The sequence below is a fragment of the Streptomyces maremycinicus genome (assembly GCF_001184025.1).
GTDB classification, from domain to species: domain Bacteria; phylum Actinomycetota; class Actinomycetes; order Streptomycetales; family Streptomycetaceae; genus Streptomyces; species Streptomyces maremycinicus.
Genome location: NZ_BBYG01000009.1, coordinates 616,319 through 673,989 on the forward strand (window position 1 = coordinate 616,319; position 57,671 = coordinate 673,989).

The 57,671-nt window shown below is 72.6% G+C and carries 49 protein-coding genes (2 of these 49 running past the window's edge); 15 read left to right on the forward strand and 34 right to left on the reverse strand.

Annotated features, from left to right (window positions below; genetic code table 11):
• The 4 genes from AOQ37_RS07240 to AOQ37_RS07250 all read right to left on the reverse strand — a co-directional run.
• Positions 1-88, reverse strand: partial view of a YlbL family protein gene (locus AOQ37_RS07240; protein ID WP_062642315.1) — the beginning only. Its footprint begins 1,004 nt before the window's first position; only the first 88 of its 1,092 coding nucleotides appear in the window; the start codon lies at positions 86-88; its stop codon lies off the left edge, out of view.
• A 54-nt stretch (positions 89-142) separates the two neighbouring features.
• A complete protein-coding gene (locus AOQ37_RS40355; protein WP_159401311.1) occupies positions 143-334 on the reverse strand; it encodes a hypothetical protein in 192 nt (63 codons plus the stop codon).
• An 81-nt stretch (positions 335-415) separates the two neighbouring features.
• Entirely contained in the window at positions 416-877 is a 462-nt protein-coding gene (locus AOQ37_RS07245; RefSeq protein WP_062642321.1) for a molybdenum cofactor biosynthesis protein MoaE, read from the reverse strand.
• 294 nt (positions 878-1,171) lie between these two features.
• Entirely contained in the window at positions 1,172-2,281 is a 1,110-nt protein-coding gene (locus AOQ37_RS07250) for an SDR family oxidoreductase (protein WP_062642323.1), read from the reverse strand.
• Between the two features lie 192 nt (positions 2,282-2,473).
• Here AOQ37_RS07250 and AOQ37_RS07255 point away from each other — a divergent pair, with 192 nt between their 5' ends.
• Together AOQ37_RS07255 and AOQ37_RS07260 are read left to right on the forward strand one after the other, a co-directional pair.
• Positions 2,474-3,928: a zinc-dependent metalloprotease gene (locus AOQ37_RS07255; RefSeq protein ID WP_062642325.1), complete on the forward strand. Its 1,455-nt coding sequence runs from the start codon at positions 2,474-2,476 to the stop codon at positions 3,926-3,928.
• Positions 3,925-4,440: an NUDIX hydrolase gene (locus tag AOQ37_RS07260; protein WP_062642327.1), complete on the forward strand. Its 516-nt coding sequence runs from the start codon at positions 3,925-3,927 to the stop codon at positions 4,438-4,440. Before AOQ37_RS07255 ends, AOQ37_RS07260 begins: the two co-directional genes overlap by 4 nt.
• A gap of 90 nt (positions 4,441-4,530) precedes the next feature.
• Here the strand turns inward: AOQ37_RS07260 and AOQ37_RS07265 are convergent, their stop codons facing one another.
• The 4 genes from AOQ37_RS07265 to AOQ37_RS07280 all read right to left on the reverse strand — a co-directional run bounded on the left by AOQ37_RS07265 (position 4,531) and on the right by AOQ37_RS07280 (position 8,438).
• A complete protein-coding gene (locus tag AOQ37_RS07265) occupies positions 4,531-5,286 on the reverse strand; it encodes an AIM24 family protein (RefSeq protein WP_062642328.1) in 756 nt (251 codons plus the stop codon).
• A gap of 18 nt (positions 5,287-5,304) precedes the next feature.
• On the reverse strand, positions 5,305-5,985 hold the full coding sequence (locus AOQ37_RS07270; RefSeq protein WP_062642329.1) for an AIM24 family protein: 681 nt from the start codon (positions 5,983-5,985) through the stop codon (positions 5,305-5,307).
• An 11-nt stretch (positions 5,986-5,996) separates the two neighbouring features.
• Positions 5,997-7,685, reverse strand: coding sequence for a TerD family protein (locus AOQ37_RS07275; RefSeq protein ID WP_062642330.1), 1,689 nt, complete (start codon positions 7,683-7,685; stop codon positions 5,997-5,999).
• Between the two features lie 156 nt (positions 7,686-7,841).
• Complete coding sequence (locus tag AOQ37_RS07280; RefSeq protein WP_063781127.1) at positions 7,842-8,438, reverse strand: M48 metallopeptidase family protein; 597 nt, start codon at positions 8,436-8,438, stop codon at positions 7,842-7,844.
• Positions 8,439-8,719: 281 nt separating this feature from the next.
• On the opposite strand from AOQ37_RS07280, the gene AOQ37_RS07285 reads away from it, so the two are divergent.
• Both AOQ37_RS07285 and AOQ37_RS07290 read left to right on the forward strand, forming a co-directional pair.
• Positions 8,720-9,931: a TOMM precursor leader peptide-binding protein gene (locus AOQ37_RS07285; RefSeq protein WP_062642333.1), complete on the forward strand. Its 1,212-nt coding sequence runs from the start codon at positions 8,720-8,722 to the stop codon at positions 9,929-9,931.
• Complete coding sequence (locus AOQ37_RS07290; protein WP_062642335.1) at positions 9,924-11,303, forward strand: ABC1 kinase family protein; 1,380 nt, start codon at positions 9,924-9,926, stop codon at positions 11,301-11,303. The genes AOQ37_RS07285 and AOQ37_RS07290 overlap by 8 nt, the downstream gene beginning before the upstream one ends.
• Positions 11,304-11,358: 55 nt before the next feature.
• On the opposite strand, the gene AOQ37_RS38475 is transcribed toward AOQ37_RS07290, so the two are convergent.
• The 5 genes from AOQ37_RS38475 to AOQ37_RS07310 form a co-directional block, all read right to left on the reverse strand.
• The gene (locus AOQ37_RS38475; protein WP_078890064.1) at positions 11,359-11,571 is read right to left on the reverse strand and encodes a hypothetical protein; all 213 of its coding nucleotides are present in this window, start codon (positions 11,569-11,571) and stop codon (positions 11,359-11,361) included.
• Positions 11,572-11,706: 135 nt separating this feature from the next.
• Positions 11,707-12,030, reverse strand: a complete 324-nt coding sequence (locus tag AOQ37_RS07295; RefSeq protein WP_062642339.1) for a putative WhiB-interacting protein — start codon at positions 12,028-12,030, stop codon at positions 11,707-11,709.
• Complete coding sequence (locus tag AOQ37_RS07300; RefSeq protein ID WP_005480495.1) at positions 12,027-12,395, reverse strand: WhiB family transcriptional regulator; 369 nt, start codon at positions 12,393-12,395, stop codon at positions 12,027-12,029. Before AOQ37_RS07300 ends, AOQ37_RS07295 begins: the two co-directional genes overlap by 4 nt.
• Positions 12,396-12,573: 178 nt before the next feature.
• Positions 12,574-12,891, reverse strand: a complete 318-nt coding sequence (locus AOQ37_RS07305) for a hypothetical protein (RefSeq protein ID WP_062642341.1) — start codon at positions 12,889-12,891, stop codon at positions 12,574-12,576.
• 189 nt (positions 12,892-13,080) lie between these two features.
• The gene (locus tag AOQ37_RS07310; RefSeq protein ID WP_199824948.1) at positions 13,081-15,294 is read right to left on the reverse strand and encodes an ATP-dependent DNA helicase UvrD2; all 2,214 of its coding nucleotides are present in this window, start codon (positions 15,292-15,294) and stop codon (positions 13,081-13,083) included.
• 183 nt (positions 15,295-15,477) lie between these two features.
• Between AOQ37_RS07310 and AOQ37_RS07315 the strand changes: the two genes are divergently transcribed.
• A complete protein-coding gene (locus tag AOQ37_RS07315; RefSeq protein WP_062642532.1) occupies positions 15,478-15,720 on the forward strand; it encodes a mycoredoxin in 243 nt (80 codons plus the stop codon).
• 155 nt (positions 15,721-15,875) lie between these two features.
• Here the strand turns inward: AOQ37_RS07315 and nudC are convergent, their stop codons facing one another.
• From nudC to AOQ37_RS07340, 5 genes are all read right to left on the reverse strand, one after another.
• Positions 15,876-16,820, reverse strand: a complete 945-nt coding sequence (nudC, locus tag AOQ37_RS07320; protein WP_062642343.1) for an NAD(+) diphosphatase — start codon at positions 16,818-16,820, stop codon at positions 15,876-15,878.
• Between the two features lie 168 nt (positions 16,821-16,988).
• Entirely contained in the window at positions 16,989-18,401 is a 1,413-nt protein-coding gene (locus tag AOQ37_RS07325; RefSeq protein ID WP_062642344.1) for a dipeptidase, read from the reverse strand.
• Positions 18,402-18,411: 10 nt separating this feature from the next.
• On the reverse strand, positions 18,412-22,008 hold the full coding sequence (locus AOQ37_RS07330; RefSeq protein ID WP_062642346.1) for an ATP-dependent helicase: 3,597 nt from the start codon (positions 22,006-22,008) through the stop codon (positions 18,412-18,414).
• 223 nt (positions 22,009-22,231) lie between these two features.
• A complete protein-coding gene (locus AOQ37_RS07335) occupies positions 22,232-25,561 on the reverse strand; it encodes an ATP-dependent helicase (protein ID WP_078890044.1) in 3,330 nt (1,109 codons plus the stop codon).
• 356 nt (positions 25,562-25,917) lie between these two features.
• Positions 25,918-26,304, reverse strand: coding sequence for an MGMT family protein (locus AOQ37_RS07340; protein ID WP_062642350.1), 387 nt, complete (start codon positions 26,302-26,304; stop codon positions 25,918-25,920).
• Between the two features lie 188 nt (positions 26,305-26,492).
• On the opposite strand from AOQ37_RS07340, the gene AOQ37_RS07345 reads away from it, so the two are divergent.
• The 3 genes from AOQ37_RS07345 to AOQ37_RS07355 all read left to right on the forward strand — a co-directional run bounded on the left by AOQ37_RS07345 (position 26,493) and on the right by AOQ37_RS07355 (position 32,497).
• Entirely contained in the window at positions 26,493-29,180 is a 2,688-nt protein-coding gene (locus tag AOQ37_RS07345) for a lysylphosphatidylglycerol synthase domain-containing protein (protein ID WP_062642352.1), read from the forward strand.
• A 73-nt stretch (positions 29,181-29,253) separates the two neighbouring features.
• Entirely contained in the window at positions 29,254-30,798 is a 1,545-nt protein-coding gene (locus AOQ37_RS07350; RefSeq protein ID WP_062642354.1) for an alpha/beta hydrolase, read from the forward strand.
• 136 nt (positions 30,799-30,934) lie between these two features.
• Complete coding sequence (locus tag AOQ37_RS07355) at positions 30,935-32,497, forward strand: alpha/beta hydrolase (protein WP_062642356.1); 1,563 nt, start codon at positions 30,935-30,937, stop codon at positions 32,495-32,497.
• Positions 32,498-32,583: 86 nt separating this feature from the next.
• Here AOQ37_RS07355 and moeZ read toward each other — a convergent pair whose 3' ends face one another.
• The 12 genes from moeZ to AOQ37_RS07410 form a co-directional block, all read right to left on the reverse strand.
• Positions 32,584-33,762: an adenylyltransferase/sulfurtransferase MoeZ gene (moeZ, locus tag AOQ37_RS07360; RefSeq protein ID WP_062642358.1), complete on the reverse strand. Its 1,179-nt coding sequence runs from the start codon at positions 33,760-33,762 to the stop codon at positions 32,584-32,586.
• Positions 33,763-33,825: 63 nt separating this feature from the next.
• Positions 33,826-34,584, reverse strand: coding sequence for a spherulation-specific family 4 protein (locus AOQ37_RS07365; protein WP_062642360.1), 759 nt, complete (start codon positions 34,582-34,584; stop codon positions 33,826-33,828).
• A complete protein-coding gene (locus tag AOQ37_RS07370; RefSeq protein ID WP_062642362.1) occupies positions 34,572-35,534 on the reverse strand; it encodes an NAD-dependent epimerase/dehydratase family protein in 963 nt (320 codons plus the stop codon). Before AOQ37_RS07370 ends, AOQ37_RS07365 begins: the two co-directional genes overlap by 13 nt.
• Before the next feature lie 864 nt (positions 35,535-36,398).
• Entirely contained in the window at positions 36,399-37,667 is a 1,269-nt protein-coding gene (locus AOQ37_RS07375; RefSeq protein WP_062642365.1) for a hypothetical protein, read from the reverse strand.
• The gene (locus tag AOQ37_RS07380) at positions 37,664-39,442 is read right to left on the reverse strand and encodes a DUF3492 domain-containing protein (protein ID WP_062642534.1); all 1,779 of its coding nucleotides are present in this window, start codon (positions 39,440-39,442) and stop codon (positions 37,664-37,666) included. The genes AOQ37_RS07375 and AOQ37_RS07380 overlap by 4 nt, the downstream gene beginning before the upstream one ends.
• A gap of 272 nt (positions 39,443-39,714) precedes the next feature.
• Positions 39,715-41,475 (reverse strand): dipeptide ABC transporter ATP-binding protein, encoded by a 1,761-nt coding sequence (locus tag AOQ37_RS07385; RefSeq protein ID WP_062642366.1) that lies wholly within the window; start codon positions 41,473-41,475, stop codon positions 39,715-39,717.
• A complete protein-coding gene (locus tag AOQ37_RS07390) occupies positions 41,472-42,479 on the reverse strand; it encodes an ABC transporter permease (RefSeq protein ID WP_062642368.1) in 1,008 nt (335 codons plus the stop codon). Before AOQ37_RS07390 ends, AOQ37_RS07385 begins: the two co-directional genes overlap by 4 nt.
• The gene (locus AOQ37_RS07395) at positions 42,476-43,525 is read right to left on the reverse strand and encodes an ABC transporter permease (RefSeq protein WP_062642369.1); all 1,050 of its coding nucleotides are present in this window, start codon (positions 43,523-43,525) and stop codon (positions 42,476-42,478) included. Before AOQ37_RS07395 ends, AOQ37_RS07390 begins: the two co-directional genes overlap by 4 nt.
• Before the next feature lie 4 nt (positions 43,526-43,529).
• Positions 43,530-45,248: an ABC transporter substrate-binding protein gene (locus AOQ37_RS07400; RefSeq protein ID WP_062642536.1), complete on the reverse strand. Its 1,719-nt coding sequence runs from the start codon at positions 45,246-45,248 to the stop codon at positions 43,530-43,532.
• 186 nt (positions 45,249-45,434) lie between these two features.
• On the reverse strand, positions 45,435-45,530 hold the full coding sequence (locus AOQ37_RS42105) for an Ms4533A family Cys-rich leader peptide (protein WP_323178948.1): 96 nt from the start codon (positions 45,528-45,530) through the stop codon (positions 45,435-45,437).
• Positions 45,531-45,599: 69 nt separating this feature from the next.
• A complete protein-coding gene (locus AOQ37_RS07405; RefSeq protein WP_062642371.1) occupies positions 45,600-46,676 on the reverse strand; it encodes a DUF3152 domain-containing protein in 1,077 nt (358 codons plus the stop codon).
• A gap of 331 nt (positions 46,677-47,007) precedes the next feature.
• Positions 47,008-47,985: an alpha/beta fold hydrolase gene (locus AOQ37_RS07410; RefSeq protein ID WP_062642373.1), complete on the reverse strand. Its 978-nt coding sequence runs from the start codon at positions 47,983-47,985 to the stop codon at positions 47,008-47,010.
• Between the two features lie 241 nt (positions 47,986-48,226).
• Between AOQ37_RS07410 and AOQ37_RS07415 the strand changes: the two genes are divergently transcribed.
• The 4 genes from AOQ37_RS07415 to AOQ37_RS07430 all read left to right on the forward strand — a co-directional run bounded on the left by AOQ37_RS07415 (position 48,227) and on the right by AOQ37_RS07430 (position 50,169).
• On the forward strand, positions 48,227-48,445 hold the full coding sequence (locus AOQ37_RS07415) for a hypothetical protein (protein ID WP_062642375.1): 219 nt from the start codon (positions 48,227-48,229) through the stop codon (positions 48,443-48,445).
• A 180-nt stretch (positions 48,446-48,625) separates the two neighbouring features.
• A complete protein-coding gene (locus AOQ37_RS07420) occupies positions 48,626-49,267 on the forward strand; it encodes a TetR/AcrR family transcriptional regulator (RefSeq protein WP_020130830.1) in 642 nt (213 codons plus the stop codon).
• Positions 49,268-49,413: 146 nt separating this feature from the next.
• Positions 49,414-49,641 (forward strand): DUF3107 domain-containing protein, encoded by a 228-nt coding sequence (locus AOQ37_RS07425; RefSeq protein ID WP_020130831.1) that lies wholly within the window; start codon positions 49,414-49,416, stop codon positions 49,639-49,641.
• A 258-nt stretch (positions 49,642-49,899) separates the two neighbouring features.
• Entirely contained in the window at positions 49,900-50,169 is a 270-nt protein-coding gene (locus tag AOQ37_RS07430; protein WP_062642377.1) for a hypothetical protein, read from the forward strand.
• An 82-nt stretch (positions 50,170-50,251) separates the two neighbouring features.
• Here AOQ37_RS07430 and AOQ37_RS07435 read toward each other — a convergent pair whose 3' ends face one another.
• Positions 50,252-50,989 carry a ferritin-like fold-containing protein gene (locus AOQ37_RS07435; protein ID WP_062642379.1) on the reverse strand — a complete coding sequence of 246 codons (738 nt, stop codon included), beginning with the start codon at positions 50,987-50,989 and terminating at the stop codon, positions 50,252-50,254.
• Positions 50,990-51,498: 509 nt separating this feature from the next.
• On the opposite strand from AOQ37_RS07435, the gene AOQ37_RS07440 reads away from it, so the two are divergent.
• Both AOQ37_RS07440 and AOQ37_RS07445 read left to right on the forward strand, forming a co-directional pair.
• Positions 51,499-54,351, forward strand: a complete 2,853-nt coding sequence (locus AOQ37_RS07440; RefSeq protein ID WP_234436829.1) for a DEAD/DEAH box helicase — start codon at positions 51,499-51,501, stop codon at positions 54,349-54,351.
• A gap of 122 nt (positions 54,352-54,473) precedes the next feature.
• Complete coding sequence (locus tag AOQ37_RS07445) at positions 54,474-55,355, forward strand: alpha/beta fold hydrolase (RefSeq protein ID WP_062642383.1); 882 nt, start codon at positions 54,474-54,476, stop codon at positions 55,353-55,355.
• Positions 55,356-55,484: 129 nt separating this feature from the next.
• Here the strand turns inward: AOQ37_RS07445 and AOQ37_RS07450 are convergent, their stop codons facing one another.
• The gene (locus AOQ37_RS07450) at positions 55,485-56,381 is read right to left on the reverse strand and encodes an NYN domain-containing protein (protein ID WP_062642538.1); all 897 of its coding nucleotides are present in this window, start codon (positions 56,379-56,381) and stop codon (positions 55,485-55,487) included.
• Between the two features lie 195 nt (positions 56,382-56,576).
• On the opposite strand from AOQ37_RS07450, the gene AOQ37_RS39660 reads away from it, so the two are divergent.
• On the forward strand, positions 56,577-56,729 hold the full coding sequence (locus tag AOQ37_RS39660; RefSeq protein WP_007384531.1) for a DUF8834 family protein: 153 nt from the start codon (positions 56,577-56,579) through the stop codon (positions 56,727-56,729).
• 124 nt (positions 56,730-56,853) lie between these two features.
• Here the strand turns inward: AOQ37_RS39660 and AOQ37_RS07455 are convergent, their stop codons facing one another.
• Both AOQ37_RS07455 and AOQ37_RS07460 read right to left on the reverse strand, forming a co-directional pair.
• Entirely contained in the window at positions 56,854-57,459 is a 606-nt protein-coding gene (locus AOQ37_RS07455) for a MarC family protein (RefSeq protein WP_062642384.1), read from the reverse strand.
• A 54-nt stretch (positions 57,460-57,513) separates the two neighbouring features.
• A protein-coding gene (locus tag AOQ37_RS07460; RefSeq protein WP_062642386.1) for a PHP domain-containing protein crosses the window boundary here: on the reverse strand, positions 57,514-57,671 show its 3' portion. Its footprint extends 700 nt past the window's final position; 158 of the gene's 858 nt are visible here — the last part of the coding sequence; its start codon lies off the right edge, out of view; it ends in the stop codon at positions 57,514-57,516.

Here is a 57,671-nt window from a genome sequence, read left to right on the forward strand (position 1 = left end):
CGTACGGCACGGGGATGAGTACGCCCGCACACAGGAGCGCGATCAGCATCAGGGTGGAGGCGAGCATCGTCGCGGTGCGGCGTGGCATGTCTCGACACTACGGGACGCTTCTGTCAGCGCACCGTCAGGGCTGCCACCCGGGTCAGGTACGCGAGTGGGGCTTCTCCATGGCCGCCCGGAAGCGGGCGTATCCGTCCAGCTCAGGGCCGTCACTGCGGGCCTTGCGGGTCCGGTTGGCCCAGGTACCCCACAGACCGGCGCCGACAGCGGCGACAAGTGGAATCAGCAACCAGGCGAGCGCCGCCATGCCGACCTCCCAACCCCGATGAGCCACCACAACTGACTGATCAGCAGATTAACCATCCGCAGGGACAACGCTCACGGCAGGGGTGCGGTTACGCAACCGGAAGGAAATTCAGCAGGCACCGACCCATTCGTCGGTACCGTCCGAGAACTTCTGGTGCTTCCAGATGGGCACTTCGTGCTTGAGATCGTCGATCAGCTTCCGGCAGGCCTCGAAGGCCTCCCCCCGGTGCGGACACGAGACGGCGACCACGACGGCGAGATCACCGACCACGAGGTCCCCGACCCGGTGCACCGCGGCCAGCGCCCGCACCGGGTACTCGGCGACGACCTTCTCCGCGACGCGCCGCATCTCCGCCTCCGCGCCGGGGTGGCAGGAGTACCCGAGGGAGTCGACGTCTGCGCCCCCGTCGTGGTTGCGCACCGTGCCCACGAACAGCGCGGTGCCGCCCGCCGCGTCGTCCCCGACGGCCCTGAAGACCTCGTCGAGGGAGAGGGCGGTGTCACGGACGGCGATCAGTTTGATGGGATCCTGCGCCGCGCGCTCGCCGGGATGCTCGTCGATGGCTGCCATACCCCCCATCGTGCCGCACCCCGGGGAGCAGGCGAAATACCGCGATCGCCCGGCACACACGCGTGCCGCTTTGGAGCGACCTCCAAAAGACCGCCCGTGACAGCCCGTCCGGCGCGGGCATCGGCAGTCGGTGACGGTCCGTCCGCAGCAGTACGTCCGTCGGGGGCAGGGGCCGTCCGGGTCCGTCCGCGGCAGTACGTCCCACGGGGCAGGCGCAGTCCGTGTAGTCGGTCCGTGGCACTACGTCCCACGGGGCAGGGGCGAGGGCGGGAAACCCGCCGCCGCCCACGCCGCTCAACGCCGCCGGGCCTTCCGGGCCCGCCGCACCACGGCGGCCGCGCCCAGCAGCGCGACCGTCGCGCCCGCCGCACCCGCCGCTGTCGCGTCCTTCCGCCCGAGCCGCCGGCCGACGACGGTGTGCCGTCCGGCCACCTCCTCCAGCAGCTCCGCGAGGACCTCCTCGTTGGTCCACCGCGGCCGCCACCCCGCGTCGTGCAGCCGGCTCCCGCTCACCACCCAGGGGTACATCGTGTAGGCCAGGTCGCCGGCCGGGGACGGCGTCAGCCCGATCCGGTGCAACCGGGCCGCGGCGCCCAGCGCGACCGCCGAGGGCAGCTCCATGCGCCGGATCCCGCTGAGCTCCTCGACCTCCTCCTGCTCCAGCCACCCGTCGCAGCCGACGGCCAGCTCCCCGTCGACCTTCTCCTGGACGGCGTACTCCAGGGCGCTCACCAGGTCCTCGACATGGCAGAACTGCCAGGCCGGCCGCGACCCGGCGACGACCAGCAGCCGCGGCGACTCGAAGTACCGCGTCAGCGCGGTGTCCGTACCGCCGACCAGCACAGCGGGCCGGACCACGGTGACGTTGAGCCCCGGATGCGCCCGGGGCGCGCGCCGCGCCAGCCGTTCGATCTCCAGGAGGTCGCCCACGCCGGTCGCCTCCGCCGTGGCCCGCAGCTCGGCGTCCTCCGAGAGCGGCAGCTCGTTGTCCTCGAGCGCGCCGTAGACCATCGCGGAGGTGCACAGCACCACCCGGTGCACCCCGGCCGCCGCGGCGGCCGTCAGCACCGTCTGCGTGCCGCGCACGTTGTAGGCCGTCCGGGCGGCGGCGTCACTCCCCAGGTCGAGGTCGAGCGCGAGGTGGACCACGACGTCCGCGCCGCGCAGCTTGTCGGCGATCGCCGGGTCACGGACGTCGAGGATGTGCCACTGCGCGGCGTCGCACCCGCCCCGCCGCTCGTCGATGGCGACGACCTGCTTGACCTCCTCCGACGCGGCGAGCCGCTCCGTGAGCAGCGCGCCGATCCCGGTCGCGGCGCCGGTCACGGCGACGACGGGCCCGCGCGCGCCGGCCGGGGTTGAGTGGTTTCGCGCTGCGCGAACCTGCGGATCTGGGGAACTCACCAGGTGTCTCCAGCGGTTGTCTTGGCATACGGGCGCGAGTGAAGCGTACGTACCAGGTGGCATCCATCCTGCCGCAGGCCACGAGTCGGCGAAGCACCGAGGCCCGATCGAGCCGGGGTGTCTACGCTGGGTGGTGTTGCAGGGCAGCCGCCGCCGGCCGATGACCGGTGGCCTTACCAGCCGAGGAACCCCGTGAGTGACACCCCATTCGGATTCGGCCTTCCGCCGGAGGAGCCGGAAGACGGCGACGAGGGCAAGAAGGACCCGCAGAGCGGCGGTGGTCAGGGACCGGCCAACCCGTTCGGCTTCGGCGGTCTGCCCGGCGCCGGAGGCTTCGGCGCCCCCGGTGCGGACAACCCGCTCGCCGCGATGTTCGGTTCGCTGAACCCCAACGACCTGGGCGCCGCCTTCCAGCAGCTGGGCCAGATGCTCTCCTACGAGGGCGGCCCGGTGAACTGGGACATGGCCAAGCAGATCGCCCGCCAGACGGTCGCGCAGGGCACCGCCGACGGCGTCAAGGACGCCAGCGTCGGCCCCTCCGAGCGCACCGCGGTCCAGGAGGCCGTCCGGCTGGCCGACCTCTGGCTGGACGACGCGACGTCCCTGCCGTCCGGGGCGGGCACGGCGGTGGCGTGGTCCCGCGCGGAGTGGGTCGAGGCGACCCTGCCCGCGTGGAAGGAGCTGGTCGACCCGGTCGCCGAACGTGTCGGCGCGGCCATGGGCGATGTCCTGCCGGAGGAGATGCAGGCCATGGCCGGCCCGCTGATCGGCATGATGCGCTCCATGGGCGGCGCGATGTTCGGTTCGCAGATCGGCCAGGCCGTGGGCGTGCTCGCGGGCGAGGTCGTCGGTTCGACGGACATCGGGCTGCCGCTCGGTCCGGCCGGGCGCGCCGCGCTGCTGCCGGTCAACATCGAGGCGTTCGGCAAGGACCTCGGTGTGACGAAGGACGAGGTGCGGCTGTACCTCGCGCTGCGTGAGGCCGCCCACCAGCGTCTGTTCGCGCATGTGCCGTGGCTGCGCTCGCACCTGTTCGGCGCGGTCGAGGGGTACGCGCGCGGGATCAAGGTCGACACGGCCAAGCTGGAGGACGTGGTCGGTCAGTTCGACCCGCAGAACCCGGAGCAGTTGCAGGACGCGCTCCAGCAGGGCATGTTCCAGCCGGAGGACACCCCGGCGCAGAAGGCCGCCCTGGCCCGTCTGGAGACGGCCCTGGCCCTCGTGGAGGGCTGGGTGGACGCGGTGGTGCACGCGGCCGCGAAGCCGCGTCTGTCGTCCGCCGACGCCCTGCGCGAGACGCTGCGCCGCCGTCGTGCCTCGGGCGGTCCGGCGGAGCAGACGTTCGCGACGCTGATCGGCCTGGAGCTGCGTCCGCGCCGCCTGCGGGACGCCTCCCGCCTGTGGGCCTCCCTCACGGACGCGCGCGGGGTCGACGGCCGCGACGCCCTGTGGGCCCACCCGGACATGCTGCCCACGGCGTCCGACCTGGACGACCCGGACGGCTTCGTGCACCGCGAGCACATGGACTTCTCCGAGCTGGACAAGATGCTCGGCGAGGCGGCGAGCGGCGGCTCCGGCTCCGGTGACAAGCCGAACCTGAAGAAGGACGACGACGGCACCGACTCCGAGGACGACGGCACCGAGTGAGCCTGTACGACGACGCGGTCCTCGTCCTGAAGGGGTACGAGGGCCAGGAAGAGCTGCGCCAGGCCTATCTGGACCACCTGGCGGCGCATGCGGACGGCATGTGGAAGGCCTGCGGGGACGGGCACATCACGGCGAGCGCGCTGGTGATCGACCCGGAGCGGGGCCGGGTGCTGCTGACCCTGCACAAGAAGTTGCGGATGTGGCTCCAGATGGGAGGCCACTGCGAGCCGGCCGACGAGAGCCTGCGGGCCGCCGCGCTGCGCGAGGCGACCGAGGAGTCCGGCATCGGGGGGCTGGCCCTGCTTCCCGGCGGCCCGGTGCGCCTGGACCGGCATCCCACGCCATGCGCCTGGCACTACGACGTCCAGTACGCGGCGCTCGCTCCGGCCGGGTCCGTGGAGGCCATCAGCGACGAGTCCCTCGACCTGCGCTGGTTCGCCTACGACGAGGTCGCGGGCGTGGCCGACGACTCGGTCGTACGGCTGCTGGAAGCGACCCGCGCGCGGCTGTGAGCCGGACGGCGGGTCCGCGGGCGGCCGTGAGCGGGCACAGGTAAGGGGCGACCTCCAGGCGGCCGCCCCTTACGTCTGCTGTCCGGGCGGTCAGCTCCAGGCGTTGCCCTGGTTCTGCTGCCGTACGCCTTGTTGTCCCATGCCGTACTGGGCGGCCGGACCGGAACCGATCTGGGCGTTCTGCGGCGGCAGCAGCTCGCTGGGCTGGACCAGCGCGTAGCCGGTGCCCATGAAGCTGAGCTCCCAGCCCTCACCGGTGTTCCCGCGTCGGCGCCACACACCGGAGGAGTGCGTCTGGGCCTGCATCTGCACCCGCAGCCCGGTGGACCAGGCGACGATGGCGTCGGCGTCGCAGTTGACGTACTTGTCGGGCGTGACCTGCATCATCAGCGGCGCGCCGGAGGTCATCAGGGCGACCTTGCCGCGTCCGGTGATGTTGAGCTGGTACTTCCCGGAGCCGGAGATGCCGTAGAGGCTGTCGACGGCGATGACCTCGTGGTGCAGCCCGGAGTCCATGGCCAGCACGTAGCTGCTGTCCACGGTCAGACCGTCCTGCTCCACCTCCACCACATGGATGTGCTGGGCGAGGTTGGCCAGGTAGACCGTGCCCTGCCCGTGGCAGCGCATCAGGTCCAGGCCCTCGCCCGTGTGCGCCCGCGCGCGTCCCTGCTGGTTGTTCTGGTACTCGGCGTCGAACTCCATCAGGCCCTGGTAGGCGACCATCGTGCCCTTGCGGGCGAGGATGTCGTCGTGGCCCTCCAGGCTGACCCGGAGCATCTGCTTGTTCTGGAGACTCCAGCGCTCCTGCGTCTGCGAGTCGTTGTGCGCGAAAAGTGAGCTCTGCATGACGTTTCTGGCTCCCCCTCAGCCCCGGACCCGGAGGCGGTCGGTGCTGTCCTCACTGGGCTGGACGACGACGATGCCCTGGCCGGAGAAGGCCATCTGGTAGGCCTCGCCGCTGCCCCGGCCGATGAGCGACTGCGCCTTGAAGCTGCGCTTGCCCTTCACTTTGAGGTTCGGCGACCAGGCGACGAGCGCGTCGGGGTCGACGTACGTCTCGTCCTCGCCACCGCCGCAGTCGACGACGATCGGCTTGCCCCGGGAGGTCAGCGCGACCCAGCCCTGGCCGGAGATCTTGGTGTTCCACAGGCCCTGACCGGCGAACTTCGCCAGCCCCTTGACGCGCTCGACACCCCAGGTGAGGTGCGCGTCGAAGGCGAGCAGGTTGGTGGCGTTGACGGAGATGCCGTCACCGTTGAGGTTGATCACGACGACGTTGGCGCCGTAGTCGGCCAGGTAGAGCAGGCCGTCGCCCGAGCACTTCATCAGGGGCGCGCCCTCGCCGGTCATCCAGTCGCGCGCGATCTGACGCACGGCCGGCGGATTGGGCTCGTACTGCACGAAGCCCTCGTAGGCGACCATCGATCCCACGCGCGCGAGGAGGTCGTTCCCGGTCTGGAGGGCGACCTTCAGCATGTGGTTGCCGTGGTTCTCCATCCGGGCGGTGACGGGTGCGGGGGCGTAGCCCGCGAATGGCTGGTTCATGACGGGCTCCCTCAGACCTCGTACGGCTGGACGACGATGAAGTTGCCGGGGGCGCCCCGGAACTGGAGGTTCACGCTCTCGCCGGTGTCGCCCGGGTACGCGTTGCGGCGCATGCGGACCTGGCTGGAGACGACCACCTGGGCGGCGGACGACCAGGCGACGACGGCGTTGCAGTCGGCGAACGTGGTCGGCGTGACCGGCAGGACGACGGGCGTGCCCTGCGTCTTGACGACGATCGTGCCGGTGCCGGTGAACTGCATGGTGAACAGGGCGCCGCCGGGAATGCCGTGCCCCTCGATGCGGCGGACCTCGTACTGGAGGCTCTCGTCGAAGGCGAGGACGTTCTCCGCCGAGACGCAGATGCCGTCACCCTGGAGTTCGATGGGGTGCAGCATCGTGGAGTTCTCGGCGAGGAACACCTGTCCCTGGCCGGTGCAGCGCATCAGCTGCATCTCCTGGCCGGTGGCGTTGCCGACGATCCGGCCGGCGAACCCGGCGCCCTTGTAGCTGAAGTCGACCTTGCCCTGGTAGAGGACCATGCTGCCCTGGCGGGCGAGCACGGGCTGGCCGCCCATGCCGAGGTCGACGCGGACGAGCTTCCTGTTCTGCTGCGTCCAGCGCTGCCCGGTGGGCGTCTCCTTGAACTGCTGGAGCGCCGCGGCGACCCCCGCACCGCCCTGGGGCGCGCCCTGCGGGACGCCGTAGGCCTGCTGCCCGGGGACACCCGGGACCTGCCCGAAGGGGGGCTGCTGGCCGTAGCCGGGCGGCTGCGGCGGCTGGCCGTAACCGGGCGGGACCTGGGGGGCCTGGGGGGCCTGGGGGGCCTGGGGCTGCTGGCCGTAGCCGGGGGGCATGGGCGCGGTCGGCGCGGGGCCCTGACCGTACGGCTGCTGTTGCGGCGGCTGGCCGTAGGGCGCCGGGGCCGGAGCGGGAGGCGGTACGTGGCCGCCGCCGGGCGGGGCCAGGGGCGCGACGATGGTCGGCGCGGCGTGCACCGGGGGCGCGGGCGCCGGGGCCGGGGCGGGTGGGGGCGCGAAGCCCTGCGCGGCCGGCTGCGGCTGCGCCGGAGCTGGCGCCGGGGCGGGCGCGGACGGTGCGCCGAACGCGGGCGGCGCGAAGCCGGGAGCGGCGGCGCCTGCCTGCGGCTGCTGCGGTACTGCGGGCGTCTCCTCCTCGGCGACCTCGCCGCCGAAGTTCTTCAGCAGCGCGTCCAGACCACCGTCGAAGCCCTGGCCGACGGCCGCGAACCGCCAGACGTCCTTCAGATAGAAGTCGCCCAGCATCACGGCCCGCTCGCTGGAGAACTCGGAGCCGTTGAACGCGTAGCGGGCCACTTCCTCGCCGCCCGCGACGATACGGAGATAGCCGGGGTTGATCTGCGACATCTGCCCGGCGCCGTCGAGGGTCGCCGTGAAGGACAGCTTGTGGATCTGCGGCGGAATCCGGTCGAGGGTGATGCGGAAGGACTCCGTGTCGCCCGCCTGGGCGCCCAGGAGCTGAATGGACTCCTCCGGGGACTTCGGCTGGTTGAAGAAGACGAAGTACCGGTCGTCCGAGAGCCGCTCGTCGGCGTCGAGGCCGAAGCAGCTGATGTCGAAGGTCAGGCCGGGGGCGGTGATCTGCACGCCTACGTACAGATCGGTGCCCGCGGTGAGGTCACTGATCCTGGCCTTGTGGCCGCGCTGGAATTCCCTGGGCATGCGTAACGACCGTCCCCCATCCCGATTGTGAATGCGTCGCGTCAGGCTAACGGCAAAGTCGGACAACGCACGATGTCGGTACAGACCCGGTACACAACCCCGGTACACGACCGGCGCTTCACGACGGGGGACGGGCTCACCTCGTACGCCGCGGGGTCACTCCTCGCCCGGGGCGGGCAGGTGGGGCAGCCGTTCGGCCGCGACGACGCCCTCTAGGTAGCCGCGCGCGCGCTCGGTGCGCGGATACGCCTCCAGCAGCCGCCAGAAGTCGGGGCCGTGGCCGGGCACGAGCAGATGCGCGAGCTCGTGGGCGAGGACGTAGTCGATGACGTACTCGGGCATGCCCTTGAGACGGTGCGACAGGCGGATGCTGCCCTCGGCCGGCGTGCACGAGCCCCAGCGGGTGTTCTGGTTGGTCACCCAGCGGACCGAGGCGGGCCGGGCCCGGCCGCCGAAACACTGGGCCGACAGCCGCGCGGCGCGCTCGGCCAGCTCCGCGTCGCCCGGGACGCGGCGGCTCTCCTGGGCGGCGAGCTTGTCGAGCATGACACTCACCCAGCGTTGCTCCTCCGCCTCGGACATCCGGGCGGGGATGAGCACGATGGTGCGATCGCCCTCGCGGTACGCGGAGACCGTCCGACGTCGACGGGCGCTTCTGCGGACCTCGATCGCGCTCGCCCGTGAGCCGCTCGGCGGCTGGCTCGTCGTGCCGCGCTGTGGTGTTCCGGCGCGGTGCAGTGGGTCGGCGGACACGCCCCGACGTTACCCGCTGCACACGGGGGAAGTCCCGACTCCGGGGCGGTCGGGTTCCGATCGACCTTGCCTGTTTTGCCTCGTACGACGGATTTGTACGATGAACGTCCCTGCCTGTGGACAACTTTCGGCATGCCCGGACCGGTCCGGGCATGCTGGCACTCGTCGGCGGAGCGAGGACGAGCCCACGCCCCCGCTCCGCCGATGTGACGGGGAGTTTCCAGGCACAAGGCACAGGCATAGGCATAGGGCACAAGGCACAAGGCATACGGGGGCCTTCGATGCATCCGATGGTGAAGCCCGCGCTGCGGCGCGGCTGGCGTGACCTCAACACGGTGCAGTTCGGGATGACACCGGCGCACTCGCTGACACTCGGCCCGGTCGACACCGCGACCGGCGCCTTCCTCGACCTGTTGGACGGCACCCGCGGGCTGGCGCTGCTGCGCGAGGAGGGCCGCCGCATGGACCTGCCCGACGGTCACGTCGACCGGCTGGTGGAGCGGCTGGCCCGGGCGGGGCTGCTCGACGACGCGCGCGGCGGCGGGCCGGAAGCCGCCGGGCTGCGGGAGCGGAAAGAGGTCCTGGACCGGCTGCGCCCCGACCTCGCCGCGCTGTCCCTCCTCACGTCGGACCCGGGCGACGCGATCGAGCACCTGGCCGTCCGACGCCGGCTGCGGGTCCAGGTGCGGGGCGCGGGCCGGGTCGGCGCACTGCTGGCGGCACTGCTCTCCGGTGCCGGGATCGGCGAGGTGGACGTGCGGGACGGCGGCCGGGTGGAGCCGGCGGACATCGCACCGGGCGGCCTGCCCGCCGAGGCGGTCGGCGAGCGGCGGGACGAGTCGGCGCGCCGCGCCGTGCGCCGGGCCGCCCCGGGCCCCGCGCCCCGCAGGGGCCCGGGAGCGACGGCCGAGCCGGACACCCCCGGCTTCGGCCTGGTGATCATCGCTCCGCGGGACGACGTGGCCGTGCACGCGCCCGCCCCCTCGGCGGCGGAGCCGCTGATCGCCTCGGGCACACCACACCTCTACGCCGGGGTCGTGGAGGGCACGGGCGTCGTCGGCCCACTGGTACTGCCGGGTGAGACGGGCTGCGCGGGCTGTCTGTATCAGGAGCGGACCGACCGGGACCCGGCCTGGCCGCGACTGGTCGCCCAGTGGCACTCCGGGAGACGGCGCGCGGCGCGGGCCTGTGACCTGACGCTGGCCACGACCGTCGCCGGGCTGGCGGCGGCCCACGCGCTCACCTTCCTCGACGGGCGGACCCCGTCGAGTGCCGGTGCCCGCTGGGAGGTCTCCGTCCCCGCCCTCCAGTGGCACGCCCGTCCGGTATGGCCCCATTCCGCATGCTCGTGCGGGGCCGCGGAGAAAGGTAAGCAGGAACACACCTCCGAGGACGGGGCAACGCACGCGACAATGGCAGTGCAGCATTCGAAGCAGTTTCGCCGTAGGACGGACGCGGCGCGGCCGGCTGGTACCTGGAGGGCGCATGTCTGATCTTCCCCGGAAGGCGGTCACCCGGACCGCCAAGCTCGCCGCGCTCCCGCTCGGCTTCGCCGGGCGGGCGACCTGGGGTCTGGGCAAGCGGATCGTCGGCGAGTCCGCGGAGATCGTCGGCCGCGAGCTCCAGCAGCGCACCGCCGAACAGCTCTTCAAGGTGCTGGGCGAGCTGAAGGGGGGTGCGATGAAGTTCGGGCAGGCCATGTCCGTCTTCGAGTCCGCGCTGCCCGAGGAGGTCGCCGGTCCCTACCGCGCGGCCCTCACCAAGCTCCAGGACGCGGCGCCGCCGATGCCGACCCGCACCATGCACTCCGTGCTCGCGGAGCGGCTCGGCGAGGACTGGCCCGAGCTGTTCCTGGAGTTCGACGACAAGCCTGCCGCGGCGGCGTCGATCGGCCAGGTGCATCGAGCGGTGTGGCACGACGGCCGGGAGGTGGCGGTCAAGGTCCAGTACCCCGGGGCCGGTGAGGCCCTGCTGTCCGACCTGAACCAACTCAGCCGCTTCGCGCGCCTGTTGGGCCCGCTCATCCCGGGCATGGACGTCAAGCCGCTGATCGCCGAGCTCAAGGACCGCGTCTCGGAGGAGCTCGACTACGACCTGGAGGCACAGGCCCAGCAGGCCCACGCCGAGGAGTTCGCCGACGATCCCGACGTGGTGATCCCGGCGGTGGTCCACCAGTGCGAGCAGGTCCTGGTCACCGAGTGGATCGACGGGGTGCCCCTGTCCGAGGTGATCACCGACGGCACCCAGGAGCAGCGCGACCGGGCCGGCCAGCTGCTGTCCCGGTTCCTCTTCTCGGGCCCGGCCCGCACCGGCCTGCTCCACGCCGACCCGCACCCCGGCAACTTCCGTCTCCTGCCCGGCGGACCGGACGGCGAGGACGACTGGCGCCTGGGCGTCCTGGACTTCGGCACGGTGGACCGGCTCCCGGGCGGCCTGCCGGACCCGATCGGCGAGTCCCTGCGCATGACCCTCGACGGTGCGGCGGAGGCGGTCTACGAACTCCTGCGCACCGAGGGCTTCGTCAAGGACTCCATCGAGCTGGATCCCGACGCGGTCCTCGACTACCTCCTGCCGATCATCGAGCCGGCCCAGGTGGAGGAGTTCACCTTCAGCCGCGGCTGGATGCGCAGCCAGGCCGCCCGGATCGCCGACCCCCGCTCCCCCGCCCACCAGCTGGGCAAGCAGCTCAACCTGCCGCCGGCCTATCTGCTGATACACCGGGTGACGCTCAGCACCATCGGCGTGCTGTGCCAGCTCGGCGCGACGGTGCGGCTGCGCGAGGAGTTGGAGGAGTGGCTGCCCGGTTTCCTCGCGGCGGACGTCCTGGAGGCGTTGGAGGCGGAGGAGTCGGTCGCGGAGGCGTGAGCGCCCGAAGCTCGCTCACCGGACTGTGACACGTCTCACCACGAGGTGAGACGTCTCACCACCACTCCGAGTCCAGTCGCCCCTCGATCGCCCGGAGGTTGTCGCGGGCGCAGGCCTCGCAGAAGTAGCGGCGGACGCCGTGCTCCACGGAGCAGGTCCAGGTGACGGGCGGTGGCTCCGCCGCGCGGGCGCCGCACCGGGCGCATTCGACGGGGCGGGGCTCCGCCGGGGAACCGCCTCGGTCACCGTCTCCGGGAGGACTCGTCACCTTCGGGACGATAACGCCGTGGCGGTGGATCGTCCGCACAACGCACCGCGGGGGCCGGTCCGTTCGGACGGACCGGCCCCCGCGGGGAGAGCTTCGCCTCCCCTGTCGGGAGGCCACCGCTTCAGGTGTGTGGGATTACTGCATCACGGCCATGGCGAGCGCCCGCCGGGCGCGCAGCGAGGCGCGCTCGGCCCGGCGCTGCATCCGGCGAGCGGTCGCCAGGCGCAGTGCCCGGCGTTCCCGCTCGGCCTCGTGCAGCCGGTCGTGCATATGCGCACGAGCCAGGGCTTCTGGGATGAGTTGCATCTCGCGTGTCCTGTTCTGACGCGAGTCGTACGCGCCGGTGGTGGTGATGTCTTCGGTCGCGGAGCCTGCGGGCTCGCTGGGGAACGGCTTCATCGGGGCCTGCTTCTTGGGGTCTTGCGTGAGGGGACGGTCGATTGTTCCTGCGGTGTTCATGCCGTGACCGGGTTCTTCCGCGGACGGCCACGCGGCCGCTTCCGGGCGACGACAACTCCCTGGACGAACAGCTCGCCACCCCAGACACCCCAGGGCTCGCGCCGCTCCTTGGCGCCGGCGAGGCAGGCCTCCATCAGCGGGCAGGTGCGGCAGAGGGACTTGGCGTACTCGACATCGGCCGGCGACTCGGCGAAGAAGACCTCCGGGTCGTAGGAACGGCAGGGGACGGGTACGCCGAGGTTCTCGATGGCGTCGTCGAGCGCGGTGAGCGCCGTGAGCGGGGTCAAGGTGGAGTCCTCCGTGAGGCCGGGCGGGGGGATCGTTTCGGAAGGCGGTACTGACGGGGCGTGCGCTTCGAGTTGCACGGTTCGTCTTTCCTCGTCTGTCGGTCCGGTCCTTCAGGACCGGGTGTCGGCTGGGTACCGGGTTCTTTTGTTGTCCCGAGGCCCCTTCGCTCCGCTGTCCCCGGTGTTCGGGGCAAACAGAAGGGCCGCGGATCCCGGGTGGGTTCCGCGGCCCTGAAGGCGCCGGCCTGATCGAAGATCAGGCTGGATCACTCCAGGGTTCTGGCCCACGGAAGGCCCACATCAGGTGGTGCTGCGTCGTCTGCTTCCGGGCTCCGGCACCGGCCGCCGTAAAGGCATAGGCCTGCGCCTGTGCCCCTACTGCTTCCAGTGCCTCGGTCGGTCGCTCATTGCGCTCGCGGCTGGGAAGAACCACGGAGGCAACGGAGGAGGACGCCGGCCGGACGACACGAATGCCGGACAGACCGGTGCCCAGGATCGAGGCGTCGAGGATGCACGTGGAGACGACCGAGGGATCGGTCAGTTTCGCGATGGAGCTGCGGTTGATGGTGATCACTGGAATCGCCTCCTCTCGGCGTCTCGGGGGACCAGGGATGAATCCGGTCCGGTGGGTATGCAAGTACAGCACGGAATCAGGGCCTTGGAGAAGGCCGCCGTTCCCGTGTCTAAGAACCTATGGGGATTCCCGGGGCATGCGCAAACTATTTTTTCGACGAGTTCGGATCAGTAGTCAGGCCGTCCGCCCTCAGTCCCCCTCCTCGTCCCCTCCGACGTCTTGGCCTGCGCAGATGGCCAGGACGTCGGCTCCGTAGCGGTTGAGCTTGCGCACGCCGACCCCCGGGATCCGCGCGAGCTCGCCCTCCTCCTCGGGGACGGTCTCGGCGATCGCCATCAGGGTCTTGTCGGTGAAGACGCAGTAGGCGGGCTGACCCGCCCGCCGTGCCTGGACCGCCCGCCAGTCGCGCAGCCGTTCGTACAGCCCCTCGTCCATGTCGGAAGGGCAGTCCTCGCAGCGCATGAGCTTCATCTCACCCGCGTCGGTCAGGGTGCGCCCGCAGACCCGGCAGCGGGCCGGGGTGCGCTGGGTCCGGCGCCGCTCGACGGGGGAGCCCGCCACGGCGCCGGTGATGCCCCGCTCGATGCCCCCGGCGCCCGCGCTGCCTCCGCTGCCGCCCCGGCCGGCGGTGGCGCCCGAACCGGGACGCAGACCGTCGAGGAAGCGGCTGGGGCGGCGGCTCGGACGGCCGCCTGGTGAGCGGGAGAGCGCCCAGGACACATGCAGGCGCTCTCGGGCCCGGGTGACGCCGACGTAGAGGAGGCGGCGCTCCTCCTCGATCTGCTCGTCGGTCTTGGCGTAGGTGATCGGCATCATGCCCTCGGCGACGCCGACCAGGAAGACGACGTCCCACTCCAGACCCTTGGCCGAGTGCAGGGAGGCCAGGGTGACGCCCTGGACGGTCGGGGCGTGCTGGGCGTTCGCCCGTTCGTCGAGCTCGGCGACCAGGTCGGCGAGGGTGGCCCCGGACTGCGCGGCGGCGAAGTCCTGCGCGAGGTGCACCAGCGCCGCCAGCGACTCCCAGCGCTCTCTGACGGCTCCCGAGCCGGCCGGCGGCTGCGGGGTCCAGCCCTCCCCCGAGAGGACGGCACGTACCTGGGAGGGCAGGTCGACGGCGTCCTCGAGGAGCGTGTCGTTGCCGCCGAAGCGGGCCGCCCCGCGCAGCGCGACTCCGGCCTTGCGGACCTCGGGGCGGTCGAAGAACCGCTCCGCGCCGCGCAGCTGGTACGGGATGCCGCGGTCGGCGAGGGCCTGTTCGTACGTCTCGGACTGCGCGTTGGTGCGGAACAGGACGGCGATCTCGGCGGCCGGGACACCGGCGTCGAGCAGCTCGCGGATCCGGCGGGCCGCGCCCTCGGCCTCGGCGGGCTCGTCGGGGTACTCGGCGTAGCCGGGCTCGGGCCCCGGACCACGCTGGGAGACGAGTTCCAGGCGGTGGTCCGCGGCACGGCCCCGGGCCTGGGAGAGCAGACCGTTGGCGAGATGGACGACCTGCGGGGTGGAGCGGTAGTCGCGGACCAGCTTGACGACGGTGGCACCGGGGTGGCGGGTGCGGAAGTCGAGGAGGTGGTCGGGGGTGGCTCCGGTGAAGGAGTAGATCGTCTGGCTGGCGTCCCCGACCACGCACAGGTTGTCCCGCTCGCCCAGCCACAGCTCGAGCAGTCGCTGCTGGAGCGGGCTGACGTCCTGGTACTCGTCGACCACGAAGTGCTGGTACTGGGCGCGGACCTGCTCCGCGATGTCGTGCCGGTCCTGGAGGACGGCGACGGTCAGGAGCAGGACGTCCTCGAAGTCGATGACACCGCGCTGCCGCTTGAGGTCCTCGTAGGCCGCGTAGAGCTGGGCGATCTCGGCGGGGTCGCGCGGGATGTCACGGCCGGCCTTGGCGGCGGCCAGGGCGTAGTCGGCGGGGACGGTCTGGGTGACCTTGGACCACTCGATCTCCGCGGTGGTGTCCCGCAGCTCGCCCCGGTCGAGACGGACGCGGCAGGCGGCCGCCGCGTCGGCGACGAGCTGGATCTTGCGGTCGACGAGCCGGGGCAGGGAGCCACCGATCGCTTTCGGCCAGAAGTACTGGAGCTGACGCAGGGCCGCGGAGTGGAACGTGCGGGCCTGGACGCCCTGGGCGCCGAGCTGGCGCAGCCGGCCGCGCATCTCCCCGGCGGCACGGTTGGTGAAGGTGACGGCCAGCACACTGGAGGGATGCAGGATGCCGGCGCGCACCCCGTAGGCGATGCGGTGGGTGATCGCCCGGGTCTTGCCCGTGCCCGCTCCCGCCAGCACACACACCGGACCGTGCAGGGCGGTGGCCACCTCGCGCTGCTCGGGGTCGAGCCCTTCGAGCACCGCGTCGGCCGAGTCCGGTACCTGCGGGAAGAGGGGGGAGTGCGTTGCTGCTGTCACATGGCCATGCTGCCAGGTCGGCGGAGACGGGCGAGCCGGTTGTCCACAGGTGGGGCCTCGCAGTCGTACTAATGCGGCGAGTGTCACCCCCGCGGGGACGGGCCCGGCGGGAATGGTGGCTCTTTCACGTACGTTCTCCCACTGCGACCACCTACCCCGACCCGCCGAAGGAGCACAAAAGACATGCTGGGCACTGTGACGATGTACAGCACCACGTGGTGCGGCTACTGCCAGCGGCTGAAGAAGCAGCTCGACCGCGAGGGCATCGGATACACCGAGATCAACATCGAGCAGGACCCGGCGTCCGCGGCGTTCGTGGAGAAGGCCAATGGCGGAAACCAGACGGTGCCGACCGTGCTCTTCCCCGACGGTTCCACGCTGACGAACCCGTCGCTGGCGCAGGTGAAGCAGAAGATCGGCGCGTGACGGCGTTCGGCGCCGAGGCGCTTCGGCGGTGCTGAGGCACTTCGGCGTCGCGGAGGCACTTCGCCGGTGCTTCGGCGCTGAGGCGCTTCCGCGGTGAGCGATGACGTGAGAGGGGCGGCCCCGAGGTACGGGGGCCACCCCTCTCACGTCATGCGTCAGACGAAACTGCGGGTCGGCAGCGGCTTGCCGTACCAGAGCTCGATCAGACGGGCCGCGATGGAGATGCCGTACGGGGGCAGCACCTCACCGGACTCGAAGGCGGCGCCGAGTTCGTCGCGGGAGAACCAGCGGGCCTCGTGGATCTCGTCACCGTCGACGTTGATGTCGAGGGAGGTGGCGCGGGCCATGAAGCCCAGCATGAGGCTGGACGGGAAGGGCCAGGGCTGGCTGGCGATGTAGTCGACCTGGCCGACGGTGACGCCGACCTCCTCGAAGACCTCGCGGCGCACCGACTGCTCGATGGACTCGCCGGGCTCGACGAAGCCGGCGAGGGTCGAGAAGCGGCCCTCGGGCCAGTGGACCTGCCGCCCGAGGAGGATGCGGTCCTCCTCGTCCGTGACGGCCATGATCACCGCGGGGTCGGTGCGCGGGTAGTGCTCGGCACCGCAGGCGGGGCAGCGGCGGATGTGGCCGGCCGCGGCGATCACGGTGCGCTCGCCGCAGCGGGAGCAGAAGCGGTGCAGGCGCTGCCAGTTCTCCAGGGCCACCGCGTGGACCATCAGTCCCGTCTCGCGCGGCGACAGCAGCAGACCGGCCTCGCGCAGTCCGGCCGGTCGCGCGGACTGGTCGATACGGCCGGGGAGGGCGTCCTTCTGGAGCGCGAAGTAGCTGACGCCGTCCTCGTCGGTCCCCAGGAAGTAGCGGTGCGCCTCGGTGAGAGGCGCCTCGAACGACGGGGTCATGACCAGCTCGGTGTGGCCCTCGGACGTCTCGTCGATGAGGACCTGGCCGCCGGAGACGACGAAACAACGCGTGGTGGGGTGGCTCCATGCCGCGGCGAGCCAGGCCTCGTCGAGCCGGTGGTGGGCGGCCCGGTCGACACCGCTCGGCGCGGTGAGCGAGATGGGTCGATCGGCGTTCTGGTCGGTCCAGGTGGTCACGGGTACTTCCAACTCCCCCTGTGGAACGGTTTGTTTCGGCGGGCGGTTCAGCGGGACGTACGGCAGAGGACGACCGGTCTGGGTGCGGTGTCGCGGTGCGGGGCGGTCTTTCCAGTGTGCCCCGCGCGCGGGGCGCGACCGGACCGGGCGAAGGCGGCTGCGGCGGCGTCAGGGCTCATGGCGCCAGGTGTCCGCGAGGTCGCCCCAGAGATACGCGGTGGTCTCGACGCCCTTGAGGAGGAGGTCCAGCTCGACCTTCTCGTTCGGCGCGTGCCAGCCGTCGGAGGGGACGGAGATGCCCAGGAAGAGCACCGGGGCGCCGAGGACCTCCTGAAGGTCGGCGGCGGGTCCCGAGCCGCCCTCCCGGGTGAAGCGGACCGGCCCTTCGAAGGCACGGCTCATGGCGCGGACCACGGACTGGAGGGCCGGGTGGTCCAGCGGGGTCAGACACGGGCGTGTGGCCGGGCTGAAGGTGATCTCGTGCCGGATCCCGGCGGGCAGCTGCTCGGCGGCCCACTCCCGGACGGCCTTCTCCACGTGCGCGGGGTCCTGGCCGGCGACCAGCCGGAACGACAGCTTCACGAAGGCCGAGGACGGGATGATCGTCTTGCTGCCCGGGCCCTGGTAGCCGCCGCCGATGCCGTTGACCTCGGCGGTGGGGCGGGCCCAGACCCGCTCCAGGGTGGTGTGTCCGGCCTCGCCCTGGGTGGCGCGGGACCTGGCGGTGCGCAGCCACCGGTCCTCGTCGAACGGCAGCTCGGCGAAGAGCTCGCGCTCGCGGTCGGTGAGCTCGACGATGCCGTCGTAGAAGCCGGGAACGGCCACCCGTGCGTGCTCGTCGTGCAGGGCCGCCACCAGGCGGGCGGCCGCGGTCGCCGGGTTGGGCACGGCACCGCCGAAGGAGCCCGAGTGGATGTCCTGGTCGGGGCCGGACAGCCGGATCTCGCACTCGGCGAGACCGCGCATGCCGGTGCACACCGTGGGGGTGTCCTCGGACCACATACCGGTGTCGGAGACGATCACGGCGTCCGCGGCGAGGCGCTCCGCCCGCTCCTCGACCAGGGCGCGGAAGTGCGGCGAGCCGGACTCCTCCTCGCCCTCGATCAGCAGCTTGAGGCCGACGGCCGGGGCCCGGCGGCCGGTGGCGGCGAGATGGGCCCGGACACCGAGGGTGTGGAAGAAGACCTGGCCCTTGTCGTCTGCCGCACCCCGCGCGTACAGGCGGTTCCCGCGGACGACGGGCTCGAAGGGGTCGGAGTCCCAGCCGTCCTCGCGGGCGGCGGGCTGCACGTCGTGATGGCCGTAGACCAGGACGGTGGGAGCCCGCGGATCGCCGGACGGCCACTCCGCGTAGACGGCCGGCGCGCCCGGCGTCGGCCAGACCTCGACGGTGGGGAAGCCGGTCTCCTCGAGCCTGGCCGCGAGCCATTCCGCGCTGCGCCGTACGTCGGGGGCGTGGTCGGGCTGCGCCGACACCGACGGGATGCGCAGCCATTCGGCGAGGTCGTCGAGGAAGGCGGCGCGGTGCTGCTCGATGTACGCGCGGACGGCGCTGACGGCACTGTCAACGGTATGGCTCATGGTCACGAGCCTATCGGCCCGGACCGACATCCTCGCCGGGCCCTTGCGCAGGGTTTACTTGCGCGGCCGGTCCGCCGCGGGCGTCCTCGACGGCGTCCTCCCCGGTCAACAGCCGCTCCAGGGCGGCACGATCGGGCAGACCCTCCGGTCGTACGACGTCGCCGCTGCGGACGTAGAGGAACGCCGCTGTGACGGATTCCACGGGCACACCCTGCTGCTCGGCCCACGCGAGCCGGTAGAGGGCGAGCTGGAGGGGGTCGGCGGTGCGGGCCCGGTGGGTCTTCCAGTCGACGATGTCGTAGGTCGCCGTCTCTCCCTCGCCCTCCTTGTAGACCGCGTCGATACGGCCCCGCACGACGCGGCCGGCGAGGGCGAGCTGGAAGGGGGCCTCGACGCGGTACGGCGTGCGGTGGGCGTACTCGGTGCTCTCGAAGGCTTCCTTGAGGGCTTCCAGGTCGCGCTCGTCGGCGATCTCCGCGTCGTCGCCGGGCAGCTCGTGCGGTTCCAGCAGGGGGAGCGTCAACTCCTCGAAGCGTGCCTCCACCCACGCGTGGAACCGGGTGCCACGGCGCGCGGCCGGTTGCGGAGGGCGCGGCATGGGGCGCGCGAGTTCCTGCGCGAGACCGTCGGGGTCCTCGGCCAGCCGCAGCACCTGCGAGGCGGTCAGCGTCGTGGGCAGGGGCACGTCCGTCACGCTCCGGCGGGCGCGCAGCAGCTCGCCGGCGAGGGCGTCGAGGTCGCGGTCCCAGGAGGCGACGGCGCGGGCTTCCTCCGGGGTGAGGGAGGGTCCGCGCGGACGGGCCGGGGGCAGCTGGGGCGCCGTCGCCTGGTGGGGCACGGCGGGGCGGGTGTTCTCGAAGGGCGCGTCGGCGAACGGGGCGGACCCGTCGTACGGCGGATCGTCGTACCCGGGACCGCCGTAGGCGTCGTCCTGGGCATCGGCGTGGACATCGGGATCGCCGTAGGCGTCCTCGTACTCGGGCTCGTCGAACCCGGGCTCGTAGGAGAGCTCGTCCTCGTCCGGTGGCGGGGGCCAGTCCGGGTCGTCGTGGGCGTCCGGGTCGTGGGTGGCGCCGGGGTGGCCGTCCTGGTGCGCGGCGAGGTCCTCCAGGTGGGCGAGGACGGTCTCGGCGGCGGCGCGACGGCGGGCGAGCGAGGCGTCGTCCAGGGGGAGCGGCCAGACCTGGTCGGCGCTCGCCCGGTGCAGGGCGGGGTTCTCCGCGCCCTCCTCCGGCGCGTCCGCCCAGACCTCGATCTCTCCGTGCCCGGCCTCGCAGTGCCGGTACAGCTCCTGGAGGAAGTCGGACGGGCCGCGCGGCTTCTTCTGGTTGGGGCCCCACCAGTGGCCGGACCCGAGGAGCAGGGAGCGGGGGCGGGTGAAGGTCACGTAGCCGAGGCGGAGTTCCTCGGTGTGCTGATGGTCCTTCATGGCCTCGTGGAAGGCCTTCATGCCGCGCGCGTCCCAGGAGCCGAGGTCGGGGAGGGTCTCGGCGTCGCCGCGCAGCGCGTGCGGCAGCACCTTGGCCTGGGCGGTCCACTTCTCGCGGCCCTGGCCGCTGGGGAAGGTTCCGGTGACCAGGCCGGGGACGGCGACGACGTCCCACTCCAGGCCCTTGGACTTGTGCGCGGTGAGCACCTTGACGGTGTTCTCGCCGCCGGGAAGGGCGTTGTCGAGGCCCTTCTCGTACTGGGCGGCGGTGCGCAGGAAGCCGAGGAAGGCCAGCAGGCTCGCCTGGCTCTCGCCCGCGGCGAAGGAGGCGGCGACGTCGAGGAAGTTGGACAGGGTCTCGCGACGCCGGGCGGCGAGTGCCTGCGGGGACGCGGACAGCTCCACCTCCAGGCCGGTGACGGCGAGGACGCGGTGCAGCACGTCCATCAGGGGGTCGGCCAGGGAGCGGCGCAGGTCGCGCAGTTCGGTGGCGAGTCGCGCGAACCGCACGCGCGCGTCCGGGGAGAAGGGCAGCCCGTCGTCGTACCCGGCCCCGCCGTCGCCGTACAGGGGGGACTCCAGGAAGGTGTCGAGGGCGTCCGCGAGCGATATCACCTCGGACGGGTCGACCCCCTCGACGGCCTCGGCGAGACGGCGGTCCGGGTCGTCGCCGCCGTCCCCGCGCGCGTGGCTGACGAGCCGCCGTGCCCTGCGGCCCAGCAGCGCGAGGTCGCGGGGGCCGATGCGCCAGCGCGGGCCGGTCAGCAGGCGGACCAGGGAGGCGTTGGCGCCCGGGTCCTGGAGGACCTCGCAGACGGCGACCAGGTCGGCGACCTCGGGCAGGTGCAGCAGACCGGAGAGACCCACCACCTCGACGGGGATGTCCCGGGCGACCAGCGCGCCCTGGATCTCCGCGAAGTCGGTGGCCGTGCGGCACAGCACGGCGATCTCACCGGGTGCCTTGCCGGTGCGCACGAGGTGCGCGACGGAGTCGGCGATCCAGGCCATCTCCTCGGCGTGCGTGTCCAGGAGGGCGCAGCGCACCACTCCGTCGCGTTCGGCACCGGGGGCCGGGCGCAGCGCCTCCACGCCCGCGTGCAGGGCGCGCAGCGGCTCGGCGAGGCCGTTGGCGAGGTCCAGGAGACGGCCGCCGCTGCGGCGGTTCTCGCTGAGCGACTGGCGGCGCGCCCTGCTCCCGTCGGTGTGCGCGAAGTGCTCGGGGAAGTCGTCGAGGTTCGCCACGGAGGCGCCGCGCCAGCCGTAGATCGCCTGGCAGGGGTCGCCGACGGCGGTCACGGGGTGTCCGGTGCCGCCGCCGAACAGGCCTGCCAGGAGGATGCGCTGGGCCACCGAGGTGTCCTGGTACTCGTCGAGGAGGACGACGCGGAACTCCTCGCGCAGGATCGGGCCCACTTCCGGCACCTGGGCGAGCCGCGCCGCCAGGGCGATCTGGTCGCCGAAGTCGAGCAGGTCGCGCTCGCGCTTGGCGGTCCGGTAGCGCAGCACCAGGTCGGCCAGCTCGCGCCGGGCGGCGGCCGTCTCGGGCACCTTGCGCAGGTCGGCGTTGGTGAGTGCGGCGCCTTCCAGCTCGCTCAGCAGCCCGGCGTCCCACGCGCGCAGGTCCTCGGGCCGGACGAGGTGTTCGGCGAGTTCGGCGTCGAGTGCGAGGAGGTCGCTGATCAGGTCGGCGAAGGACCGGGTGAGCGACGGGTAGGGGCCGGGGGCCTCGCGCAGCACCCGCGCGGCGAGCTGGTAGCGGGTGGCGTCGGCGAGCAGCCGGGAGGTCGGCTCCAGGCCGATGCGCAGGCCGTGGTCGGTCAGCAGGCGGCCCGCGAAGGAGTGGTAGGTGGAGATCACCGGCTCGCCCGGCGGGTTGTCCGGGTCGATGACGTCGGGATCGGTGACGCCCGCCCTCACCAGTGCCTTGCGGACACGCTCGGCGAGTTCCCCGGCGGCCTTGTTGGTGAAGGTCAGGCCGAGGACCTGGTCGGGGGCGACCTGGCCGGTGCCGACCAGCCACACCACGCGCGCGGCCATCACCGTCGTCTTGCCCGACCCGGCTCCGGCCACGATCACCTGCGGGGCGGGCGGCGCGGTGATGCAGGCCGTCTGCTCCGGGGTGAACGGGATCCCGAGGAGCTCCTTGAGCTGCTCGGGATCACTGATACGGGCGGGCATGTGGAGAGGCTAGCGGCGAGCACTGACAGTCGATGACAAATCACCCGACGGGAGCGAGAGAAGCGCAGGTCAGCACCTGTGGTGCGGTCCGTCACACGGGCCGCTCACACGGGCCGGTCCCAGGGCGCCGGTCCCACGGGAGCCGTCGTACCGAGCCCGTCGTACGGATGCGTCGTACGGGTCTGTCGCTCGGGGCCCCTCACCGGTGTGTCCTGCGGGCCCGTCACTCGACCACGTGCCGTCCCTCGGGCCGGGCGCTGCACGAGGCGCGGAACGCGCAGTGGGTGCACTGCTGGCCGGCGGTCGGGGTGAAACGCTCGTCGAGGACCTTGCCGGCCGCCGTGGCGAGCAGGTCGCCGACCCACTCCCCCGCCGCGCCCTCGAGGGCTTCCTGCGCCTGCACCTTGGGCAGGCTCTCGCCGCCGTCCCGCTTGGCGGCGCTCTGCCGCAGCTGGACGAGCTCGGCACCGCCCGGCGTGGGCCGTACGCCGTCGAAGGCCTCGTCGACGGCGCCCTCGCGGACGGCGAGCTGGTACACGGCGAGCTGGGGGTGGCGCTCCACCTCGCGGGCGGTCGGCGCCTGTTTGCCGGTCTTGAAGTCGACGACGTAGGCCCGGCCTTCGGCATCGGCCTCGACCCGGTCCATCTGGCCGCGGATGCGCACCTCGTACTCGCCCGCTTCGAGGGTGACGTCGAAGTCGTGCTCACTGGCGACCGGGGTGCGGCCCGTGCGGTCCATCACGTGCCACTTCAGAAAGCGTTCGAGTGCCACACGCGCGTGTGCCTTCTCCTGAGCCGACTTCCATGGGGCGTCGAAGGCGAGGGCGTTCCACACGGAGTCGAGACGCTCCATGAGGACGTCGAGGTCGGCCGGGGTGTGCCCGGAGGCGACCTCGTCGGCCAGGACGTGCACCACGTTTCCGAAGCCCTGGGCGACGGTGGCGGGGGCGTCGGCCTTCACCTCACGGCCCAGGAACCACTGGAGGGCACAGGTGTTGGCGAGCTGGTCGAGGGCGCTGCCGGAGAGCACGACGGGCTGGTCGCGGTCGCGCAGCGGCACCTTGCTCTCGGTCGGCTCGAACATGCCCCACCAGCGGTACGGGTGGGCGGACGGCACCAGGGGCCTGCCGTCCTCGTCGGCGAGCGCGGCCAGCCGGGCCAGCCTGCGGGCGGCGGCCTCCCGGAGGGTGGCGGAGGCCCGGGGGTCGACCGTCGTGGCGCGCAGTTCGGCGACCAGCGCGGCGACCGCCAGGGGGCGGCGCGGGCGGCCGGTGACGTCCTTGGGTTCGACGCCGAGTTCGGCCAGGAAGCGGGAGGGCTGGTCGCCGTCGTCGGCGGGCGCCTTCACGGCGGTGACGACGAGCCGCTCCCGCGCGCGTGTGGCGGCGACGTAGAACAGGCGACGCTCCTCGGCGAGCAGCGCCCCCGGGGTGAGCGGCTCGGCCAGTCCGTCCCGGCCGATGCGGTCCGCCTCCAGGAGCGAGCCCCGGCGACGCAGGTCCGGCCACAGGCCCTCCTGGACGCCGGCCACGACGACCAGACTCCATTCGAGGCCCTTGGCGCGGTGGGCGGTCATGAGACGTACGGCGTCGGGGCGCACGGCACGCCGGGCGAGGGTGTCGGCGGCGATGTCCTCGGCCTCGATCTCGGCCAGGAAGTTCAGGGCTCCCCGGCCGCCGGTGCGCTCCTCCGCGCGCGCGGCGGTGGCGAAGAGCGCGCACACGGCGTCCAGGTCCCGGTCGGCGTTGCGGCCGGCCGCGCCGCCGCGCCGGGCGGCCCGCTCCAGACGGCCGGGCCAGGGCGTGCCGTCCCACAGGCTCCACAGCGCCTCCTCGGCCGTACCGCCGCCGGCGAGCCCTTCGCGGGCCTTCGCGAGCAGCGCGCCGAGGCGCTGGGCACCGCGCGCGTACGTCGGGTCATGGGTGACCAGCCGCTCCGGCTCGGCCAGGGCGCGCGCGAGCAGCTCGTCGGAGGGCGGCGGGAGGGCGTTGCCCGCGGCGCGCTCGTCCTCGCGCAGGGCCCGGCCGAGGCGGCGCAGATCGGCGGCGTCCATGCCGGCGAGCGGGGAGGCGAGGAGGGTGAGGGCGGTCTCGGTGTCGAGCCAGCAGGCCTGAGCACCGGCCTCGGGGTCCGCGTCGTCGGTCGCCGCCGCCGCGGTGGCCTCCGCCGTCGCCACCGCCCGCAGGGCCGTCAGCAGGGGGGCCACGGCGGGTTCGTGGCGCAGGGGGAGATCGTCGCCGTCGATGTCGAGGGGGACGCCGGCGGCGGTGAGGGCGCGGCGGACCGTCGGGATCGTGCGGGAGCCGGCGCGTACCAGGACGGCCATCTCTTTCCAGGGCACGCCGTCCTCGAGGTGCGCGCGGCGCAGGATGTCGGCGATGTTGTCCAGCTCGGTGCCGGGAGTCGGGTACGTGTGGACCTCGACGCGGCCGCCGTCGCGGGCGGCGGTGAGCTCGCGGTGCGCACGGACCTTCTCGGCCGGGAGGCGGGTCAGGGGCATCCGCCGGGTGAGCAGCCGGGTCGCCTCCAGCAGGGTGGCGCCGGAGCGGCGGGAGGTGCGCAAGACCTCGACGGGGGCCGGCCGGCCGTCGGGGCGGGGGAAGTCCTCGGGGAAGTCCAGGATGCCGTTCACGTCGGCGCCCCGGAAGGTGTAGATCGACTGGTCGGGGTCGCCGAAGGCGACCAGGCCGCGGCCACCGCCGGCGAGGGCGTGCAGCAGCCGCACCTGGGCCGGGTCGGTGTCCTGGTACTCGTCGACGAACACCGCGTCGTACCGCGCGGCGAGCCGCTCGGCCACTTCGGGGCGGTGGGCGAGGAGGACCGCGCGGTGCACGAGTTCGGCGTAGTCGATCACGCCGTGCAGATCGAGCACGTCGAGGTACTCGGCGAGGAAGGCGGCGGCCGCGCGCCAGTCGGGGCGGCCGATGCGGTGGGCGAAGGCGTCCAGCGCCGCGGGGTCGAGGCCCAGTTCGCGGCTGCGGGCGAGCACCGCGCGGACCTCGTCGGCGAAGCCGCGCGTGGTGAGGCAGGCGCGCAGTTCGTCCGGCCAGCGCACGTGCGCGAGGCCGAGCCGCTGGAGGTCGAGCTGGCCCTCGAGGAGTTCGCGGACGGCCACGTCCTGCTCGGGTCCCGACAGCAGACGCAGGGGTTCCACGAACAGGTCGGCGTCCTGGTGGGCGCGGATCAGGGCGTAGCAGTACGAGTGGAAGGTGGTCGCCTGGGGCGCGCGGGCGGCGCCCATGCGGTGCGCCATCCGGTCGCGCAGCTCCACGGCCGCCTTGCGGCTGAAGGTGAGCACCAGGATGCGTTCGGGGTCGCCGCCGCGGGCGATCCGGGCCGCCACGGACTCGACCAGGGTGGTGGTCTTCCCGGTGCCCGGACCTGCGAGGACGAGCAGCGGACCGGCGGTGTGGTCAACCACGGAGCGCTGTGCGGCGTCCAGACGAGGGGGAACCACCCGGGCCGGCGGGGTACGCACCAGTCGGTAAGCGCCACGGTTCCCCTGTCGCCCCTGGGGGTGCGACAGGCGCCTGGTGGAGGAAGAGGAGCTCACGTGGTTCGCCGGTCCTGGTGGGTGTACTGGTTGACGGAGCGCCGCTCGGGGAGAGCGGTGATCGCGGGATGAGGGGGACGCGTGCAGCCGACGCTACGCCGACGAGCAGTCCGGAAGGACGGCTTCCGATTCTTCTCTCACGGCCCTCACGACTCCCGCGGCACTTACTGCCCTCGCAACCCTCACGACCCTCGCAGCCCTCACGGCTCCCACAGCCCTCACGCCCCTCCCGGCCCGCGTGCCCCGCACATCTCTCGCCCCTCGAACGTACGGCATACCGCGGACGTGCCCCCTTTGCGCCGTTTCCCCCGTACGGGCCACAAGGTCCCCTCCGTCCCGTCCGATGGCGGAAGCTGTCAGGTGTGACCTTCCGCGCGCTCGCCGCCGTCCCACCGCGCCCGCTTCATGTCGAGGCGGGGCAGGTGCCCCTGCGCGGCCCTGCTCGCCTGCTTCAGCGGCGTGCCCTCCTCGCGGTAGCGGTCCAGCGCCCGCAGCTCGTGGCCCGGGAGCAGCACCCCGTCCGAGCGGACGACACGCCACCACGGGACGGCGCCGCCGTAGAGGGCCATCACTCGGCCCACCTGCCTCGGCCCGCCCTCCTCCAGCCACTCCGCGACGTCCCCGTACGTCATGACCCGCCCGGGCGGGATCAGCTCCGCGACCTCGAGGACCCGCTCGGCGTACTCCGGCAGCGCGTCCGTGTACTCCGGGCGGGCGTCGTCCGGAAGGCTCTGCTCGCTCATCCGCCCCATCCTGCCCCACGGCACCGACAATGCGACGGGCCGGCGACCCAGGGTGACCCTCGCCCCCGGGCGGCGCTTCAGGCAGACTGTGCGCCCCCGCGTTTGCACCCTGATGCCCCCGTGTGTCGGTGGGGCATGCCACCATCGTGCGGGCGGTGACACCGGTGATACGAGATCAAGAAGAGACGATGAAGCAGCAGGGCGTGCATCCTGAGGGCGCGGAAAGCACCTCTGACGCTACGCCGCGCCCGGACACCACCGACGCAGCGCGGGACGAGGTGCACATCGACGAGGTCGAGGGCGACGAACCGCTGCTCCCCGCGCGCGTGCACCGCCCTTCCGACCTGATGCGCCTGCTGGTGGGCGTGCTCGCCGTGGTCCTGCTGCTGGGCATCGCCGCCTTCGCGCACGGCACGACCTCGGGCCTCGAGCAGGACATCAACAAGGGCACCGGACAGGCTCCCGATCTCCTCATCAAGATCGCGGGGCTGGCGTCCAGCATCGCGATCCTGCTGGTGCCGGTCGCGTTCGCGATCGAACGGCTGATCAAACGCGACGGGCTGCGCATCGCCGACGGCGTCCTCGCCGCGGTCCTCGCGCACGGTGTGACCCTCGCCACCGACCTGTGGGTCGCCAAGGCGGCACCCGGCTCGATCCAGGAAGCGCTCACCCAGCCCTCGCCCGGTGACATCCACGCCCTCACCGATCCCGTGCACGGCTACCTCGCGCCCGTCATCGCCTATATGACGGCCGTCGGCATGTCCCGCCGGCCGCGCTGGCGTTCGGTGCTGTGGATCGTGCTGCTCCTCGACGCCTTCTCGATGCTCGTCACCGGCTACACGACACCGTTCTCGATCATCCTCACCGTGCTGATCGGCTGGACGGTGGCGTACGGCACGCTGTACGCGGTCGGCTCGCCCAACGTGCGCCCCACCGGACGGACGCTGATGGCGGGCCTGCGGCACGTGGGCTTCCGCCCGGTGAGCGCGGCCCGCGAGGAGGGACCGGACGCGGCGGAGGGCGACCGGGGCAGACGCTACTTCGTCACCCTGGAGGACGGTCCGCCGCTCGACGTCACGGTCGTCGACCGCGAACAGCAGGCCCAGGGGTTCTTCTACCGCGCGTGGCGCAATCTGACGCTGCGCGGCTTCGCCACCCGCAGCAGCCTCCAGTCGCTGCGCCAGGCGCTCGAGCAGGAGGCACTGCTCGCCTACGCGGCCATCGCGGCCGGCGCCAACGCGCCGAAGCTGATCGCGACCTCCGAGCTCGGCCCCGACGCCGTCATGCTCGTCTACGAGCACACCGGCGGCCGCACCCTCGACTCCCTGCCGGACGACGAGATCACCGACGACCTGCTGCGCAACACCTGGCACCAGGTACAGGCACTCCAGTCGCGCCGCATCGCCCACCGCCGGCTCGCGGGTGACGCGATCCTGGTGGATCGTTCCGGCACGGTGATCCTCACCGATCTGCGCGGCGGCGAGATCGCGGCCGGCGACCTGCTGCTGCGCATGGACGTCGCCCAGCTGGTGACGACGCTCGGTCTGCTGGTGGGCGCCGAACGGGCGGTGGCCTCCGCGGTGGGCGTCCTCGGACCGGACGCGGTCGCCGACTGTCTGCCGATGCTCCAGCCCATCGCCCTGACCCGCTCCACGCGCGCGACGCTGCGCCGGCTGGCACGCGAGCGTGCGCAACGGGAGCGGGAGGCGGTCCTGGAGGCCTCGCAGCAGGCCAAGCAGGCCCGCCTGGAAGCGGCGGAGCACGACACCGCACCCGTCGTCCTGGAGAAGCCGGACAAGAAGGCCGTCCGCGCGGAGGCGCGGGCCGAGAAACGAGCCATCGACGACGCGCTGGAAGAGGCCCGCGAGGAGGATCTGCTGACGCAGATCCGGCACCAGGTCCTGCTGATCCGGCCGCAGGCCCCGGTCGAGCCTGCCCGGCTGGAGCGGGTGCGCCCGCGCACCCTGATGAGTGTCATCGCCGGTGCCATCGGCGCCTACTTCCTGCTGACACAGCTCACCCACATCGAGTTCGGTCCGCTCATCGCCAACGCCGAGTGGGGCTGGGTGGCCGCGGCCGTGCTGTTCTCCGCGGTGAGCTACGTCGCCGCCGCGATGGCGCTGCTGGGCTTCGTGCCGGAGCGGGTGCCGTTCCCGCGGACGGTGGCCGCTCAGGTCGCCGGATCGTTCGTGAAGATCGTGGCCCCGGCCGCGGTCGGCGGGGTCGCCCTCAACACCCGCTTCCTCCAGCGCGCGGGGGTGCGGCCCGGTCTGGCGGTGGCCAGTGTGGGCGCCTCGCAGCTGTTCGGGCTCGGCTGCCACATCCTGATGCTGCTGTCGTTCGGCTACCTGACCGGCACCGAGAAGACACCGTCGCTGTCGCCGTCCCGCACCGTCATCGCGGGCCTGCTCACGGTGGCGGTGCTGGTGCTCGTGGTGACCTCGGTACCGTTCCTGCGCAAGTTCGTCGTCACGCGCGTGCGGTCGCTGTTCGCCGGTGTCGTGCCGCGCATGCTGGACGTGCTCCAGCGGCCGCAGAAGCTGATCACCGGCATCGGCGGCATGCTCCTCCTCACGGCCTGCTTCGTGATGTGCCTGGACGCGTCGATCCGCGCGTTCGGCGACGAGTCGACCTCGCTCAGCATCGCCAGCGTCGCCGTCGTCTTCCTCGCCGGCAACGCGCTCGGCTCGGCCGCCCCGACCCCGGGCGGAGTCGGCGCCGTCGAGGCGACCCTGACGGTCGGTCTGATCGCCGTGGGCCTGCCCAAGGAGGTCGCCGCACCCGCGGTGCTGCTCTTCCGCCTGCTGACGCTGTGGCTGCCGGTGCTGCCGGGCTGGCTGGCCTTCAACCACCTCACCCGCAAGGGCGCCCTCTAGCGGCCTCCGACGCCCGTACCTCGTACGGCCCGCGCCCCGCGCGCGTGCCCGGAGGCCACCGCAGGATGGGATCATGCCGAACCCCTCCCGCCTGCGCGCCGCCGCCGTGACCGCCACCGCCCTGCTGCTGTCGTCCATGGTGGCCGGCTGCGGCGACGACGCGCAGGACGAGGATCTGACGGCGCAGCAGCTGAGCTGGAAGGACTGCCCGGCCCCCTCCCGGTCCGAGGGCGGCGGCAGCGCCCCCTCCGCGCTGCCGGACGGCGACCAGTGGCAGTGCGCCACCATGAAGGCGCCCCTCGACTGGGACGACCCCGAGGGCGACACGATCGATCTCGCCCTGATCCGGGCCCGGACGAGCGGCGACGAGAGCCGCAGGATCGGCTCCCTGATCTTCAACTTCGGCGGCCCCGGCGGCTCGGGCGTCTCCACCCTGCCGGCCTTCGGCGACGAGTACGCGGCCCTGCGCACCCGCTACGACCTGGTCAGCTTCGACCCGCGCGGGGTGGGCCGCAGCGCCGGGGTGCGATGCGAGAACGACCAGCAGCTCGACGCGTACTTCCAGCAGGACGGCACACCCGACGACGCCGTCGAACGCACCGCGCTGCTGGACAACACCAAGGACTTCAACGCGGCCTGCGAGAAGAACTCGAAGAAGATCCTGCCGAACGTGCGAACCACGGACGCGGCCCGCGACATGGACCTGATGCGCCAGGTCCTCGGCGACGACCGGCTGTACTACTTCGGCATCTCCTACGGCACCGAACTGGGCGGCGTGTACGCCCACCTGTTCCCGAAGAACGTGGGACGCGCCGTCTTCGACGCGGTCGTGGACCCGACGCAGACATCCGAACAGGGCTCGCTCGGGCAGGCCAGGGGTTTCCAGCTCGCCCTCGACAACTTCGCCGAGGACTGCACGTCCAAGACGCAGGACTGTCCCGTCGGGGACACCGCGCAGGACGTGAAGGACCGGATCGCGGGGCTCCTCCAGAGCCTCGACGCCAAGCCGATCCCGGGCATCTTCCCGCGGGAACTGACGCAGAGCGCCGCGACCAACGGCATCGCGCAGGCGCTGTACTCCAAGGACTTCTGGGAGTACCTCACCGAGGGCCTGGAGCAGGCCTACACCGGCGACGGCAAGATCCTGATGCTGCTGTCCGACCTGATGAACGGCCGCAACGAGAACGGCGAGTACAGCAACATCACGGCCGCCAACATCTCCATCAACTGCGCCGACGACAAGCCCCGCTACTCTCCCGCCTATGTGCAGCGGAAGCTGCCGGAGTTCCGCGCCGCCTCCAGTCTGTTCGGGGACTTCCTGGCCTGGGGCATGGTCAGTTGCACCGACTGGCCCGTCCCCGGCGCCGCCGACCATCCCGACGTCAGCGCGCCCGGCTCGGCACCGATCCTCGTCGTGGGCAACACCGGCGACCCGGCGACCCCGTACGAGGGGGCCCGGAAGATGGTGGCCGCGCTGGGCCCCGGGGTCGGGGTGGAGCTGACGTACGAGGGGCAGGGACACGGTGCGTACGGCAGCAAGAACAAGTGCGTCCAGGCGGCGGTGAACGGCTATCTGCTGAACGGCAAGGTGCCGGCCGCGGGCACCGTCTGCTCCTGACTCCACCCCGAATCCCGATAAACACGCAGGTCAAAAGGTTATCCACAGGCCCCGACGGGTGGGCCGCGCGCCGCCTAATATGGCCTCACAGCCGTTCGCCGCCGAGCGCGGACGGCCTGCGAGGGGGGAAGTGCACATGGCGCGATACGTACGGTGGGCGGCGCTGGGGGCCGCCGCCGCGCTGCTGGTGACGGGGTGCAGCGGCGCGTCGGACGGGGACGGGGACGACAAGGGCGGTTCGGCCGACGCGCGGCCCTCGGCCGACTCCTCCGCGGGCACCGCCACGACGGCAGCGCTGCCCGCCTCGCTGACCGGGCAGAAGCTCGACTGGGGACGCTGCAAGGCCACCGCGGACTCGGCCGCGCCGGGCAGCGACTGGCAGTGCGCGACGCTGAAGGTGCCGCTGGACTGGTCGAAGCCGGACGGCAACACGATCGGCCTCGCCCTGATCCGCGCCGAGTCCCGGGCCGAGGGGAGCAAGCGGACCGGCTCGCTGCTGTTCAACTTCGGCGGCCCCGGCGGCTCGGGCGTGTCCACGCTCCCCTCCTACGGTTCCGCGTACTCCTCGCTCCGCGAGCGCTACGACCTGGTGAGCTGGGACCCGCGCGGGGTCGGCGCCAGCGAGGGCGTCCGATGCCGCGCCGACAAGGACATCCAGGCCGCCGAGTCACTCGACTCCACGCCGGACACCCCGGCCGAGGAGCAGGCCTACCTCGCGGACGCCACCGCGTTCGGCAAGGGCTGCGAGAAGGCCGCCGGCGGGCTGCTGGCACATGTGTCGACCACCGACACCGCCCGCGACATGGACCTGATGCGCCAGGTCCTCGGCGACGCGAAGATGCACTACTTCGGCATCTCCTACGGCACCGAACTGGGCGGCGTGTACGCCCACCTGTTCCCGAAGAACGTGGGGCGGGTGATCCTCGACGCCGTCGTCGACCCGACCGCGGACTCGGTGGGCCACGCGCAGAACCAGGCGCGCGGCTTCCAGCGGGCACTCGACGACTACCTGAAGTCGACGGGTCAGGACCCCGCGAAGGGGAGCAAGAAGATCGCGGACCTGCTGGACCGGATGGACACCGACCCGCTGCCCACGTCGGACGGGCGGAAGCTGACGCAGACGCTCGCGGTGACCGGCATCGTCCTGCCGCTGTACAGCAAGCAGGGCTGGCCGAGCCTGACCAGCGCCCTGGCGGCGGCCGAGGCCGGGGACGGCTCCGAACTGCTGACGCTCGCCGACGGCTACAACGAGCGGGACACCTCGGGTCACTACGGCACGACGACCCACTCGCAACGGGTCATATCGTGCCTGGACGACAAGCAGCGGCCGACCGCCGAGGCGACGAGGAAGCTGCTGCCGGAGTTCGAGAAGATCTCGCCCGTGTTCGGCGACTTCCTGGGCTGGGACACGGCCGGCTGGTGCCACGACTGGCCGGTGGCCGGACAGTACGACACCCCGGAGGTGAGCGCGGCGGGGGCGGCGCCGATCCTGCTGGTGGGCAACACCGGGGACCCGGCAACGCCGTACGAGGGCGCCCGGAAGATGGCGGACGAACTCGGCAAGGGTGTCGGTGTGCTGCTCACCTGGAAGGGCGAGGGACACGGGGCGTACGGCAGCGGGAGCGACTGTGTCGACTCGGCGGTGGACGCGTACCTGTTGAAGGGAACGGTGCCGAAGGACGGCAAGGTCTGCTCATGACGACGGCGGGGGCTTCGCGCACTCGTGGTACGCGAAGCCCCCGCCGGTCGGACCGGGTACCCCGGTGCGCGAAGGCAACAGCCGGGTCAGTAGACCGGCTTGCTCGGTTCGATCTGGTTGACCCAGCCGATCACACCGCCGCCGACGTGCACGGCGTCCGAGAAGCCCGCGGACTTCAGCACCGCGAGGACCTCCGCGCTGCGGACACCCGTCTTGCAGTGCAGGACGATCTTCTTGTCCTGCGGCAGGCCCTCCAGGGCGGTGCCCAGCAGGAACTCGTTCTTCGGGATCAGCTTGGCGCCCGGGATGGAGACGATCTCGTACTCGTTCTGCTCGCGGACGTCGATGATCTCGATGCTCTCGCCGTCGTCGATCCACTCCTTGAGCTGCTTGGGAGTGATCGTCGAGCCGGCCGCCGCCGCCTGGGCCTCCTCGGAGACGACGCCGCAGAAGGCTTCGTAGTCGATGAGCTCGGTGACGGTCGGGTTCTCGCCGCAGACCGCGCAGTCGGGGTCCTTGCGGACCTTGACCTGGCGGTACTGCATCTCCAGGGCGTCGTAGATCATCAGGCGGCCGACCAGCGGCTCACCGATGCCGGCGAGCAGCTTGATCGCCTCGTTGACCTGGATGGAACCGATCGACGCGCACAGCACGCCGAGCACGCCGCCCTCGGCGCAGGAGGGGACCATGCCCGGCGGCGGGGGCTCCGGGTAGAGGCAGCGGTAGCAGGGACCGTGCTCGGACCAGAAGACCGACGCCTGGCCGTCGAAGCGGTAGATCGAGCCCCACACGTACGGCTTGTTGAGCAGCACGCACGCGTCGTTGACCAGGTAGCGGGTCGCGAAGTTGTCCGTGCCGTCGACGATCAGGTCGTACTGGCCGAAGATGTCCATCACGTTCTCGGCCTCGAGCCGCTCTTCGTGCAGGACCACGTTCACGTACGGGTTGATGCCGAGGACGGAGTCGCGGGCGGACTCGGCCTTGGAGCGGCCGATGTCGGCCTGGCTGTGGATGATCTGGCGCTGGAGGTTGGACTCGTCGACCTCGTCGAACTCCACGATGCCGAGCGTGCCCACGCCCGCCGCGGCCAGGTACATCAGCGCCGGCGAGCCCAGGCCGCCGGCGCCCACACAGAGCACCTTGGCGTTCTTCAGCCGCTTCTGCCCGTCCATCCCGACATCGGGGATGATCAGGTGGCGGGAGTACCTGCGGACCTCGTCTACGGTGAGCTCGGAGGCGGGCTCGACCAGGGGTGGCAGCGACACGGGGACTCCGTTGGTCGGTCGATCACTACAGTTGTTCTCCCCGTAACACTGCCACGGCCTTCTTCATTCCGAGACAACCGTTCCGATCCGCGAGACGAGATCGTCCCAGTAGCCGGGCATGGTCGCCCAGGGGTCGACGAGACCGCCGCGATCGGTGCCGTCGGTGAACCAGATCGTCGCGGCGCCCTGCCAGCGGGCGATGCGCAGCGCCTCGTCGAGGTGACCGCGCGGCACACCGTGCACCAGGTGGCAGAAGCGCTCGGGCGGGTGCTCCGCGGTCCACTCGGCCACCTGCGACCAGCGGTAGTCGCTCCAGGAGCCGGCGAAGGTGACCAGCTGGTCGGCGTGTTCGGCGTAGCCGGGATACGGGTGGGTGCCGTGGCCGAGGACGATGTGGGGCGCGTCGCCGAGGGTGCGCAGTGCGCGGGTCGTGCGGCGCAGCTCCGGGAGGTCGGCGCGCCCGGCCGGGCACCGGTCCAGGAGGAAGCCGTCGACCTGGTACCAGTCGAGGTGGCGCTGTGCGTCGGTGACCACCTCGGCGAAGGGGCGGCCGCCGTGGCGGGCGTCGAGGCGCCCGAGGACCCGGACGCCGGCGTTGCGCAGCCGGCCCGCGGCTTCCAGGCAGCGCGGGTCGGGGCGGACGCCGGGGCCGTCGGCGACGTCGAGGACGACCCAGTGCAGGGGCCTCCCGGGGCGGGCGAGTTCGCGCCACTCGGTCGGTGCGAGAAGGGGGTGCGCCATGCCGGGGACGCCGAAGCCGGTGCGGACGCCGGTGGTGCCGGCGCTCGCGGTGCCCGCCGGGCTCCCGGTCAGATACGACATGCCGCCTCCATCCAGATGTCGGCGAGGGACTCCTCGAGGTTGATGCGGGGCCGCCAGCCGAGCCGGTCGCGGGCGGTGCGCACATCGGCCTGCTGCCAACTGCCGCAGCCGTCCGGATACGGGTACGCGACGGGGCCCGCGTGGTCGGACTCGGGGCGGGGGTGGCCGATCGCCGGCCGGAGGTGGCCGCCGGGCGGTCCGTCCAGCTCGTGCAGGGCGCCGCCGTACCCGGCCACGCGCGCGAGGACCGCGGCGGCGTCGCGCAGACGGACGGCACGGCCCGAGCCGATGTTGATGACGCCCTGCGCGGCGGAGAGCGAGGCCGCGTGCACGGCGCGGGCTACGTCCCGGACGTCGATGAAGTCGCGTTGCACGCCGAGGCCGCCGAGCTTGAGCTCACCGTCGCCGGACTGCATGGCGCGGCGCATGGCCTCGGCGAGCCGGCCCAGCGGGGACCCGGCGGGCGTGCCCGGACCGGCGGGTGAGAAGACCCGCAGCACGACGGCGTCCAGGCCGGAGCCGAGGACGAGTTCGGTGGCGGCGAGTTTGCTGACGCCGTACGGGCCGCCGGGGCGGGGCACGGCGTCCTCGGCCGTCGAGGAGCCGGGCTGGCTCGGGCCGTACTCGGCGCCGCAGCCGATCTGCACCAGCCGCGCGCCGCAGCCGCTGCGGCGCAGGGCCTCGCAGACGGTCGCGACGGCGACGGTGTTGTGCCGGGTGAGTTCGCGGGCGCCGCCCCGGGTGGTGCCCGCGCAGTTGACGACGACCTGGGGGTGGACCGCGTCGAGGAAGCGGGTGAGCGCGCCGGGGCTGCCGGACGCGAGGTCGAAGCGGACGTCGGCGTCGTCGCCGCGGCCGAGCGCGGTGAGCTGGACGGCCGGGTCGGCGAGCAGGCGGTCGGCGACGAAACGACCGAGATAGCCGTTGGCTCCGATCAGCAGGACCCTCATCGTGCGGCCCCCGGGGTGTGGGCCGTGGCGGTGGCCGGGGCCGGGGCTTCGGTCGCCGCGGGTCCTCCGGCTGCCCCCGTGACCGCGCGGGCGCCTGTGACCGCGGGTGCACCGGTATCTCCGGTCGCTCCGGATCGGGAGGTGGTCATCTGGTCTCTCCTTCAAGCGTGTTGCGATGAGCTGCGGCTGGTTGGGGGAACGCGTGCGCCGCGGGGTCCGGGCGCGGCGGGAAGTGCGCCGCGCGTGGGGGCCGGGACGCCGACGGCGGACGTCGGAGTGGCCGGCGGCCGCGAGGGCGGCCGCGTGCCGGCCCGCCCGATCCGTCCGCCACGGCGGGCCCGCACAGCGGGGTCGGTCCGTCCGGCACGGCGGGCTCGCACAGCGGGGTCGGTCCGTCCGCCACGGCGGGCTCGCACGGCGGGGTCGGTCCGTCCGGAGCGGGTGGTCCGTCCGGCACGGGTGATCCGTCCGGCCAGGTTGGCTTGCCCGGCACGGCCGATCCGTTCATCCCGGCTGGTCCGTCCGGCGCGGGTGATCCGTTCGTCCCGGCTGATCCGTCCGGCCTTGTCGGTCCGTCCGGCGCGGGTGGTCCGTCAGGCCAGGTTGGCTTGTCCGGCGCGACCGATCCGTTCGTCCCGGCTGGTCCGTCCGGCACGGGTGATCCGTCCGGCCAGGTTGGCTTGTCCGGCGCGGGCGGTCCCTTCGTCCCGGCTGGTCCGTCCGGCCGGGTCAGCCCGTCCGGCGTGGCCGATCCGTTCGTCCCGGCTGGTCCGTCCGGCACGGGCGGTCCGTCCGGTGCTGCTGGCCGGTTCGGCGCGGCACGGTCCTCCGGCATGACTGGACCGTTCGGGACGGCTGGTCCGGTCAGCACGGCTGGTCCGTCGGTGCGTGGGCCGAGGCCCTGGTCAGCGTGCGGGTCGCGTGGACGAGCAGGGTCAGCGCGGCGGCTCCGCAGACGAGGGACGGGACACCGGCCGGACCCGAGGCGGCCACGAGGCCCTCCACCGGCGTGGCCAGGAAGCCGCAGCCGGGAAGCCGGCTCGCGAACACCGTGGCCGGGGCGAGCATCTCGGCCGCGCCGGCGGCTCCGAGGGCGACCGCCGGAACCTGGGTGAAGCCGTGCACGGTGAGGAGCCGGGCGAGGAAGAGGAGCGCGCCCAGGGCGAGGGTGTGACCGTAGGCGGCCGGCTCGCCCAGGACCTCGGCGGACAGCGGGGTCAACGCGGCCAGCGCGCACAGGAACAGGGCGAAGGTGCCGAGCACCAACGGCTGCACGGAGGCGGCGAACTCCTCCAGGCCGCGGCTGGTGTCGAGTCGGCGCCGGGCGCGCACGGCGAGGAGGTGGGCGCTCCAGGCGGCCGGGGCGCAGGCCAGGGTGAGGGTCAGCAGCGGGGCGGCGGCGAAGGGCCAGGGGCCGTCCGCCGTCCCGTCGGGCAGACCGTCGGGTCCCCCGGCGACGGCGGCGCGCAGGAGGCTGTCACCGAGGGCCGCGTAGCCGAGGAGCCAGCAGGTCCAGGCATCCGTCCGGTGCGGGCCGGGGTGGGCGCCGCGGTGCGGGCTCAACGGACCCCGACGCAGTACCGCGCGCAGGGCGAGGGTGACGGCGAGGACGCCCGCGGCGGCGACGAGCAGACACGTGCGCCCGTGGGTGAGGCGCACACCGGTCACGGCCGCCGCGCACAGGACGCCCGGCAGCAGGGTGAGCAGGGCCCGGTCCAGGCGGGGCCGGGGGGCGGGGGCGGCCGCCGCGGGCGGGGGCGCCTCGCCGTCCCGGGGGACGCGGGCGTACATCTCCTCCGCGAGGGAGAAGACGTCCCGGTGCCGGAAGCGGGCCGCGGTGCGGTCGGTGACCCCGTGGGCCTCCAGGCCGGCGGCGATCTCCAGCGGGTCGACGGCCCGTTCGCACAGCTCGCGGTGACGGTGCATCAGGGCCTTCACCGGGTCCGCGGCGCCACGGCGGGAAGCGGTCGGCCGCTGCCCCTCGGGGCCGGCGCCGGCGCCGGCGCGCGCTCCCGCGCCCGCCGCCGCGCCCTGGGTCCCCGGTGTACCCACCGCTCCCACCGCGCCCACCGCTCCCCCGGCGCCCGGTGATTCCGGTGTTCCCGGCCGGTCCAGTTCGTCGAGCCCGCTCATCGTGCGCCCTCCGTGGCAGCGATCGGCGAGGTGTCCCGTGCCGGTGGCTCCGCCGCCCAGCCCGGGCCGTGCCGGGGTGTGACCCGCGGGTCCGGGCCGGGCCGGTGCTCCGGCAGACACGCCTCGGCCGGGACGGCGAACGGACGGGGATCGCCGTCGTCGAAGAGGAACCGCCGCATCGGGGCCCGGGCGACGAGCTCCAGGTAAATGCCGTGAAATGCCGTGATGTTCTGCTCGACCGTGAAGAGTTCCAGGGCCCGGGCGCGGGCGGCCGCACCGAGTCGCGCACGGCGCCCGGGGTCGCGCAGCAGTGCCACGCACGCCTCCGCGAGCGCCCTCGGGTTGCGCGGCGGAACGACCAGTCCCGTGCCGCCGATGACCTCGACCACCGCGCCGACGTCGGTCGACACGGTCGCGCGGCCGCAGAACATCGCCTCGACCAGTCCGACCGGGAACCCCTCGACGACGCTGGACAGGACGACCACCGCGCCGGCCGCGTACGCCTCGGCGAGGGTGGGCGCTTCCGGACCGCCGATCTCCTCGAAGGACACCGGGTTGTCGCCGACGGCGTGCGGTCCGTCCGCCTCGTCGGGGAAGAGCTGTGCGGCCAGCACCTTGCAGTGGCCGAGGTAGGCCTCCCCCTCCGCGCCGGCCGGAGCGCCGATGATCCGCAGCCGGGTGCGCGGTTCCTGCCTGCGCAGTTCCGAGAAGGCGTGCAGCAGGGAGACCAGGTCCTTCGCCGGTTCCACCCGGCCGACCCAGACCAGGGTGTGCGGATCGGCGGTGTCGAGGGAGTCGCCCACCTCGGCGAAGCGGGACGCCTCCATGCCCGGGTAGACGGTGCGCAGCTTGGCCCGGTCGGCACCGCAGCGCTCCTGCCAGCGGCGGGCGTGGGTGTTGCCGGGGGTCACGCACGCGGCCTGCCGGTACACCTCGGCGGCGAGCCGGCCGTGGAAGGCGGCGACCAGGGCGCGCACGGCGGGAGCCGCCTCGGCGGACGGCGCGCTCCCGGGGCCGGCGGCCGAAGGACCCGTCCCCGAGCTCAGGTAGTGCGTCCGCAGCCGGACCCCGTACTCGGTCACCAGCAGCGGCACGTCGAAGAAGTGCCGTGCGAGCAGCCCGGGCAGGGCGGCCGCGCCGCCGGACGTGGCGTGGCACAGGTCGACCGCGTCGAGGCCCTCACCCCCGTCACCGCACTCGTCGCCGTACCAGTCGAGCGAGAGGGGGCGCAGGGCGCGTTCGAGGTGCGCGGCGACGGCGAGCAGCTCGGGTACGCGCGCCTCGCGCGCCGTGCGCAGCGCGCCGGGCGCGCGACAGGCACGCTCCAGGGAGCGCACGGCGTCCTCCGAGCGGAGCGCTCCCACCAGGCCGCCCTCGTCATGGGCGAGTTCGGCGAGGCCGTACAGCGCGGTGGCGAAACGGTCCGCCTGAGCGGCCGGAACGGTCCCCGGGGGGCCCTCGAGGTCCGGGGGGCCCGGAGGTTCCCCCTCGCAGAGCGCGGTCACCAACTCGCCGTAGGACTCCGCGAAGCGCCGGCGCGCGCGCCTGCCGTAGGCGACCCCGTCGTCCGCGGCCGTCCACAGCGGTGCCGTACGCACCCGTCTGACCTGCGGCGGAAGCTCGGCCCAGCCCGCTTCCTCCTGGTGTTCGGCACGGCTGAGCGCGTAGACGTCGAACTCGTGCTGTTCGAGCCCGCGCACGAGCCGGTCGCACCAGAGTCCGGCGTCACCGCTCAGATACGGATAGCCGCCCTCCGTCAGCAGTCCGATGCGCACGCGCACTCCCGATCTCCCGTTTGGGGAGCCGCCGTTGACCCGGCGGCTCGCAGCGGGAAGAACGTATGCGGACAAGGTGGTGGTGCGACGGACGGTTGTCCGTCGCACCACCAAAAGGGGTGAACGGTCGTAACTTTCCCGTGCGGGTCGCGTTCGGTCGCGCTAGGAGATCATCCGACCGCTGAACGTCACATCACACGGGTCGTACGGGGCGCAGAGGGGCCGTAAGGGCCCTACGGGTCGTGCTGGTCCTGCGGGTACGGGTACGGGTCTCAGGTCAGGGCCGGCTCCCGTCGCTCGGCGCGTCGTCGCTCGGCGCGTCGTCGGGCGGCGACCGCCGGGTCGAGTGCCGGTACGGCGGCCAGGAGTTGCCGGGTGTACGGGTCACGCGGCGACTCGTACACCTCGTCGGCGGGCCCCTCCTCGACGACACGGCCGCGCCGCATCACCGCGACCCGGTCGCTGACCTGGCGTACCACGGCGAGGTCATGCGCGACGAAGACCAGCGCGAGGCCGAGTTCGCGTTGGAGCTCGCCGAGCAGCGCGACGACCTGGGCCTGGGTGGTCACGTCGAGCGCGGAGACCGGCTCGTCGCACACGATGACGCTCGGGTCGGCCGCGAGCGCCCGCGCGATGCCGACGCGCTGGCGCTGACCGCCGCTGAACTCGTGCGGGTAGCGGTCGTAGTGCGCCGCTTCGAGTCCCACGCGCTCCAGCAGTTCCGTCACCCGCGCCCGGACGGCCGTCTCGTCCCTCGCCCGCCCGCCTCGCGCGCCCCGCCCGCCTCGCGCGCGGGCGCGGAGCGGGTCGGCGATGGACTCGCCGACGCTGCGGCGGGGGTTGAGGGAGGAGACGGGATCCTGGAAGACCATCTGCACGGCCGGGTTCACCCCCGACGACACCCGGCCCTCGTACCGGACCTCGCCGGCCGTCGGCTCCAGCAGTCCGACCAGCATCCGGCCGAGCGTCGTCTTGCCGCTGCCGCTCTCGCCGACGACGCCGAGGGTCTCGCCCCGGCGGACGGTCAGCGACACGCCGTCCACGGCCGCGAGGGCCCGCTTGCCGCGCCCGAACTCGCGGCGCAGCCCGTGCGCCTCCAGTACGACCTCGTCCGACGGCCCGGCGACCGCGCGCCGCCCGTCCGCCCGCGGCCCGTCCGCCCGCACGCTGTCCGCCCGCGGCCCGTCCGCGTCGGGTCGGCGGGCGTCAGGAAGCGGCCCGCCGGACTTCTCCGACGGCTGCTCCCCCGCCGTTCGGCGGGCCTCCACCCGGGGCACGGCTCCGAGCAGCTCGCGGGTGTACGGCTGCGCCGGAGCCGCCAGCACGGCTCCCACCGGCCCGTGCTCGACGAGCCGGCCGTGCCGCATGACCAGCACCTCGTCGACGCTCTCCGCCGCCACGCCCACGTCGTGCGTGACCAGCAGCAGCCCCATGCCGGTCTCCTCCCGCAGGGTGTGCAGCAGGTCGAGGATCTGGGCCTGGACGGTCACGTCGAGCGCGGTCGTCGGCTCGTCGGCGATCAGCAGGTCGGGCTCGCAGGCCAGTGCCATGGCGATGAGGGCGCGCTGGCGCATACCGCCGCTGAACTCGTGCGGCCGCGACCGGGAGCGCCGCACCGGGTCGGGTATCCCCACCCGCTCCAGCACCCGCACCGCACGCGCGCGTGCCGCACGGCGTGACACGCGCGTGTGCACCCGGTACACCTCGGCGATCTGGTCGCCGATGGCGTAGTACGGGTCGAGGGAGGACAGCGGGTCCTGGAAGACCATCGCCGCCCGGCCGCCGCGCAGCCGCCGCAGTTCCTCGTCGGAGGCGGTCCCGACGTCGGTCCCGGCGACCCGCACCGAGCCGCCGACGGTGGCCCCCGTCCCCCGGTGCAGCCCCAGGAGGGCCGAGGCGACCGTGGACTTGCCGGAGCCGGACTCGCCGACGAGGCCGAGCGCGGCGCCCTCCTCCAGGCGGAAGGAGAGGCCGTCCACGGCGCGCAGTGCGCCGAACTCGACCGTCAGGTCGGTGACGTCGACCAGGCTCATGAGAGCACCACCCGTCGGTCGGCCACCGCGTACAGGACGTCCGCGACGGCGTTGGCGAGGACCACGAAGAAACCGATGACCAGGACCATCCCGACGACCACCGGCAGGTCCACGACGTTGACCGCGTGCACCAGTTCCTGTCCGATGCCGGGGAGGCCGAAGAGGGTCTCGGTGAGCACCGCGCCGCCGACAGCGGAACCGAAGTTGTTCGCGTTCAGCGCGATGACCGGCGCGAACGCCCCGCGCAGCGCGTGCCGCCCGATGATCGACCGTTCGCCGACGCCGTACGCGCGGAAGGTGCGGATGTGGTCCTCGGCGAGGGTCTCCAGCATCGACGACCGGGTCAGCCGGGCGAACGAGGCGGCCTCGATGAGGGCGAGGGAGAGCCAGGGCAGCAGCAGGTTCCACGCCCACTGCTCGGGGTCGTCGGTGAGGTTCACGTACTGCGGGAAGGGCAGCAGCTGGAGTTCGCCGCAGACGACGATCATCAGGATGAGGCCGATCACGAACACGGGGGTGGCCGTGCCGGCCAGGGTGAGGGCGGTCAGGAGGCGCTCGGTGAGCCGTCCGCGCCGCCAGGCCGAGAGGACGCCGGTGCCGATGCCGAGGATCAGCCACAACACCATCGCGCCGAAGACGAGCGACAGACTCACCGGCAGCTTGGCCAGGATCAGTCCGGTGACCTGCTGATCGCTCTGGTACGACAGCCCCAGGCAGGGCGCCCGGCAGTGCTCCACGGAGGTGCCGGTCGAGTAGTCCTGGCCCACGACGAGGCCCTCGATGAAGTGCCAGTACCGCACGTGGAGGGGTTCGTCGAGGCGCAGTTGCTCGGCGACCTGGTGCACCTGCGCCGGGGAGCAGCGCGGACCGCAGGTGATCTGGGCGACGTCGCCGGGCGTGACGTAGAAGACGACGTAGACGATCACCGAGATGGCGAACAGGGTGAGGACCGTGCCGATGCCCCGGCGCAGCACGAAGCCGGGGAGGCCGCCGAAGCCGCTCATGAGGACGTCTCCTTCTCGGCGGCCGTGTCGGCCCGGTGTTCGCGCCGGCGGCCCGTTCCCACCCGCAGCCGGGAGGCCGCGCGCGGGTCGAGCGCGGTGCGCACGCCGTCGCCGAGGACGGTCAGCGCGAGGACGGTGACGAAGAGGGCGCCGGCGGGCAGCAGCAGGTACTGGGGGGCGGCCTGGTACCAGACGTCGGCGGCGGTGAGCATCTGTCCCCAGGACGGCGTCGGCGGCTTCACGCCGACCCCGAGGAAGGACAGCGCGGCCTCGACGGTGATGTTCTGCGGCACGAGCAGCGCCGCGTAGGTGATGACGGGGGCCGCGAGCCCGGGCAGCAGTTCCCGGCGGGCGATGCGCCGGGTGCCCCAGCCGCTGAGCCGGGCCGCCGAGACGTAGTCGAGCCCCTTGAGGGTGAGCGTCTGGGCGCGTACCACCTTCGCGATGTTGCCCCAGGAGAGCAGGCCGATGACCAGGGTGACCAGGACGGGCCGGGGGAAGTTCGCCGGGACGATCGCGAGCAGCGCCAACGACATGATCATCAATGGCAGGGCGACGAAGATGTCGGTGATCCGGCTCAACAGTTGATCAACCCATCGGGTGCCGAGCGCGGCGGCGATGCCCAGGGTGACACCGAGGGCGACCTGGATCACGGTCGCGGCCAGCGCGACGCCCAGGGACACCCGGGCGCCGTGCACGAGACGGGCGAACAGGTCGCGTCCGGTCTGCGGTTCGACGCCGAGCCAGTGGTCGCCGTCGATGCCGCCGAGCGGGCCGACGGGCACGCCTCCGCGCGCGGAGTCGATGAGGGAGGGGTGGTAGGTGGTCGGGTCCTGGCCCTCGATGGCGGTGAGCAGCGGCGCGGCGAGCGCGACCAGGAGGAGCAGCGCGACGACGACCGCCGCGACGAGGGCGGCGCGCTGCGCTCGCAGCCGCCGCCAGAACTGACGGGCCCCCGAGGCCCCCGGGACGGACGCGGGGTCCGTCCCGGGGGCCCGGGAGGCGAGGGCGGCCTCGGCGGCCGCCTCGGTGACTGCCTCGCTCACGGTGCTACTTCACCGCGACCTGCGACGGATCCAGGACGCCGTCCCAGTCGCTGATGACGATGTTGCGGATGTCCTTGCCGTAGAGCCGCTTGTAGACGGGGTGGAACAGCGGCACGGTCAGCGCCTGGGCGCCGATCTTCTTGTCCAGTGCGCCCCACCGCTTCGCGGCGGCGTCGAGGTCGGTCAACTTGTTGATCGCGTCAATCTCGGCATTGACCGACTTGTCGTTCAGGAAGCCCGTGTTGAAGTTCGCGCCGTCCTTGACGATCTGGCGGCCGTCGAAGATCGGGGCGAGGAACGGACCGCCGGAGGGCCAGTCGGCGCCCCAGTGGGCCAGGAAGAAGCCGGGCTCGGTCTTCACGTCGTGGATCGTGTCGGAGTAGTCGTTGTCCTCCAGGCCCTGGAGCTTGACGGTGATGCCGGCCTTCTTGAGCGCGTCCTGGATCGCGGTCGCGATCTCCGGGCTGGTCTCGAAGTCCTGGCTGTTGGAGTGGGTGAGGGTGACGGTCAGCCCGTTCGGGTGGCCGGCCTGCTTCAGCAGTTCCCTGGCCTTCGCCGCGTCGCCGGTCTTGCCCGCCGGGAACAGGTCGTAGGGCTCGTAGCCGAAGGACTTCTGGTTCGGCAGGTAGGTGGTGGCGGCCTCGGCGAGCGACGAGCCGCCGGCCGCGTTGACGACCGACGAGCGGTCGACGGCGTACGAGATCGCCTGTCGCACCCTGATGTCGTCGAACGGCTTCACGTTCGGGTTGAACGCGATGTAGTTCGTGTAGCCGAAGTGGCCGGTGCCGACCCGCGCGGCGAGTGCCTTGTCCCCGCTGACCTTGGCGAGTTCGGCGGGGCCGAGGTTGGTGTCCGTGGTGATGGCGGTGGCGTCCGCCCCCTGGGACGCGGACAGCCGCTGGTTGATCACCGAGGAGTCGAGCCCGGACCGTACGTCGATCTTGTCGGGGTACGCCTTGCGCTCGGCGTCCGTCTTCGCCGACCAGTAGGTGTTGCGCTCCAGGGTGAGCCGCTCACCGTCGTTCTCGTTCTTGACGACCTTGTAGGGGCCGGACGAGACCGGGTGCTCCTCGTACTTCGTACCGGTGTCCTTGGCCTTGGGGACGGGCGCGAACTGCGTCTGGGTGGCCAGGTACGGGAACTCGCCCTCGGGCTTGTTCAGATGGAAGACGATCGTGCGGCTGTCCGGCGTCTCGATGGCGGCGAGGCCCTTGGGGTCCTTGTACGGCCCCTGGTAGTCGGCCGCGCCGACCAGCCAGTCCCGCAGGTAGGGCGCGCCGCCGGAGAGTTCGGGCGCGAAGGACCGCTCGATGCCGTACTTGATGTCGGCCGAGGTGATCGCGGTCCCGTCCTCGTACTTCAGGCCCTCCTTGAGGGTGTACGTCCATTCGGTGGCGTCCTTGTTGGGGCGCCCGGTGTCGGTGGCGAGGTCGGGGACGACGTCGGTGCCGGGGGCGCCGTTCTCGCGGTTGCGCGTGGTGAGGGTTCTGAACACCAGGGTGGGGACCTTGCCGCCGCCGGAGGTGTAGAGGCGGGCCGGGTCGAAGTCCTGCTGCGGGTTGCGGTTCAGGACGGTGAGCGTCCCGCCCTGGTGCGGGGCGGAGTCGCTGCCGGAGGCCTTGGCATCGTTGTCCTCAGGCCCGCAGGCGGCGGCACCCGCGGCCACCACCAGGCTGACGGATGCCGCGGCGACGCGGCGCGCTATGAGGGACGGTTGACGCATCGGAATGACGACCTCTCGGTTGGCGGTCTCGCCGCCCCTGTGGGGCATCTCGATATACGAGACGTATGGACGAGGAGTGAGACGAAAGTGAACAGACGTCCACCCCGGCGCCGGTCGTCGACATGCCGTGACCACATCACGGCGGGAGATGAGAAGAATTCGCGACGCGCGCGCCTGGGGGCGGCGTCAGCGACAGTGGATGTCGGCCACGCAGAGCGCGGTCACGCCGAAGAGCGCCAGCTCGATGGCGGCGCTGCTGTCGACGGGATGACTAGACCACATACGCAGCAATATGGAGGATCTTCGAGGGCATGTCAACGCGCCCCGTGAGACACCTGTCCACCATGCGGCTCAACTGCCGGGATAGGGCCAGGCGTTGGGCAGGCAGTGGATGCCGTCGTGGTCGAGGAACTTCGTCTGCTGCTGCATGACGGGCGCCAGTTCGCCGTCCTTGTCGCAGGTGACATGGCTGTAGCCGAGGCGGTGGCCGACCTCGTGGTTGATCAGCATCTGCCGGTAGGCGTACATCTTGTCGCCGAAGGTCGCCGACCCCTGGGCCCACCGGTAGGCGTTGATCATCACGCGCTCGGTGGAAGCCGAGTCGCAGGAGACGTTGTCCTGTGTGGTGTCCAGTCCGGACTTGGCGCACCACTCGGCGGTGGTCCCCGGGCTGGCGAGGGTGATGACGAAGTCGGCCGTGCCCGACTGGATCCGCTCGAAGGTGCGGGCGCCGTTGTGGGCCCAGCTGCGGTCGTCGTTGAGCGTCTGCTGCACGGCCTGCGCGAAGAGTTCGCCGTCCAGCCCGAGGCCCTGTTCCACGTCCACGCGGTAGGTGAACTTCTGCCCCTCGCCGGGGGCCTTGGCGATGCCCGCGACGGCGTCGAACTTCCCCGAGCCCTCGAGCCGCGGACTGAGCGCGTACTTCGTGCCCATCCGCTGCGCGTACGTGAGCGTGACCGTGCCGCCGGGGGCGCCCGGCGCGCCGGCGGACACCGAAGGGCTCGGCCGGTCGTCCCCGCGCGCGGTGTCGTCGACGGCCTCACGGGTCTGCCCCGAGGCGGCCCGCGACGGGGTGGAGTCGCCGTCCCGGCCGCTGGTGACCTGCCCGGCGACCACGACGGCCAGCACCGTGGTGACGGCGGCGGCCGCGATACCGGCGAACGCCCGCCCCTTGACCCCCTGGGTGGTCGCGGGCACGCCGGTGGGCGGCTCGTCGTCACCGCGGTCGACACCGGCCGGGGCGGTGGCACAGGAGACGGTGTCCCGGTCCCCGGCGGCGGCGGGATCCTGCACGCGCGCGGCGGCGAACGGCGTCCTCGCGCGCGTGAAGACGTCCTCGTCGTCCTCGCCGAAGGCGTCGAGGTAGTCCTGACGCGGGCCTTGACGGGAACCCGGACGTGGACCCTGGTGCGGGCCGTTCTGGGGCATGGGTCTCTGACGCGGTATCACGGGCTGCCCGGTACCCGCTGATCGTCCTCTCAAGTCACCCCAGCCGCCCCCGCTCTCCCGCTGCTCGGGGTGCCCGCCCCTCGCCACCTGCGGAAATCCATGGGCAGGGGTGCCTTCAGGAAAAGGGAAGCGCGGTACTCCGTGCGAGGGGGTCCCGTCGTATCCGGGGGGTGGCACCGGGACGCGGGCACCGCGCGGATCGCCCTGCGGAGGCGGCTGCGCGGACGCCCCCTGCGCCGCGCCCTTGGAACCGCCCGCGGCGGCACTCCTGGGCGCGGGTCCGCGCCGGCTGTGGCGTCCCACGTAGGTCTCAGCCTCCCGAGGTATCGGTCGCGGTGGCGGTGTCGGCGAGCAGTTCCCGGAACGCCGTCGCCACCGTCTCGGGATACTCCATCATCGCCACGTGACCGGCGTCGGGCAGCGTGAGCAGGCGGGAGTCGCGGAAAGCGCGCGCGGCCCGCTGCGCCATGCGGAAACCGACGAGCTGGTCGCGACCACCGTAGACCAGGAGGGTGGGGGCGAGGACCCGCTCGGCCTGACGCCACAGCCCGTGTTGGCCGCCCAGCACGTACGCGCTGAGCAGACCGCGCGTGGAACGCGTCATCGCGTCCCAGAAGTACGGCAGCTGAAGGCGCCGCTCCAGCTCCTCCACCGCGTGCCGGAACGCGTCCGGGCTGACCCGCCCGGGATCGCCGTAACAGAGCGCCGTGACGCCGCGCACGCGCTGCTCGGCGGTCCACTCACGGGTGAACCTGGTGAAGAGCGCGGCCACGCCGGGCAGTCCGACCAGGCCCGTGGGCACCGCCGTCCGCTGCACCCGCAGTTCGGGCAGCGCGGGCGACACCAGCGTCAGCGTCCGCACGAGGTCGGGGCGGACCGCGGCGACACGCGTGGACACCGCGCCGCCCAGCGAGTTGCCGAAGAGGTGCACGGGTCCGCGGTCGACGGCGTCGAGATAGCGGATCACGGCACGCGCGTGTGCCGTGATGGAGTAGTTGCCGTCGTCCGGCGGCGGGGAGTCGCCGAAGCCCGGCAGATCCACCGCCTCGCTCGCCACGACCCCGTCGAGCAGCGCCATCAGCGCGGACCAGTTCTGCGAGGAGCCGCCCAGGCCGTGCACGAACAGCGCGGGCTCCAGTCCCTCCCGCGCGGGAGGACGGGACCGGACCGTGAGCGTGACGCCCGGCAGCCCGACCGACCGGAGCCGCTCGCCCTCGGCGACCCGCACGGCGATCGCCTTCGGCAGCACACTGGTGGGCGGCACGGAGGGCAGCTCGGTCGAAGACATGCGGGCAATGTTACGAGACGATCACGCACGCTCTCATGTGTTCGCCGTCACACGCGCGGGTCACCCGCGCGCGGGAGGGGCACCCGGCCCGCACCGCGCAGGAGTCGTACCGGCCCGGATCGGGGGCACTCCGCACGGCGATCGCATGGCGTCCGAAACGGGTGTCTCCTAGGCTCGTAGCGAGGGCACCCGCTTGTGGCCCCTGCAACTCGCAGGGACGTTCGTAGGAAGGGAGCCCACCATGGCCGTTGACCCCACCGACCCGGAGACATTCGAAGAGGACGACGACTTCGGGGAGATCGACGTCGAGGCGCCGGAGAACGACGCCGCCGAGCAGTACACGGACGTCGTACCGGAGCGTGACGACTCCCTGGAGGACGCGGATCCCGCCCGGGCCGACGAAGCCGACCTCGCCGAACAGGCCCGCGTCGTCTCCCTCGACGAGGACGACTATCGCTGACATGCTCCGAGCTGGAGCGGGCCGGAGTATGCCCGTAACATCCCGATCCGAAACGGTTTGCACCGCATTTGTCGTCGTCCAGTCCGTGAAATTCTGCGCTCGCACCGCGCACACCACGGTTACCGAAAAGTACGATGGCGGCGCGGCGCTCACCGCACGAGGACCACTTTGGGAGGCGGCGTGACAGCCATCGAGCAGACAGAGGCGGCGCGCCCGCGAGGCACCCGCCTGCCGCGCCGTGCCCGTCGGAACCAGCTGCTGGGCGCCGCCCAGGAAGTCTTTGTGGCGCAGGGATACCACTCCGCCGCCATGGACGACATCGCCGAGCGGGCCGGAGTCAGCAAGCCCGTGCTCTACCAGCACTTCCCCGGCAAGCTCGACCTCTACCTGGCCCTGCTGGACCAGCACTGCGAGTCGCTCATCCAGGCCGTGCGCGGCGCGCTCGCCTCGACGACCGACAACAAGCAGCGGGTCCGCGCGACGATGGACGCGTACTTCGCGTACGTCGAGGACGACGGCGGCGCCTTCCGTCTGGTCTTCGAGTCGGACCTGACGAACGAGCCGGCGGTGCGCGAGCGCGTCGACAAGGTGACCACCGAGTGCGCCGAGGCGATCTGCGAGGTCATCGCGGAGGACACCGGCCTCTCGCGCGCGGAGTCGATGCTGCTCGCCTCGGGCCTGGGCGGCCTCGCCCAGGTCGTGGCGCGGTCCTGGCTGCACAGCGACCGCAGCGTGCCGCGTGACCAGGCGGTGCAGCTGCTGGCCTCGCTGGCCTGGCGGGGCATCGCCGGATTCCCGCTGCACGGCACCGATCAGCACTGACCACGGGGACGCCCGGCCGTTTGTTCCCGCCCGCTGTTCGCTCCTGGCGTGGACGGCCACGCCGTGAACGTCCCCTCACCGGGCTAATGTGTGCAGCGTACGGCGCGGACGCCCGCGCACCCCATGACCGTCGGAGGGACATAGCCGTGGAGGTCAAGATCGGCGTGCTGCACGCACCCCGCGAGATCGTTCTGGAGAGCGGTCAGACTCCCGAGGAGGTCGAGCGCGTGGTGGCCGAGGCCCTGGCCGGAAAGTCGCAGCTGCTCAGCCTCGTGGACCAGCACGGCCGCAAGGTCCTGGTCCCGGCCGACCGCCTGGCCTACGTCGAGCTGGGCGAGCCCGCTCCGCGCAAGGTCGGCTTCGGCGCTCTCTAGGCGAAGCACGGAAGTGGGGCCCGGCGACCAGTGGTCGCCGGGCCCCACTTCCGTTCCCGCTTCGGTTCCTCTCCGCCGCGGACGTTCCCGGTGCCGGACGGTCCCGCCGGCGGATTCCCGGCCGGTGTCGCCCCCGGGCCTCCCCTTCTCCACAGACGGAGCACAAGTCGAGCACAGAGGAGGATTGCATTCCGCAGGTCACGGGTATGACGGGCTACGACCTTGATGCACAGCCCCAACCGTCCGGGAGGGACCCACATGATCTTGGAAGCGCTCGGCTCCGCTGTGCTCGGTCTTGTACTCGCGTGGGCGGCGGTCCACCGCTTCTCCCATCGGCTGCCGGTCCACACGCTCGTCTTCGCGACGGGTGTCGCCGGAGCCCTGTTCGGTGACTTCGTCACCCACAGCGCGCTGGGCCCCGGGACCGCCCTGGCGAGTCTCCTCGGCGCGGCGATCGTCTCCGCCGCCTCCCTCTCGCTGTTGCTGCGCCCGGCCGGCCGACTCCGCCGGCGGTCGGCCACCGCCTGAGCCCGGCGGCGACCGGCGGCCCGGGGACCGGCCCTAGGCCGCGTCCGTCCCGGCCCGGGGCCCGCCCCGGGCCGCGTCCGTCCTAGGCCGCGAGCCCCAGCGCCGCCATCCGCTTGGTGTGCGCCTCGGTGATCCTGGAGAACATCCGGCCGACCTCGGCGAGGTCGAAGCCGTCCGCGACACCGCCCACGAGCATCGTCGACAGCGCGTCGCGGTCCGCGACCACCCGCTGGGACTGCGACAGGGCCTCACCCATCAGCCGCCGCGCCCAGAGCGCGAGCCGTCCGCCCACGCGCGGGTCGGCGTCGATCGCGGCACGCACCCGGTCCACGGCGAAGCCGGCGTGGCCGGTGTCGTCGAGCACGGCCAGCACCAGCGCGCGGCTGTCGGTGTCCAGGCGCACCGCGACCTCACGGTAGAAGTCGCTGGCGATCGAGTCGCCGACGTACGCCTTGACAAGGCCCTCCAGCCAGTCCGACGGGGCCGTCTGCCGGTGGAAGCCGTCGAGCGCGGCGACGAAGGGCTCCATCGCCAGGGTCGGCTCCTCGCCGACCTCGGTGAGCCGGTCGCGCAGCCGCTCGAAGTGGTGGAACTCGGCGGACGCCATCTTCGCCAGCTCCGCCTTGTCCTCCAGCGTGGGCGCCAGCTTGGCGTCCTCCGCGAGCCGCTCGAACGCCGCCAGCTCGCCGTACGCCAGCGCGCCCAGCAGATCCACGACCGCGGCCCGGTACTGCGGGTCGGCCGAGGCCGTCGCCCAGTCCTGGGCTGCGATACCGGTGGCGGTGTTCTCAGGCTTGTCAGAGGTCGTCATGAAGCGCACAATAGCCCGCTCGTCGCACGGGGGAAGTCCCTGGTCAATCAGTGTGACCACGAAGACGTACGGGACCACCCCCGGCACTGTGACAACCACAACGTGACCGAATCGGCCATCGCGTGTGCGCGAATCCGGGGTATGGTGGTAATGCGCCTGCCGAATATTCGACGGGCCGCACGTATGAGGATGCCCGGTCGGTGGCCCGATCGGCTCCGACCCGACAGCCCTCCTCGCCCGTACGGCACTGTCCGTACGGAACCCGGAGGGGACCCCCTCAGCGGTACGAACGCTAGAGCGTCGGCAGAGGTCCCGTGACCTGACAGCTGGCCCGTGAGGCAGCCGTCGTCCCCCGGCACGGTCCTGACACGACCCCCGCGCTCGCCTCGCACCGCGCACACAGAAGAGGCAGCACCCTGACTACGTTCCGAGAGCTCGGCATCCTTTCCGAGACCGCCGAGGCCCTTGAGGCCGTCGGCATCACCTCCCCCTTCCCGATCCAGGAGCTCACGCTCCCCGTGGCCCTGACGGGCACCGACGTGATCGGGCAGGCCAAGACCGGCACCGGCAAGACGCTCGGCTTCGGACTCCCGCTCCTCGAGCGCGTGACCGTCCCCGCCGACGTCGAGGCCGGCCGCGCCCGTCCCGAGGACCTCACCGACGCCCCGCAGGCGCTCATCGTCGTCCCCACCCGTGAGCTGTGCACGCAGGTCACCAACGACCTGCTGACCGCGGGCAAGGTCCGTAACGTGCGTGTCCTCGCCATCTACGGCGGCCGTGCCTACGAGCCCCAGGTCGAGGCCCTCAAGAAGGGCGTCGACGTGGTCGTCGGCACCCCGGGCCGGCTGCTGGACCTCGCGGGCCAGAAGAAGCTCGATCTCAAGCACATCAAGTCGCTCGTCCTGGACGAGGCCGACGAGATGCTCGACCTGGGCTTCCTGCCCGACGTCGAGAAGATCATCAACATGCTCCCGGCGAAGCGCCAGACCATGCTGTTCTCGGCGACCATGCCGGGCGCGGTCATCGGTCTCGCCCGCCGCTACATGTCGCAGCCGACGCACATCAACGCCACGTCGCCGGACGACGCGGGCCGGACCGTCGCGAACACCAAGCAGCACGTGTACCGCGCGCACAACATGGACAAGCCCGAGATGGTCGCGCGCATCCTCCAGGCCGAGGGCCGCGGCCTGGTCATGGTGTTCTGCCGTACCAAGCGCACCGCCGCCGACCTGGCCGACCAGCTCCAGCAGCGCGGCTTCGCCTCCGGCGCGGTCCACGGCGACCTCGGCCAGGGCGCCCGTGAGCAGGCGCTGCGCGCCTTCCGCAACGGCAAGGTCGACGTCCTCGTCTGCACCGACGTGGCCGCCCGCGGCATCGACGTCGAAGGCGTCACGCACGTCATCAACTACCAGTCCCCCGAGGACGAGAAGACGTACCTGCACCGCATCGGCCGTACCGGCCGCGCGGGCGCCAAGGGCATCGCGATCACGCTGGTGGACTGGGACGACATCCCGCGCTGGCAGCTCATCAACAAGGCGCTGGAGCTCGAGTTCAGCGACCCGCCGGAGACGTACTCCACCTCGCCGCACTTCTTCGAGGAACTCGGCATCCCCGCGGGCACCAAGGGTGTCCTGCCGCGCTCGGAGCGCACCCGCGCCGGGCTCGACGCGGAGGAGCTCGAGGACCTCGGCGAGCCGGGCGGCCGCGGAGCACGCGGTCGTGGCGACCGGGGTGGTCGTGCTGACCGCGGTGGCCGCGGTGACCGGGGCGGTCGCGGTGAGCGCGGCGGCCGGAGCGACTCCCGTTCCGGCGAGCGGACCGCGGAGGGGGCCGACGAGCGCGAGCGCTCGGCCCGCACCCCCCGTCGCCGTCGTCGTACCCGCAACGGCTCCCCGCTCGACGCGACGCCCGCCGGGACCACGGCCGCCGAGCAGACCCCCGTGGCCGAGCCGACGGCCGTGACGGAGGAGACCGCCGGTCCGCGTACGCCGCGCCGTCGGCGCCGTACCCGTAACGGGTCCGCGCCGGAGGCCGCCGTCGTGACGGCCGCGCCGGCCGGCGCGGCGACCGTCGAGCCCGTCGCCCAGGCCACGGAAGCCGCCGCGGAAGCCGCCGTGGCGACCGCGGAGAGCACCGTCCCGCAGGCTCCGGAGACCGCTCCGGAGAGCCCGGCGCCCCGCCGCCGTCGTACCCGCAGGACCACCGAGACCGCGCAGAGCGCCGAGACCGTGCAGAGCGCTGCGGCCGCACCGGTCGCGGTCGTGGCGGAACCGTCGGTCGCCGAGGCCCCCGCGGCCGCAGCCGCCGTCGTCACGGCCGAGGCGACGGAGACCAAGCCGCGTCGCCGCACCCGCAAGGCGACGGCTCCGGCCGAAGCCGTGGTCGAGACCGCCGTGGCCGAGACCGCCGTGCTCGACACCGTCGCGGCCCCGGAGGCCGTCGCGGTGGCCGAGACCGTGGTCAAGCCGCGTCGTACCCGCAAGACGGCGGCCGCGGCCCCGGCCGAAGCCACCGCCGACACGGCCGAGGCGACCGAGGCCAAGCCCCGCCGCCGCGCCACCCGCAAGGCCACCGAGCCCGAGACGACGGCCACCACGGCCGACATCCCGGCCCAGGCCACCCAGGAAGCGGCGGCCACCAAGCCGCGCCGCACCCGCAAGACCGCCGCCACCGCCCCGGCCGAGGCACAGGTCGAGACCGCGGCCGACACGGCCGAGGCGAAGCCGAGGGTGCGCCGCACCCGCAAGGCCACGGTCCCGGCCGTGGCGGCCGAAGCCGTCACGGAGACGGCCGAGGCCACCGAGGTCAAGCCGCGCCGTACGCGCAAGACGGCGGCGACGGCCACCTCGGCCCCGGCTGCCGTCGAGGCTCCGGCGGTCGTCGAGCCCGAGGCCAAGCCGCGCCGCACCCGCAAGGCGGCGGCTCCGGCCGAGGTCGCGGTCGACACGGCCGAGGCCACGGAGGTCAAGCCGCGTCGCACCCGCAAGGCCACCGGCACGGCGACGGAGCCGATCGCGGAGGCCGCCGCGGCCGCCGCGGCGGCGGTCAAGCCGCGTCGTACCCGCAAGACGGCGGCCGCGGCCCCGGCCGAAGCCACCGCCGACACGGCCGAGGCGACCGAGGCCAAGCCCCGCCGCCGCGCCACCCGCAAGGCCACCGAGCCCGAGACGACGGCCACCACGGCCGACATCCCGGCCCAGGCCACCCAGGAAGCGGCGGCCACCAAGCCGCGCCGCACCCGCAAGACCGCCGCCACCGCCCCGGCCGAGGCCGAGGCACAGGTCGAGACCGCGGCCGACACGGCCGAGGCGAAGCCGAGGGTGCGCCGCACCCGCAAGGCGACGGCCGCCGCGGAGCCCGCGGACGGCTGACCGACCGGCTCGGTATGACGGCCCGACGGCCCGGACCCTCTTCCATGAGGGGCCGGGCCGTCGGCGTTCCCGGAAGGGTCCCGCAGGCGGCGCGCGCTGAGCCCTCCCGGTAGCCTCGGGGCGTGACCAGGCCCAGCACCAGCAGCCCCTTCCCGCCGCCTCCCGGCGCGCTCTCGTATCCGCTGCGGACCGCGCGCGGCGAGTTCGCCGTGGTCGACGCGCCCGTGCCCGCCGATGTGGAGCAGCGGGGTGTCGCGCTGCTGCTGCCGGGCTTCACCGGGAGCAAGGAGGACTTCCACCGGATGCACGAGCCGCTGGCGGCCCGCGGCTACCGGACCCTCGCCGTGGACGGGCGGGGGCAGAACGAGTCCGACGGACCGGCCTTCGACGAATCCGCTTACGCGCGCGAGGAGTTGGCGCGGGACGTGCTGGCGCAGGCGGCGGCCCTGGACACCCCTGTGCACCTGATGGGGCACTCCCTGGGTGGTCAGATCGCCCGTGCCGCCGTCCTGCTCGACCACTCCCCCTTCGTGTCGTTCACGCTCGTCGCCTCGGGCCCGGCCGAGATCTCGGACTCCCAGAAGCAGCGTGTGAAGCTGCTGCACGACGCGCTCGCGGTGATGACGATGCCGCAGGTGTGGGAGGCGATCCTGGCGATGGGTCCGCCGGAGGAGGTCGGCGGCCCGGCCCGCGGCAACGGCGATCCGGAGCTGTTGCGACTGCGCTGGCTGAACCACAAGCCCGCTCAACTCCTGGTGACCGGGCGCCAGTTGTGCGTGGAGCCGAACCTGGTGGGCGAACTCGCCGCTGTGCGCCTGCCGTTCCATGTCCTGTCGGGTGCGCGGGACGACACCTGGCCGTTGCCGCTCCTCGACGACATGGCCGTGCAGCTGCGGGCGCACCGCACGGTCGTGCCGGGCGCCGAGCACTCGCCGAACCAGGACCAGCCGCTGCCGACGGCCCACGCCCTCGCCGACTTCTGGGACCGCCACCCCGGGCGCTAGCCCCTGCGCCCCAGGCCGCACCGCTCCCCCGCACCGCTCCCCCGCACCGGTCCCCCGCCTCGGCCCCCGCCGCGCCGGCCGGGCTCGTTACGGCGTCCGTCAGTACTGCATCTGCCAGTACCGCACCCGTCAGTACTGCGTCTGTACGTGCTCCCAGAAGCCGTCCCGCAGGGCGCGTCTGAGGTCGGCCTGGCCGCGCAGGGAGTACTGGAGGATGCCTTCCGCCTCCACGAGCAGGTCCTGGTCGACGGAGCCGGGGAGGTACGGGTGGCCCGGCAGCAGCTCCGCCAGCGCGTCCCGGCCCCGCGCCGCCAGCCACTTGGCCGCCACCTGCGCGCCGACGAAGCGGACGGCCTCACGGGTGGGCCGGTTCGCGCCGGGCCCCTCGTAGGCCGCGGCGGTGCGCCGTGAGACGTAGGGCTTGAAGAAGTCCAGGTCGAGGGTGCGCTGGCTGTCGACCTCCCAGAGCAGTGGCTCGGCCTGGTTGCGGCCCTCCGGCGCCTCGATGCCCCAGAGGTGCACCCGGGCGCCGTACCCCTGCGCGGCCTCCACCGCCGAGACCAGATCCTCGTCACCGCCCAGCAGGGCCGCGTCACTGATGGCCCGGTGCCGGGCCAGGGACTCCAGGTCGGTCCGGATCAGCGAATCGACGCCCTTCTGCTGGTTGTTGGCGTTCAGATTGCCCAACCGAACCTTCACGTCCGGAAGTTCGGCGATGGACTGCTGCTCGGAGGTGTGGATGCGGCGCCGGGCGCCGTCGTACCAGTAGACGCGCAGCAGCCGACTGTCGGCGAAGATCGAGCGGGCGCGGTCGATGAGCGCCTCGATCAGGCCCTCGGCGTCGAGATCGAAGGCCCGGCGGTCCTCGGTCCCGGCCACCAGGCGCCCCGCGGCCGCGTACAGATACCCCGCGTCGACGAAGATCGCATGGGTCGAGGGTGTCTTGGCCACCTCGGCGAGCATGCGGGTGAGCAGCTCGTTCGTGCGGTCGAGGCGGGCGGCGAGGGCCGGGAGGTCGTCGTTCATCGCGTCCATTGTTCCGGTGGTCACGCTGCGAACACAACCGGTCCCATTCAGTCCCGGCGAACACACTTACCGGTTAGTAATTAGTCGTTCGAAAAATTTCTTTAGCGTAGGGAATGTTTGTAACACGCATCCTGTTGACTCCCTACGTAACCAAGTAGTTCTCCTCAGGAGGATGACCAGACGAAGGGAGAAGCCATGCGCTTCGAAATCATGCGACTCGACGACGTCGACGGCACGCCCGTGGACAGCACCGTCGTAGACGCCGCCTCCGTCAACCGGATCGTTCAGCAGGCCGCCGCCATCGGGCAGCGGCTGTGGATCCGTCCGGCCGACACCTCGGCCTCATAACACGGATCCCGTCCCTTACAAGTTTCGGAGCCCCCTACGGCGATGCCGTAGGGGGCTCCGCGTGTAGAGGGCTCCGCATGTAGGAGGCTCCGCGTGTAGGAGGCTCCACGCGCAGGGGACCCGGTCAGCCGGTCCGGATCACCTGCGTGACCCCGTTGATGATCTGCTGGACGGCGATCGCGGAGAGCATCATGCCCGCGAGCCGCGTCACCAGGACCACCCCGCCGTCCTTGATGACCCGGATGATCAGCAGCGAGTAGCGCATCACCAGCCACAGCACGACATGGATGGCGAGGATGGCCACCCAGACCGACACCTGCGTCGCCGCGCTGTCCGCCTTCTGCACGGCGAGGATGACGGAGACGATCGCACCGGGCCCGGCCAGCAGCGGCATGCCCAGCGGGACGAGCGCGACGTTGACGTCCTTGGTCTGCTGGGGCTCGTCGGTCTTGCCGGTGAGGAGGTCGAGCGCGATCAGCAGGAGCAGCAGCCCGCCCGCGATCATCAGCGCGGGGACGGAGACATGCAGATAGTCGAGGATCTGGTGCCCGAGGAGTCCGAAGACGGTGATCACACCGCCGGCCACGCAGACCGCCTGGAAGGCCATCCGCTTCTGCACCTTGGCGGGGCGTCCGGCGGTCAGCGCGAGGAAGATCGGGGTGATCCCGGGGGGATCCATGATGACGAAAAGGGTGAGGAAGAGGGAGCCGAAGACGGCGACGTCGAACATCAGCGCGAAAGCCTTGCGGGGAGAGAGGTGGACCGGGTCGCGGCGAGGTGAGTCTCAGACTCCGCCGGTGCCCGGGACCGGGAACGCGCCCGTGGCGCGCCGCGTGATCTCCCCGTACACCTCGGGGTCGGTCGTGTACTCGCCGAGCACGCAGGTCTTGCGGCTGCCGTGGTAGTCCGACGAGCCGGTGACCAGCAGCCCCAGATCGGCGG

Coding starts and splice junctions, on each gene's coding strand:
- AOQ37_RS07245 (WP_062642321.1), bottom strand. CDS start 877: ATGGCAGCCATCGACGAGCATCCCGGCGAGCGCGCGGCGCAGGATCCC.
- AOQ37_RS07265 (WP_062642328.1), bottom strand. CDS start 5,286: ATGCAGAGCTCACTTTTCGCGCACAACGACTCGCAGACGCAGGAGCGC.
- AOQ37_RS07270 (WP_062642329.1), bottom strand. CDS start 5,985: ATGAACCAGCCATTCGCGGGCTACGCCCCCGCACCCGTCACCGCCCGG.
- AOQ37_RS07275 (WP_062642330.1), bottom strand. CDS start 7,685: ATGCCCAGGGAATTCCAGCGCGGCCACAAGGCCAGGATCAGTGACCTC.
- AOQ37_RS07285 (WP_062642333.1), top strand. CDS start 8,720: ATGCATCCGATGGTGAAGCCCGCGCTGCGGCGCGGCTGGCGTGACCTC.
- AOQ37_RS07290 (WP_062642335.1), top strand. CDS start 9,924: ATGTCTGATCTTCCCCGGAAGGCGGTCACCCGGACCGCCAAGCTCGCC.
- AOQ37_RS07295 (WP_062642339.1), bottom strand. CDS start 12,030: ATGAACACCGCAGGAACAATCGACCGTCCCCTCACGCAAGACCCCAAG.
- AOQ37_RS07315 (WP_062642532.1), top strand. CDS start 15,478: ATGCTGGGCACTGTGACGATGTACAGCACCACGTGGTGCGGCTACTGC.
- AOQ37_RS07325 (WP_062642344.1), bottom strand. CDS start 18,401: ATGAGCCATACCGTTGACAGTGCCGTCAGCGCCGTCCGCGCGTACATC.
- AOQ37_RS07330 (WP_062642346.1), bottom strand. CDS start 22,008: ATGCCCGCCCGTATCAGTGATCCCGAGCAGCTCAAGGAGCTCCTCGGG.
- AOQ37_RS07340 (WP_062642350.1), bottom strand. CDS start 26,304: ATGAGCGAGCAGAGCCTTCCGGACGACGCCCGCCCGGAGTACACGGAC.
- AOQ37_RS07345 (WP_062642352.1), top strand. CDS start 26,493: ATGAAGCAGCAGGGCGTGCATCCTGAGGGCGCGGAAAGCACCTCTGAC.
- AOQ37_RS07350 (WP_062642354.1), top strand. CDS start 29,254: ATGCCGAACCCCTCCCGCCTGCGCGCCGCCGCCGTGACCGCCACCGCC.
- AOQ37_RS07355 (WP_062642356.1), top strand. CDS start 30,935: ATGGCGCGATACGTACGGTGGGCGGCGCTGGGGGCCGCCGCCGCGCTG.
- AOQ37_RS07365 (WP_062642360.1), bottom strand. CDS start 34,584: ATGTCGTATCTGACCGGGAGCCCGGCGGGCACCGCGAGCGCCGGCACC.
- AOQ37_RS07370 (WP_062642362.1), bottom strand. CDS start 35,534: ATGAGGGTCCTGCTGATCGGAGCCAACGGCTATCTCGGTCGTTTCGTC.
- AOQ37_RS07375 (WP_062642365.1), bottom strand. CDS start 37,667: ATGAGCGGGCTCGACGAACTGGACCGGCCGGGAACACCGGAATCACCG.
- AOQ37_RS07385 (WP_062642366.1), bottom strand. CDS start 41,475: ATGAGCCTGGTCGACGTCACCGACCTGACGGTCGAGTTCGGCGCACTG.
- AOQ37_RS07390 (WP_062642368.1), bottom strand. CDS start 42,479: ATGAGCGGCTTCGGCGGCCTCCCCGGCTTCGTGCTGCGCCGGGGCATC.
- AOQ37_RS07400 (WP_062642536.1), bottom strand. CDS start 45,248: ATGCGTCAACCGTCCCTCATAGCGCGCCGCGTCGCCGCGGCATCCGTC.
- AOQ37_RS42105 (WP_323178948.1), bottom strand. CDS start 45,530: ATGTGGTCTAGTCATCCCGTCGACAGCAGCGCCGCCATCGAGCTGGCG.
- AOQ37_RS07405 (WP_062642371.1), bottom strand. CDS start 46,676: ATGCCCCAGAACGGCCCGCACCAGGGTCCACGTCCGGGTTCCCGTCAA.
- AOQ37_RS07410 (WP_062642373.1), bottom strand. CDS start 47,985: ATGTCTTCGACCGAGCTGCCCTCCGTGCCGCCCACCAGTGTGCTGCCG.
- AOQ37_RS07415 (WP_062642375.1), top strand. CDS start 48,227: ATGGCCGTTGACCCCACCGACCCGGAGACATTCGAAGAGGACGACGAC.
- AOQ37_RS07430 (WP_062642377.1), top strand. CDS start 49,900: ATGATCTTGGAAGCGCTCGGCTCCGCTGTGCTCGGTCTTGTACTCGCG.
- AOQ37_RS07450 (WP_062642538.1), bottom strand. CDS start 56,381: ATGAACGACGACCTCCCGGCCCTCGCCGCCCGCCTCGACCGCACGAAC.
- AOQ37_RS39660 (WP_007384531.1), top strand. CDS start 56,577: ATGCGCTTCGAAATCATGCGACTCGACGACGTCGACGGCACGCCCGTG.
- AOQ37_RS07455 (WP_062642384.1), bottom strand. CDS start 57,459: ATGTTCGACGTCGCCGTCTTCGGCTCCCTCTTCCTCACCCTTTTCGTC.